The organism is Amycolatopsis sp. lyj-109 (assembly GCF_046548995.1).
Lineage (GTDB): Bacteria > Actinomycetota > Actinomycetes > Mycobacteriales > Pseudonocardiaceae > Amycolatopsis.
The window spans coordinates 57,672-100,587 of record NZ_JAJPWR010000033.1 but is presented as its reverse complement, the minus strand read 5'-3'; the positions used below and the strand labels follow the sequence as shown (position 1 = coordinate 100,587).

Below are 42,916 nucleotides of genomic sequence, written 5' to 3'. Positions count from 1 at the left end.
ATCCAGCAGATGCCCTCTCACTTAAGGTCTGTTTGTTCCCTAGACAAGAACAATCATCCCAGGTCAGAGGGCATCTGCCCGTTTACGACATACCCCCGGCCAGCACATTCACCGGTGGATCCGGGTCCGGCGTCCCGAATGAGTCATTCGCGACGCCGGACCGGGTCCGCCGGTCGCCGGCGGGCATACTCGACGCGTGTCCTCGAGCAGCACGGAACCCCGGCGGGTGACGATCCACGACGTCGCCCGCTCGGCCGGGGTCTCCCGGCAGACCGTCTCCCGCGCGCTGAACGACAAGGGCGAGATCGGCGGCTCGACCAAGCAGCGCGTCCTCGACGCCGCCCGCGAGCTCGGGTACCGGCCCAGCCGGTTCGCCCGCGGGCTGGTCCGGCCGGACACGACCACGATCGGCCTCGTCGTGCCGGACCTGCTCAACCCCTTCTTCACCGAGGTCGCCTCCGGCGCGCTGGAGGCGGCCCGGGCCCGCGGCTGGCACGTCGTCGTCCACGACACCGCCGACGACCCCGACCAGGAACTCGCCACGCTGCAGGTGATCGGCACCCAGGTCGACGCGGTCACCGGCTACTTCGGCCGGTCCGACGAGGACCTCGACCGCCTCACCGCGGGCATCCCGGTCGTCCTGATCGGCCGCGAGCCGTGTACCCCGCGGTTCAGCGGGATCGGGATCGACGGCGAAGACGGCGTCCACGAGGCCGTCGCCCACCTCGTCTCGTGCGGGCACCGGCGGATCGCCATGCTCGACGGGAACCCCGCCCCGAGCGTCCGCCGCCGGTGGTTCCTGCGGGCCGCCGCCGAGTGCGGCGTCTCCGTGGCCCCCGGCTGGATCGCCACCGGCGCGCAGACCGTCGACGGGGGCGGCGCCGCGCTGGCCGCCCTGCTCGCCGCCCACCCCGACGTCACCGCGCTGTTCGCCTTCAACGACGTGATGGCCATCGGCGCCCTGCGCGAGGCCCGTCGCTTCGGCCTGCGCGTGCCCGCCGACCTCGCGGTGATCGGGTTCGACGGGCTCGCCCTCGGCACCCTGGTCGAGCCCGAGCTCTCGAGCGTCGCGATCGACACCCGCGCGGTCGGTGCGCTGGCCGTCGAGCAGGCGGCCCGCCTGGTCACCGGCGCGGCGCCCCTCGAACCCGCCGAACTGGTCGTCCGCGCCCGTCTCCACCTGCGCGAATCCGCCTGATCCCTTGACACCCGGTCCCGCCGCGCAGCACACTGCGGAGCGGTCCGTGAACGTTCACGGGAACGTTCTCGGGCGCCTGCCGAACGCGGAAAGGACCCCATGTCGTACCTCGAAGACCCCGGCCCCGGCCGCGGTTCGCTTCCGCCGCGCGCGGCCTTCACCTCCGACGCGCCGTCGCTGTCGCTGAACGGCACCTGGCGGTTCCGGCTGTCGCCGGGTCTCGCGGCCGCGCCCGCGGGGGTCGAAGCCGAGGACTTCGACGACTCGGCGTGGGACGAGCTGCCGGTGCCGTCGCTGTGGCAGCTGCAGGGCCACGGGCGCCCGGCGTACACGAACGTGCCCTACCCGTTCCCGGTCGACCCGCCGCACGTGCCGTCGGACAACCCCACCGGCGACCACCGGCTGCGGTTCGACCTGCCCGCGGACTGGCCCGCCGGGTCCGCGGTGCTGCGCTTCGACGGCATCGACTCCTGCGGCCGGATCTGGCTCAACGGCACCGAACTCGGCGTCACGCAGGGCAGCAGGCTGCCCTCGGAGTTCGAGGTCGGGCCGCTGCTGCGGCCGGCCGGGAACGTCCTCGTGGTGCGCGTGCACCAGTGGTCGGCCGGCAGCTACCTCGAAGACCAGGACATGTGGTGGCTGTCGGGCATCTTCCGCGCCGTCACCCTGCTCGCCCGCCCGGACGGCGGCATCGGCGACTACTGGGTCCGCGCGGACTACGACCACCGCACCGGCCTGGGGACGGTCCGCGTCGAGACCGGCCCGGACGTCCTGCTGGACATCCCCGAGCTGGGCGTCACCGGACACCCGGCCGGGGAGGCGCTGGAGCTGCCGGTCGAACCGTGGAGCGCCGAGACCCCGCGGCTGTACGACGGCACGCTGGCGACCGCGGCCGAGCGGGTGCCGGTGCGGATCGGCTTCCGGACCGTGACGATCGAGGACGGGCAGCTCAAGGTCAACGGCCGTCCGCTGATGCTGCGCGGGGTCAACCGCCACGAGCACGACCCGCGCACCGGGCGCGTGGTCTCGCCGGAGACGGCGCTGGCCGACGTGCTGCTGATGAAACGGCACAACGTCAACGCCGTCCGGACCAGCCACTACCCGCCCGACCCCGCGTTCCTCGAGCTGTGCGACGCGTTCGGCCTGTGGGTGATCGACGAGTGCGACCTGGAGACCCACGGTTTCGAGCCGCTGGGCTGGGCCGGCAACCCGAGCGGTGAGCCGAGGTGGGCCGAGGCGTACCTCGACCGGATGCGGCGCACGGTCGAGCGGGACAAGAACCGGCCCAGCGTGATCCTCTGGTCGCTGGGCAACGAAAGCCACACCGGCGAGAACCTCGCGCGGATGGCGGACTGGGTGCGTCACCGCGACCCGACGCGGCCGGTGCACTACGAAGGCGATCACGACTGCGCCTACGTGGACGTGCACAGCCGGATGTACGCCACGCACGAGGACGTCGAGCGGATCGGCCGCCGGGACGACGACAACGCGCGTCGCCGGGACCTGCCGTTCCTGCAGTGCGAATACGGGCACGCGATGGGCAACGGCCCGGGTGGCCTGCTGGAGTACCGCGAGCTGTTCGAGCGGTACCCGAACTGCCAGGGCGGGTTCCTCTGGGAGTGGATCGACCACGGCCTCGCCGCCGGCGGGCACTTCGCCTACGGCGGCGACTTCGGCGAGCCGATCCACGACGGCAACTTCGTCATCGACGGCCTGGTCTTCCCCGACCGGACGCCGTCGCCGGGGCTGATCGAGTTCGCCAAGGTGATCGAGCCGGTCCGGATCGACGCGGACGCGTCCGGGATCCGGGTGAGCAACCACTACGACTTCGTCGGCACCGGGCACCTGACGTTCACCTGGACGCTGGAAGAGGAAGGAATCCCGGTCGCCGAAGGCGTTCTCGACGTGCCCACCATCCACTCCGGACAGAGCGCCGTGGTCCCGGTGCCCGGCCTGCCCGCGACGGGCGGGGAGTCGTGGCTGACCGTGTCCGCGTCGCTGACCTCGGCGACGGCGTGGGCGCCGGCCGGGCACGTCGTCGGCTGGGGTCAGCTGGCGGTGTCGGCGGCACCGGTCGCGACGCCGCTGCCGCCCCGCGGGCCGGTGTTCCGCACCGGCGGACGGCTGGTGCTGGGCGCCGGCGAGTTCGACCCGGCGACGGGCATCCTCTCGGCCTTCGGCGGGCACGCGGTGCACGGCCCGCGGCTCGACGTCTGGCGCGCGACGACCGACAACGACCGGGGCGAGTTCGCGGGGCGCCCGGCCGCCGACCAGTGGCGCGAGGCCGGGCTGCACCGGATGCAGCACCGGGTGATCACGATCGACGCCGACGGCGAAGAACTGGTGGTGCGCACGCGGGTCGCCCCGCCGGCGCTGCCGTTCGGGCTGTTCGCGGACTACACGTGGACGGCGTTCGGCGACCGCCTCCGGCTGCGGGTCGAGGTGACCCCGGACGGCGAGTTCCCCGGCACGCTCCCCCGCCTCGGGCTGGCGATGGCGATCCCGGGCGCGCTGGGTTCGGCCGAGTGGTTCGGCGGCGGCCCGGGCGAGGCGTACCCGGACAGCCGCCAGGCGGCGCGGATCGGCCGGTTTTCCAGCAGCGTCGACGGTCTCCAGACGCCGTACGTGTACCCGCAGGAGAACGGCAACCGCACGGCGGTCCGCTGGGCCCGGCTGACGGCCCCGGACGGGACGGGCATCCGCGTGGACGGCGACCCGGCCTTCGACTTCACGGCCCGCCGCTGGACCGCGGCGGCCCTGGAGGAGGCACAGCACACCGATGATCTGGTGCCGGACGACGTGGTGCACCTGACGCTGGACGTGGCCCAGCAAGGGCTGGGGACGGCGTCGTGCGGGCCGGGGGTGCTGCCGCGGTACCGGCTGGTGCCGCAGAAGACCGAGTTCACGCTGTGGTTCCGGGCGGTGCCGGGCCACTAGGGCCCGCGCGCGGGCCCTAGTGGCCCGGCACCGCCCGGCTCAAGCGCCCCAAGGCGGCCTTGGTTGCGTCTGACGCACCGAAGGCCGCCTTGGGTGCGTCAGACGCACCGAAGGCCACATTGGGGCGCATGGACCGCGGCAACCTCGCCGGGCTTGGTGAGCGAAGCCCGGGTCAGCTTCGCAGCATCGGCGGGTACAGCACTTCCGCCTCGCCCCGCCGGTACAGCCGGGCCGGACGGCCACCGTCGCGGGTGGTCGTCCCGCCGGTCGGCGCCAGCAGCCCCTCCGCTCCCGTCACCTTGCGGTGGAAGTTGCGTGGGTCCAACCGCGTGTCCCACACCAGCTCGTACACCCTCCGCAGCTCCGCGACCGTGAACTCCGGCGCGCAGAAGGCCGTCGCCAGCGGGGAATACTCCAGTTTCGCGCGCGCACGCTCCACGCCGTCGGCCAGAATGCGGTCGTGGTCGAACGCCAGGCGCTCCGCCCGCAGCGACCGCACCGGTGCCCAGCGCGCCTCCGCCGCGTCCGTGCCCGCGCGCGGCACCGGCAGGTCCGGGGCCAGCGCCAGGTACGCCACCGTCACCACCCGCATCCGCGGGTCCCGGCCCGGCGCGCCGTAGCCCGCGAGCTGTTCGATGTGGACGGTCCCGGGCGCCAGCCCCGTCTCCTCCGCCAGCTCGCGGCGCGCCGCGTCCGCCAGGTCCTCGTCCTGCCGGACGAAGCCGCCCGGCAGCGCCCACTCCCCCTCGTACGGCGGCACTCCCCGGCGCACCAGCAGCGCGCACAGCTCGTCTCCGGTCAGGGTGAGCACGACGAGGTCCACGGTGACGGCGAACGGCGGGTGACCCATGCCACCACCCTAATCGTCATCTTGACGATTAGCCAGTCGACCCCATATCGTCACCACGACGATAAGAGGAGGCTCCATGGCCGACATCGACCGCCGGTTCGGGTTCCGGCACCTGCGCGGTGCCCCCACCGTGCACATCCGCCACTACCGCCGCGGCAAGCTCGCGCACGACGGCGTCGGCTTGTCCTTCTGGTACCGGCCGCTGACGGCGGTCGTCTCGGAGGTCCCGGTCGACGACCGCGAGCTGCCGCTGCTGTTCCACGCCCGCACGGCCGACTTCCAGGACGTCACCGTCCAGCTCGCGCTCAGCTTCCGGATCGAGGACCCGGCGCTGGCCGCGCAGCGCATCGACTTCTCCATCGACCCGGACACCGGCCGTTGGAGAAGCGACCCCCTGGCGCAGATCAGCGGGCTGCTCACCGAGAACGTCCAGCAGTACGCCGTGGAGGTGCTGACCCGCATCGACCTGGCGACCGCGCTGGCCGACGGCGTGAGCGCGGTCCGGGACCGCATCCGCGCCGGCCTGGCCGAAGAGGACACCCGGCTCGCGCAGACCGGCTCGGCCGTGATCGACGTCCGCGTCGTCGCGATCCGGGCCGAGCCCGACGTCGAGAAGGCGCTCCAGACGACCGCGCGGGAGAAGGTGCAGCAGGAGGCCGACCGCGCGACCTTCGAGCGGCGCGCGCTCGCCGTCGAACGCGAACGCGCGATCAGCGAAAACGAGCTGCAGAACCAGATCGAGCTGGCCCGCCGCGAGGAGCAGCTGCTCGTCCAGCGCGGGGCGAACGCCCGCCGCCAGGCCGAAGAAGCCGCGGCGGCGAACCACATCGAGACGGAGGCGCAGGCTTCGCGCGAAGAGCGGCTCACGCTGGTCAAGGCCGAGGGCAAGCGCGCCCTCGGCGAAGCCGAAGCGGCGGGTGAGGCGGCCCGGCTGGCGGCGTACCGCGACCTGCCCGAGGGCGTGCTGACCGGGCTGGCGCTGAAGGAACTGGCGGGGAACCTGCCGCGGATCGACAGCCTGGTGCTGACCCCGGACCTGCTCACGCCGCTGCTGACGAAGCTCGGCGTCCGCTCGTGAGCCTCGCCCCGCGGGTCGTGCTCGTCCACCGCCGCACCGAGCTGGCCGAGCTCGTCGCCCGGCACGGCACCCGCGGCCAGGCCGAGTTCTTCCTGCGCACCCGCGGCCGGGACCTCGCCGAGGTGTCGGCCGCGGACGCGGCCCTGCGCGCCGCGCTCGCCGCGGCCGGTGCCGCCATCCCGCTGGACTGGCGCCGCGGCGAGGTCGAACGCGCGGATCTCGACCGGTTCCTCTTCACCCCGGAGGACGTCGTGGTCGTCGTCGGGCAGGACGGCCTGATCGCGAACGTGGCCAAGTACCTCGACGGCCAGCCGGTGATCGGGGTCGCGCCGGGCGAGCCCGGCGTCCTGGTCAAGCACCCGGTCGAGGCCGTCGCCGATCTCGTCCGGTCCACGACCGACGTCGAGCACCGGACGATGGCCGAGCTCATCGCGGACGACGGCCAGCGGCTGCTCGCCCTGAACGAGATCTACTTCGGGCACGCCGGGCACCAGACGGCCCGCTACCGGCTGGGGGTCGGTGGCGGGCGGGCGGAACGCCAGGCGTCGTCGGGAATCCTGGTCGGGACGGGCACCGGGGCGACCGGCTGGTGCGGATCGGTGTGGCGGGAACGAGGCAGCGGGCTGCCCCTGCCGGCCCCCGGCGAGGCGCGGCTGGTCTGGTTCGTGCGGGAGGCGTGGCCGTCGCCGTCGACCGGGACCGCCTGCACCGAGGGTGAACTGACGCGGGCGCCGCTGACGGTCGAGGTCGAATCCGACCGTCTGGTCGCGTTCGGTGACGGCCTCGAAGCCGACACGGTCGCCCTCACCCGCGGCCAGACGGCGACCTTCGCTCCTGCAGCGAAGACCGTCCGCCTGGTGCGGTGACGGAAGGGACGACACGCGTGTTTGAAAGGACGACACGCGTGATCGGAGGGACGACACGGCGTGGGGGCGTGTCGTCCGGCTCAGGTGCCGTAGCGGGACTTTACGATCGACGGCGTGTCGAGGTTGTGGCCCGCGTCCATGCTCTGCGCCAGCCGCAGGTACTGGCCCTCGGCCCACATCAGCGGGCCCGCGCTGCCGGTCGGGCGGCCGAGGCCGAAGCAGCCGACGTCCGCACGGTCCCAGACCTGCTCGGGTACGAAGTACCCGTCGTTGACCGAGTCCGCCATCGACTTCAGGTACACCGCCGCCGAGCGGCCGTTGGCGAGCTCGTACTGCCCGCGCTCCCCCGACAGCACCGGCCACAGCCGCCCGAACCGCTGCGCGCCACCGGCCGGCCAGCCGCTGCAGTTCGCCGTGCTCTCGCCGTAGTTGTCGTGCGGGTAGCGGTGGAAGTAGACGTCGCCGTTGGGGAGCGTCACCTGGACCGCCGAGTTGCCGTCCGAGGCGGCGGCCGTCGGCGCCACCGAGTTCGCGATCGTCGCGTCGCCGGCCGGGCGGATGCCGAGCCGCACCAGGTCGAGGAAGCCGAAGTCGGTGACGTCGTGCTCGTAGAAGCAGCCTTCGTCGAAGCAGATCGTCGCGGTGTCGTCGGGGTTGCCGCCCCGGTCGAGACGCTCGTAATAGGTGTGGCCGCCCCAGTAACCGGACGTCGTCACCGTCCAGCCGGCCAGGGAGTTGCGCCAGGAGTCCGCAGTGGACTCCCACGACGACGCGCTCGCGGTGTCGCCGTTCGCCCGCGCGATGGCCCCGGCCGCGATCAGCCCGGCGATCTCCGCCGCCACCGACGACGGCGACTTGCCGTACTGCTCCTCCCACCGCTCGGTGGTGTCCGGGCCGGTGGCGACGATGTGGTTCGCGGTCGTCTTGACCTTGGCGTAGGTCGACGCGTCGGTGAGACCGGTCAGCCAGGCCAGCAGGATCGCATCGGCGTCCTGATCGAGCTGTTCGCAGCAGCCGAGCTGCTGGGCGCTCGCGCCCGCGACGCCGGAAACCGGGCTGTAGCGCGGGAAGGACCCCGCCGGATAGGTCATGCCGTCACCGGCGGTGGGGCTGCCGATCCACTGCGAGTTCCAGAGGAACTGGGCCATCCGCTTGGCCTGCGCGCTGTCGCCCGCGGCCAGCAGACCGGTCGCCTGCTGGTAGAGGTCTCGGCCCCAGACGCGGTGGTAGCCGTCGTTGAGGTGGCCGCCGTCGGTGAAGTCACCCCACGGGGTGGCCAGGCCCGCGACGCTCGCGCCCGGGTGCTGCTTGTCTTCGGCCGTCTTCAGCGCCATCGCCGCGACGTAGTAGGTGCGCCGTCGTTGCGTGTCACCGGAAACGCTCGCCGGAGCGGGTTTCAGGCTCCCCACGTAGGAGTTCCAGCCGCTGCGGTAGGACGTCGAGACGGCCGCGAAGCCGCTGCTCAGCGACGCGCTCGCGGCCGAGGACGCGGCGGCCGCGGTGCCGCCGTAGCCGAGCGCGGCGGTGAACGTCGTGTCCGTGCCGACCGGGATCTGGCCGCACTGGACGACGTTGCCGGTGCCGGAGATGGCGTCGAACTGGTTGTTCAGGGCCTTGTCGGCGCGCAGGTCGACCAGGCAGTCGCTGGCCGCGCCGCTGTAGCCGTTGTCGTGCGCGGTGAAACCGGTCGAGACGCGCAGCGCGGAGACGACCGTCGTGGCCGTTCCGCCGAACAGCGTCTCGGTGCCGCTCGCCATCAGGGCGCCGGAAGAGTCCCACCAGGCGTTGTCGTCGGCTCCGCCGCCCGCCATCGACGGGTTGGCCAAGAGGTACAGGCGGTAGGTGCCGCCGTCGAGCGACTGGAACCTGGTGTTCGTGACCAGCGTCGCGCGGGCCGGGTCGGTGACGTAGTTCGTGGTGATCCGGTACTTCCCGCTCTTGGCCGTGTTGGTGACCGTGTACTGGAGCGCCTTCTCGTCCGGCATGGACACGACGTGGTTCGTGGCGTCGCGTTCCAGGTCGACGAAGCTGGAGCCGTCGGTGACGACGAACTGCATGTCCTGCATGTTGGCCACGTCGGCGCGCGGGTAGAAGACCTCGGACGTGACGCCGTTGGCGACGGTGAACCAGACCGGGCTTGCGGTCGTCGTGGACGTGCCGAGGGCGGACTTGTTGCCGGTGGCCCACGAGGCTCCGCCTCCGCAGCAGTCCGTTGCGGTTCCGCTGGCCAGTGCTGTACCGGGTAGTGCTCCGGCGAGCAGTATCGCTGTTCCGGCGCAGGCCAGGACTGCTCTCCACCTGATCATCGGGGTCCTCCGACGGCGTTGTCGTCAATATGTTGTGGGCCGCAACATATTGAGCCGTCGGCGGGTGACACGCAATGTCCGATCGGGCTTTATCGATCCAGGAGGGGTTGTCCCTACGCGTCGGCGATGCGGTCCAGCCACTCGGCCATCAGAACGCGTTCCGCGCCGGTGAGGGCGGTTGCGCCGTCGAGGGTGGCCCGTAGCGCGATCGCGCGTTCCGGCAGGTCCGATCCCGCCGGTTCCGTGGTGCCCGTCAGGATGCGGGCCAGCACGGTCTCCCGTGCGGTCGCCGACAGTTCCGGGTCGCGCTGGTCCTCCGGTGTGGCGATCTGCGTCAGGACGACGCCCATCCCGGCCGCGTGCGTCAGGCGAGCCGCGCGCTCGACGCTCACCCGGAGCCGGCCCGCCGCCGCGACGCGCTCGACGATCGCGTGCAGCATCCCTTCCGCCTCCCGTGCGGCCGGCGAGGTGCGGCCCGGGCGGGCGTCGCCGTACATGAGCACGTAGAACTCCGGGCGGGACAGGCCGAACTCGATGTGCAGGTCCCAGCCGCGGCGGAGGTCCTCGACCGGGTCGCCCGTCGAGCCCAGCTCGCGCTTGCTCTTGAGGTACTCGTCGAAGCCGTACGCGGCGACCGCGTCGAGGAGGCCGTCCTTGTCGCCGAAAAGCCGGTACAGCGCCGGCGGCTGGACACTCGCCGCCGCGCTGACCGCGCGGGTCGAGAGGCCGTCCCGCCCCTCCGCCACGAGCAGCGCGGCCGCCGCTTCGAGGATGCGGACCCGGGTGTCCACCGCCGTCTTCGTCGCCATGGTTCCAATGCTAACAAGACCGGGATAGCACCCGTTCAGCCGCCGAGGTGGGCCTCCGCGACGCGACGGGCGAGCCGGCGCAGGAGCGGCGCCGCCTCGGCCATGCACCGCGCCGGGTCCGGTTCCAGGTCGGTCAACGCGTACGCGGCCGCGATGCCCGCGTCCGCCAGCCGCGCCGACGACAGCCGGCAGCGTCCGGACACCGCGACGCACGGGATGCCCCGCGCCGCCGCGGCCCGGGCCACCCCGGCCGGGGCCTTGCCGGACAACGTCTGCTCGTCGAGCGAGCCCTCGCCGGTGACCACCAGCGAGGCCCCGGCCAGGGCCGCCTCGAACCCGAGCAGGTCGAGCAGCAGCTCGATGCCGGGTCGCGTGCGGGCACCCAGCACGGCCATCGCCGCGAAGCCCACGCCCCCGGCCGCCCCGGCGCCCGGCCGGGCCGCGAACTCCGGGCCGGCGATCGACGCCCAGTGCCGCAACGCGGCATCCAGCGTCTCGACGTCCTCGGGCGATGCGCCCTTCTGCGGACCGTAGACGGCCGCGGTCCCACGCGACCCGTACAGCGGATTGTCCACGTCGCTCGCCAGCTCGATGTCCACTTCGGCCAGGTTCGACAGGTCCAGTGCGGCGAGCCGGGACAGCGCCGCACCGCCGAGGGACAGTTCACGCCCGGCGTCGTCCAAGAGCCGGGCACCCAGCGCGGTCAGCATGCCGGCCCCGCCGTCGGTGCAGGCGCTGCCGCCGACGCCGAGCACGATCCGGCGGCACCCGGCCCGCACGGCCGCGGCGATGACGTCGCCGGTTCCCGCGCTGGTCGCGGTGAGCGGCTCCGGCGCGCCCGGTAGCCGGTGCAGCCCGGACGCCTCGGCCAGCTCGACGACCGCCGTGTCCCCGCGGACCGCGTAGGACGCCGTCACCGGCGCCCCCGTCGGCCCGCGGGCCGGGACCGCCACGCGCTCGTACCCGGCGGCGACGGCGGCGTCGACCGTACCCTCGCCGCCGTCGGCCACCGGCAGGGTCGTCACCACCGCCGCGGGATGGACGTCGGCGAGCCCCGAAGCCAGCGCCGACGCCACCTCGGCCGCGGTCAGCGACCCCTTGAACTTGTCCGGGGCGACCAGGACCTTCACGCGCCGGCCTTGAAGGCCCGCCAGTCGCCGATTTCGGTGATGTCCCGCAGGGCGACGTGCGAGGTGTAGGGCCGTCGCAGCAGCATGGCGAACGCCGAACTGCCGTCCGCGAGCTCGACCACACCCAGCTCCAGCTCGTGCGGCTCGGACGGCAGCACCTTGTCCCGCAGGTCGTCCAGCGAAACGTCGTAGACCTCGCCGGTCACCGGAGCGCCGCCGTGCGACACCGGGTACAGCGCCGGGCACTGGTCGCCGACGGCGTAGAACCGGTACTTCGCCGCCGTCCGCGCGGTGTCCACGAACGGCGAACCTGCCAGGAGGTGGTGCAGCGGCTCGCCGCGCATGGCGCCGCCGTTGAAGAACATCAGGGCCACCGGGATCTCCTTACCGGAAGAGGGCTTCGACACCGTCGATGGCGAAGTACACCGCGAACACCAGGGCCAGCAGGGACAACAGCCAGCCGGCCTCGCGCCACTTGCCGCGGCCGATCTTGATCAGCACGAACGCGATCAGGCCGGCACCGACGCCGTTGGTGATCGAGTAGGTGAACGGGATCAGCGCGGCCGTCAAGAACACCGGGATCGTGTAGTCCGGGTCGTGCCACGGGATGGTCCGGCACTGCGCGACCATCATCCCGCCGATGACGACCAGCGCGGGCGCCGCGGCCTGGGCCGGGACGACCCCGGCCAGCGGCGTGAACAGCAGCGTCCCGGCGAACAGCAGCCCGGTGACGACACTGGCCAGCCCCGTCCGCGCACCCTCGCCGACGCCGGCCGCCGATTCCAGGAACACCGTGTTCGGCGACGAGCCGGTGACGCCGCCCGCGATCGCGCCCGCGCCGTCGACCAGCAGAATCCGGCCCATCCGGGGGACCTTGCCGTTCTTCGACAGGCCGGCTTCGTCGGAGACGCTGGTGATCGTGCCCATGGCGTCGAAGAAGCCGGACAGCACCAGCGTGAACAGGAAAACCGTGGCGGCCAGCGCGCCCGCCGAGGCGAAGCCGCCGAAGAGGTCGATGTGGCCGAAGAGCCCGAAGTCGGGGGCGGCGACGACGTGGTCGGGCAGGGCCGGAGTCGTGAGGCCCCAGCCGCCGACGCCGAACCCCTGGTGCAGCACGACGGCGAACGCGGTGGCCGTCCCGATACTGATCAGCACCGCGCCCGGGACCTTGCGGGCCACCAGCACGATCATCAGCAGCAGACCGAAGCAGAACACGACGATCGGCCAGCCGTGCAGGTGCCCGCCCGCCCCGAGGCGTACCGGGACCGTGGTCTGCGCCGAGTCCGGCATCCGGGTCACGAACCCGGCGCTGACCAGGCCGACGAGCGCGATGTAGAGCCCGATCCCGACGGTGATGGCCGTCTTGAGCGGGCGCGGGATGGCGTTCATGATCCGTTCGCGCACGCCGCTGACGGCCATCAGCACGATGCAGACGCCTTCGAGCACGACCAGGCCGAACGCCTGGGCCCAGGTCATCGACGGCGCCATCTGGAAGGCGACGATGCCGTTGATGCCGAGGCCCGCGGCCAGCGCGAGGGGCGCGTTGCCGACGAGTCCCATCAGGACGGTCATCACGGCGGCGGCCAGCGCGGTCGCCGTGGTCACCTGCGCGGCGGACAGCCGGGCGCCGGTGATGTCGGCGGAGGCGCCGAGGATCAGCGGGTTGAGCAGCACGATGTAGGCCATCGCGACGAACGTGGTGAGGCCGCCGCGGACTTCGCGGCCGATCGTGGTCTGCCGGGCGCGCAATTCGAAGAGCTTGTCGAGCAGCGAACGGCATTGTACGGGTGTTTCTTCTGCTACAGGGACGTCGATCTCGGTCTGCGTCATGCGTCCTGCCCTTGCCGGAGGGATTCAGACCCGGGCACTTTCACGTGAAAGTGCCCCGGAGTGGCCACTCCAGGTCACTTTCACGTGAAAGTGCCCCGGGTCAGTAGTCGGTGCGGTCGCTTTTGTCGAGCCAGGCCGCGAAGGGCGCGAATCCGTCCGTTGCGGACAGTCGCGTGACGGGAACCGTCCACGTGTTGCGCGGACGGTCGAAGAGTTCGTAGAAGGCGCGGTCGTCGAAACCTGCCTTGGCCGCGTCGTTGCGGTCGGCGGTGTACAAGATCCGGTCGACGCGAGCCCACAACGCCGAGGACAGGCACATCGGGCACGGCTCGCAGCTCGACACGAGCACGCAGCCGTCCAGCTTGAAGGTGCCCAGCTCCTGGCAGGCCGTGCGGATCGCGACCACCTCCGCGTGCGCGGTCGGGTCCAGGTTCGCCGTGACGCGGTTGACGCCGGTCGAAACGACCCCGCCGTCCTTCACGATCAGCGCGCCGAACGGGCCGCCGCCGTTCTCGACGTTGCGCGTGGCGATCCGGACGGCTTCGTCGAGCCAACCCTGCTCGACGGAAAGGGACGTGGTCATCTCAGACTCCGGTGATGTGCTCGGGGCGGATCGGGACGCGCGGCAGCTCGAGGCCGGTGGCCGCGCGGATGGCGTTGGCGATCGCCGGCGTGGCGGAGATCGTGGGCGGCTCGCCGACGCCGCGGACGCCGTAGGGCGCGTGCGGGTCGGGGCGTTCGAGGACCTCGACGCGCATCGGCGGCATGTCGAGGATGGTCGGGATGAGGTAGTCGGTGAACGACGGGTTCCGCACCTTGCCGCCCTCGACCAGGATCTCCTCCATAACGGCAAGGCCGAGGCCCTGTGCCGAGCCGCCCTGGATCTGGGCGACGACGGCGTCGGGGTTCATCGCCTTGCCGACGTCCTGGGCGCAGTCGAGCTGCACCACCTTGACCAGGCCGAGGTCGAGGTCGACGTCGACCACCGCGCGGTGAGCGGAGAAGCCGTACTGGACGTGGGCGTCGCCCTGGCCGGTCTCCGGGTCCAGGGGGTGGGTCGGGCGGTGGTGGAACTCGCGGGTCTCCTCGATCGCCGTGTCGCCGAGCAGCTCGGCCAGGACGGCGACGACTTCGCCGTCGGCCGCGACCACCTTGCCCCCGGCGAAGGTGATGCCCTCGGCGGAGACGCCGAGCCGGGTGCAGACCGCCTCGGCGACCGCACGGCAGGCGTTGCGGACCGCCCCACCGGTGACGTAGGTCTGCCGCGACGCCGAACTGGAGCCGGCGTCGCCGACGCTCGTGTCGGCCGGGTGCACGCTCACCCGCGTCACGCCCAGCTCGGTGCGGGCGATCTGCTGCTGCAGCGTCACCAGGCCCTGCCCGACCTCCGCGGCGGCGGTGTGCACCATGGCCACCGGCTCCCCGCCGAGCACCTCCAGGCGGACGCGGGCGGTCGAGTAGTCGTCGAGGCCTTCGGCGTAGGAGATGTTCTTGATCGTCACGCCGTAGCCGACCCCGCGCACGACCCCCTCGCCGTGGGTGGTGTTGGACGCGCCGCCGGGCAGCTCGCGGATGTCGCGGTCGCCGGTGGGCTCGGGCGGGAGCGGCAGGTCGCGGACCCGCTGCACCAGTTCGGCCACCGGCGCCGGGAAGTCGACCACCTGGCCGGTGACCACAGTGGACCCTTCGCTCAGCGCGTTGCGGATCCGCAGTTCGGCGGGGTCCATGGCCAGCGCGGCGGCGAGTTTGTCCATCTGGGACTCGTAGGCGTACGTCGGCTGCACCGCGCCGAGGCCGCGCATCGCGCCGCAGGTCGGGTTGTTGGTGTAGACGCCCCAGCCTTCGATGTGCGCGTTCGGGACGTCGTAGGGGCCGACGCTCAACGTGGTGCCGTTGCCGACCACGACCGGCGTCTTGGACGCGTATGCGCCGCCGTCGAAGTACAGCTTCGCCCGGACGTAGACGAGCTTCCCGTCGCGAGTGGCGCCGTGCTCGTAGTACATCTTCGCCGGGTGCCGGTGGACGTGCCCGAAGAAAGATTCCAGGCGGTTGTAGCTCATCTTCACCGGGCGGCCGGTGCGCAGCGCGAGCATGCACGAGTGGATCTGCATGGACAGGTCCTCGCGGCCGCCGAACGCGCCGCCGACCCCGGACAGCGTCAGCCGCACCTTCTCCAAAGGCAGGCCGAGGGCCTTCGCCGTCTGCCGCTGGTCGACGTGCAGCCACTGCGTCGCCAGGTAGAGGTCGACGCCGCCGTCCTCGGCCGGGACCGCGAGGCCCGACTCGGGACCGAGGAACGCCTGGTCCTGCATGCCGATCTCGTAGACACCCGCTACGACGACGTCCGCGGTGGCGGCCGGATCGCCCTTGACGATCCGCTGGTGGCGGACCAGGTTCCCGCCCGGGTGCAGCTTCGGCAGGGTGTCGTCGTGCGCGGCCCGCTCGGGGTCGGTGATCGGCTCGAGGACGTCGTACTCGACGACGATCTCCTTGAGCGCCTGCCGCGCGATCTCCGGGTCGCCGGCGGCCAGGATGGCGACCGGTTCACCCTGGTAGCGGACCACACCTTCGGCCAGCGCCGGGGTGTCCTGGAACTTGAGACCGTAGACGTTCTCGCCGGGGACGTCCTCGTGCGTCAGCACCGCGTGCACGCCCGGCCGGGCCAGCGCGCGGGAGACGTCGAGGCGGACGATCCGGGCGTACGGGTGCGGGCTGCGGAGGGTGGCGCCCCACAACATGTCCTCGTGCCACAGGTCCGAGGAGTAGGCGAACTCGCCGCGCACCTTGAGCGTGCCGTCCGGGCGCAGCGGGCTCTCGCCGATGCCGCCGGCGATCGTGTCGTGCAGCTCCTGCGGGGAACGGGCCGGCGCGCTCATCGGACGGCCTTCCGCGCGGCGGCGTCCCGGACGGCGTCGAGGATCTTCTCGTAGCCCGTGCAGCGGCAGAGGTTGCCGGCGAGGGCCTCGCGGATCTCGACGTCGCTGGGATCGGGGGTGCGTTCGATCAGGTCGTGCGCGGCGACCAGCAGGCCGGGCGTGCAGAACCCGCACTGGACGGCGCCGCGCTCGACGAACGCTTCCTGCACCGGGTCGAGGACTTCCCCGTCGGCCAGGCCTTCGACCGTGACGACTTCGCGGCCTTCGGCCTGACCGGCCGCGACCAGGCACGCACACGCCGGGACGCCGTCGAGGTAGACCGTGCACGAACCGCATTCGCCCTGTTCGCAGGCGTTCTTCGAGCCGGGGAGGCCGAGCCGCTCACGCAGGACGTAAAGCAGGCTTTCGCCTTCCCGGACGTTGTCCGCCCGGCGGGGTTCGCCGTTGACGGTGACGTTCACGCGCACTTCGCGCTCCCTCCGCAGTATTCGGTCCAGGCCCAGGTCAGCGTCCTTCTCGCCATGACACCCAGCGCGTGCCGCCGGTACGCCGCGCTCCCCCGGACGTCGTCGATGGGCGACGCGGCCGCGGCAACCAGGTCACCGAACCGGCGCTTCACCGAGTCGGTGATCGGTTTCGGCGAGTCCCAGTCCAGCTCGGCGGCCAGGAACTCCTCGGCGTCGAACGCCCGCCGCGGGGTGGGCGCGGCCGAGCCGACGCCGGTGCCGACCCGCCTCTGCGAGGGGTGCAGGGCGAGCCCGAAGGCGGCCACGGCGATGACCATCGCGTTGCGGGTGCCGATCTTGCTGAACTGCTGCGGCCCGGAGGCCGGCGCGAGCAGGACGCCGGTGATCAGCTCGTCCGGCGCCAGGACGTTCTTCTTCACCCCGACGTAGAAATCCTTCGCCGCCACGATCCGCGTCCCGCGGACCGAAGCGATCTCGACCTCCGCGTCGGCCGCCAGAAGCGCGGGGTGCGAGTCGCCCGCGGGAGACGCCGCACCGAGGTTGCCACCCACCGAACCGCGGTTGCGGATCTGCGGGGACCCGACGGTCCGCGCGGCCATCGCCAGCCCGGGCAGCTGCGTCCCGAGCTCGGTGATGATCCGGCTGTACGGCACCGCCGCGCCGATCCGGATCCGGCCGCCGTCCGTGCCGTGCTCGTGGAGCTCGGGCACGCGCCCGAGGTCGAGGAGCGACTCGGGACGGCGGTGGTCACCGCTCGAGGCACTCGTTACCGCCGAGAGCGCATCAGCGCAGTTGAGCTCGACCATCACGTCCGTGCCGCCGGCGATCGGGACCGCGCCGGGGTTCGCGGCCTTCGCGGCGAGCGCGTCGGCCAGCGAGGCGGGTCGGAGGAATTCCACTGTGGACGTCCTTTCGGGGCTGCTTCGGCAAGAAGTACACACGCTCACACGTGACTCCGACCACGGCAAAACCCCTGAAAGACGGGTGAATTTCGGGCCCGCGTTTGTACTTTCCTCCAACGGCCGTCCCGCGGGCGCGCCGAAGCCGCCGTGCGAGGTCGGGGGCCTCGCACGGCGGCCGTGGCACCGCATATTCCGGAGGGGTCCTGCGGGGAAGACGGAACCTGGGACAGGACCGGCCGATGCCCGGTTACCGTCGGGTGTCAGGTCCCCTTTCCGCGTTCAGGAGCCACCCCATGATCAATCGGATCGAAACGGCCGCCTCGGCCACCGCCCTCACCCCGCTGGAGTTCCAGGAGCCGGGGCTGCCGGTCTCCTGCCTGTTCGCCGCCGCCATCCGCGCGATCGCCTGCCAGGCCGACCTGGCCCGGGCCGCCAAGTTCGCCGCCCAGCGCCAGAACTTCTACAAGGCCGTCGCGAACGACGTCGTGCGTGGCCCCGGCTTCGTGGCCGGCGCGCCCTCGATCGACGCGCCGGTCGACCTGGCCGATCGCTCCAGCGACCAGCTGCTCGCGATCCTGGCCTGAGCCGAGCTCAGCCGGCGGGCTCGAACTCGCGGACGGCGTCGAGGGCGGCGCCCATGGCGGCGTTGCCCTCGCGCTCGATCATGATCTCCACCAGGACCGGGCGGCTGGTGCGCTCGGCTTCCTTGCGCGCCCATTCGAGGGACGTCCGGATCTCCCCCGGCTCGCGCACGCGGGTGCCCGAACAGCCGTAGGCCTCCATGATCTTCACGTTGTCCGTGCCGATCGTGTCGTAGTGGATGTCGACCTCGAAGTTCATTTCGTAGCCGGTCTCGGCCTGCCGGATGAGCCCGAGGTACTCGTTGTTCAGCATGATCAGCACGAACCCGACGTCGTACTGGGCGGCGACCGCCAGCTCCTCGACGAGGAACTGGAACGAGTAGTCGCCGACCACGCCGACGACCTCCGCCTCCGGCCGCGCTTTCTTGACCCCGATCGCGGCCGGGATCTCCCAGCCGAGCGGGCCGGCCTGGCCGCACACCTGGTAGTGGCGCGGCTTGTGCGCCTGCTGGAACTGGCCCGACCAGATCTGGTACAGCCCGATCGCGGTGACGAAGTAGGTGTCCGCACCGAAGGTTTCGTTGATCTCCTTGAACACCCGCGGCGCCTTGATCGGCAGGCTGTCGAAGTCGTCACGCCGGGGCAGTGCCTCCTTCAGCTCGCCGATCCGGGAGACCCACTCGCGCCGCGGCTTCGTTTCCCGCTGGTTCAGCGCCGCCAGCAGCGCGTCGAGGAACTCCCCCGTGTCCGAGACGATCCCGAGATCGGGGCCGAACACCTTGCCCAGCTGGGTGGGTTCGATGTCGACGTGGATGAACTTCCGGTCGCCGCGGTAGACCGACAGCTCGCCGGTGTGCCGGTCGCCGAACCGGGCGCCCAGCGCGAGCACGAGGTCGGCCTCCAGGAAGGCCGCGTTCGCCCAGCGCTGGGACGTCTGGATGCCGGCCATCCCGGCGAACAGCTCGTGGTCCTCCGGGAAGCTGCCCTTGCCCATCAGCGTCACCTGCACCGGGACGTCGAGCCGCTCGGCGGCGGCCCGCAGCTGCTCGCTCGCCTCCCCGAGGACGACCCCGCCGCCGGCCAGGATCAGCGGGCGCTCGGCCGCCAGGAGCAGGTCGAGCGCCCGCTCCACCCGCGCGGGTGCCGGGGTCACCCGGGTCACCGGCAGCGGCGAGTCGATCGAGGAGTCCCACTCGATGTCCTGCCTCTGGACGTCGATCGGCAGGTCGATGAGCACCGGGCCCGGCCGGCCCGAACGGGCGATCCGGAACGCCTCGCGGAAGATCCACGGCAGCTGCGCGGCCTCCTTGACCTGCACCGCCCACTTCGTCACCGGCTTGGCGATCTCGACGATGTCGACGGCCTGGAACGCCTCCTGGTGCAGCTTGGTGGTCGCCGCCTGGCCGGTGATGCAGATCATCGGGATGGAGTCCGCGTGCGCGGTGTAGAGCCCGGTGATCATGTTCGTCCCGGCCGGCCCGGACGTGCCGATGGCGACGCCGACGTTGCCGTTCGTCCTCGCCCAGCCGTCGGCCATGTGCGTGGCGCCCTCTTCGTGACGGACGATCAGATGCTCGATCGCTCGGCCTTGTAGGGCGTTATACAGCGGGAGGATGGCAGCGCCGGGGCAGCCGAAGACGGTGTCGACGCCCTCGCTTTCCAGGACGTCGACGACTGCCTGCATCGCGGGGATTCTGGGCATGTCACACCTCCGCCGGGACGCGGCCCGACAACTGTTCGACGACCTTCAGCAAGGCCGAGTGGTCCAGGGAGCCGTAGCCCATGGCGCGGCCGGCGGCGACGAGCTGGGCGACCAGCCCGGTGAGCGGGAGCGCGACGCCGGCTTGACGGGCGGCGGCCAGCGCGATCCCCATGTCCTTGTGGTGCAGGTCGATCCGGAAGCCGGGGGCGAACTCGCGGTCCACCATGGACCGGCGCTTGAGTTCGAGGATGCGGCTGCCGGCGAGCCCACCGGCGAGCACGTCGAGGCCCGTGGCAGCGTCCACACCGGACGCTTCGAGCAGCACGATCGCCTCCGCGACGAGGCCGTAGATCCCGCCCACGACGAGCTGGTTGGCCGCCTTGACGACCTGGCCGGCGCCGTGCGGGCCGACGTGCACGATCGTCTTGCCGACGACGTCCAGGACCGGCTTGGCCGCAGCGAAGTCCTCTTCGTGACCACCGACCATGATGGACAGTTCCGCCTGCTCGGCCCCGGCCTGCCCGCCCGAGACGGGGGCGTCGAGGACCCGGATCTGCTTGTCCCGCGCGGCTTCGGCGATCGCGATCGACGTCTCGGGCCGGATGGTGCTCATGTCGATCAGGAGCGTGCCGGGCTCGGCGGTGTCCAGGACCCCGCCGTCGGCCAGCACCACCGCCTCGACGTGCGGGTGGTTCGGCAGCATCGTGATCACGACGTCCGCCCCGGCCACCGCGTCGGCGACGTCCGTGGCCGCGCGCCCGCCGGCCGCGGCGAGCTTCTCCCCCGCGGCGGGGGTGACGTCGTAGCCGTTGACGTCGTGACCGGCCGCGACCAGGTGCGCGGCCATCGGGGCGCCCATCACGCCCAGTCCGATGAATCCCAGTTTCATGCTTGTCCCCTTCGGGTTTTCGGCAGCCAGGCCAGCGACGTGACGGTGTCGGGTTCCGGGACGTACTCGATCCCGACGAACCCCGCGTAGCCGGCGTGCTGCAGCTTCGCGAGGTGCCCGTCGAGGTCGAGCTCACCGGTGCCGGGCTGGTGGCGGCCGGGCGCGTCGGCGATCTGCACATGCCCGATCCGGGCGATGTGCCGCGTCGCGAGCGCGTCCAGGTCGTCTCCGTTGACTGCCAGGTGGTACAGGTCGGCCAGCAGCCGCACGTTGCCGCGCCCGAGGTCGTCGAGCACGGCCACGGCGTCCGCGGCGGTCTTGAGCGGATAGCGGTCCGCGCCGGAGAGCGGTTCGAGGACCAGCTGCGCGCCGATCCGTGCGGCGGCGTCGGCGGCCTGGTCCAGGTGCACCCGGGCCAGGTCGTCCTGCTTGGCCGGATCTTCGCCGTCGAGCCGGTTGCCGTAGAGCGCGTTGAAGCTGCGGCAACCGGTGCGTTCGGCGATGCCGAGCGCGACGACGAGGCTGTCGGCGAACTCGGTCTCCCGGCCGAGCCAGCTCACCAGGCCCCGCTCCCCCGCCGCCATGTCGCCGGCGTAGAAGTTCAGCCCGCGCAGCCGGACCCCGTCGAGGCTCTTCACGAAGGCGTCCACCTCGCCGCGCGCCGGAACGGCGGTGTCGAACGGCCACCAGTACTCGACGTCGGTGAACCCGGCGTCCCGCGCGGCGGCGGCGCGCTCGAGGAGCGGGACCTCCTTGAACAGGATCGACAGGTTGGCGACGTACGGCAGGGAGTGCCCCTCTTCAGGCATCGCGACCTCGAATTTCGCTATACGGAATTTTTCTTTCGCATATCGAGAATAACTGCTGAGCTGCGTCGCGGTCAACGCTCACCCCGGCACCTGCTCGCTACGCCGGCACCGAACCGCCGGGGGGAAGACCATGACCGGAGAACGCGCCCGGATCGCCGAGAAGCTCGAGCGGGCGGCCGCCGACGCGCGGCTGCTCGGCGCGTTCGGTGCCGAACGCCACCGCTACCGGCTGAACCCGCCCTTGCCGGAGCACGAGGTGTCGGCGTTCGAGGCGGCGCACGACATCCGGCTGCCCGAGACCTACCGGACGTTCCTGCTCGAAGTCGGCGACGGTGGCGCGGGCCCGAGCTCACCGGGGACCCGGATCCGCGCCGGCGGGCCAAGGCCGCGTATTCGGTGTCCCACTTGCCGTCGACCGGCCGCGCGGCGGCCGCGGCGTTCGCCGCCGCGGCCGCCGACCCGGATGCCCGGGTGCGTGCCGCGGCGCTCGCGGCCGCCCGGATGGCGAAGGCCGCGGCGGCCCCGGCCGCCCGCACCGCCCTGACCGACCCCGAACCCACCGTGCGGGCCGAGGCGATCCGCACCCTCGCCGCGCTCGGCACTCCCGACCTCGACCCCGAGGTGGCCTGGCAGACGATGCGGGCCTTGACCGCGTCCGGGGAGCTCCTCGTCGCGGACCTGGCGCCCCTGCTCGCCCGGCCCGATCCGCACACCCGCCGGTCCGCCGTCTGGCACCTCATCGAAGCCGGCGGCGAGGCGACGGCCCTGCTGGAGCCGGCGCTGGACGACGAGGATCCTTACGTCCGGGTCCAGGCCGTGCAGACCGCCGACCGCCGGGACGAACGTTCCCTGCTCCCGGCGCTGCGCCGCCGCAAGGCAGTGGAGACGGACTCGACCGTGCTCGTCAACCTCGGCCGCGTGATTTCGGCTTGGTCCTAACGGTTCTGGACGTGCTGCCAGCCGAACCGGCCCTTGATGCACAGGTTCCCGTGCGTCACCGAGCTTTCGTGCGGTGAGGTCACCTTCACGATCTCGTTGTCCTGAACGTGCAGGGTGAGGTTGCAGCCGACGCCGCAGAACGTGCAGACGGTCGTGGTCTGTTTCTGCCGCGACTCGTCCCAGGTGCCGTCTTCGCGCTTGTCGTACTCACGCTTGAAACTCAGCGCGCCCGTCGGGCACACCTCGACGCAGTTGCCGCAGTACACGCACGCGCTCTCCGGCAGCGGGTTCGAGAACTCCGTCGAGATCCGGGCGTCGAAGCCGCGACCGGCGACGCTGATGGCGAACGAGTTCTGCCACTGCTCGCCGCACGCGTCGACGCACTTGTAGCAGAGGATGCACTTCCCGTAGTCCCGGACGTACAGCTCGTTGTCCACCAGGGCCGGTTGGGCCACCGTCGCCGCGTCCGGGCCGAAGCGGTCCGGGTCCGCGCCGGTCTCCGCGATCCACTCCGCGACGCCCGGCGTCGTCGACAGATCCGTCGCCGAGGCCAGGAGTTCGAGGACCACCTTGCGGCTCGTGCGCGTGCGCTCCGAATCGGTGTGTACCACCATGCCCGGATCGGCCTTGCGCGAGCACGACGGCACGAGCGTCCGCGAGCCTTCGACCTCCACCATGCAGACCCGGCAGGCGTTGGCCGGTTCGAGGGTGTCGCCGTAGCAGAGCGTCGGGATGTCCTTGCCCGCCGTGGTACACGCGTCCAGGATCGTCGAACCTTCCGGGACTCGGACTGTCTCACCGTCCACAGTGAACTCGACCAGCCGTTTGGGGATCCCGATGTCCACTGTGGTCATGGCTCCTCCACGGAGAAACGTGCGTCGTCGCTGGTCATTTCAGGGCTCCCAGCCGGTCGATGGCGGACTCGATGGCGTTCCACGCGGTCTGGCCGAGCCCGCAGATCGACGAGTCCCGCATGACCCCGCCCACCTCGCGCAGTAACGGCCGTTCCTCCGTACCGGACGCCAGGACGCGCCGGATCGCCTCCTCCTGCCGCACCGTCCCGATCCGGCACGGGACGCACTGGCCGCACGACTCGTCGCGGAAGAACTCCGCGATCCGGAGCAGGAACCCGCCGAGGTCGGCGCGGTCGTCGAGGACCAGGACGACGCCCGAGCCGAGCGTCGTCTTCGCCGCCCGCGCGTCCTCGAACGTGAGTGGCAGGTCCAGCTCGTCCGGCCGGACGAACCCGCCGGCCGCGCCGCCCAGCAGGATCGCGCGGAGCGAGCGGCCCTCGGGTACTCCCCCGGCCAGAGCCAGCAGATCGCGCAAGGAAGTTCCGAACGGCACCTCGTAGACACCTGGTCGTTCAACATTGCCCGACAGGCAGAACAACTTCGGCCCGGCCGATGCCTCGGTGCCGATCGCCCGGTACGCGGCCGCACCTTCGGTGAGGATCAGCGGCACGTTGACCAGCGTCTCGACGTTGTTCACCACGGTCGGCTTGCCGAACAGCCCCTGCTCGACCGGGAACGGCGGCTTTGTCCGGGGTTCGCCGCGGAAGCCCTCGATCGAGTTGAAGATCGCGGTCTCCTCGCCGCAGATGTACGCGCCCGCGCCGCGCCGGATCTCGATGTCGAAGGAGAACCCTTCGTGGCCCATGATGTCCGCGCCGAGGAACCCGCGCTCGCGGCACACCTCGAGGGCGTTCCGCAGCAGCCGCAACGCCCGCGGGTACTCGCCGCGCAGGTAGACGAACCCCCGGGTCGCGCCGATCGCGTACGCCACGATCGTCATGGACTCCACCAGCGCGAACGGGTCGCCTTCGAGGAGCACCCGGTCCTTGAACGTGCCGGGCTCGCTCTCGTCGGCGTTGCACACGAGGTAGTGCGGCCCGGCGGGCTGGGCGGCGGTGGCCGCCCACTTGCGTCCGGTCGGGAACGCCGCTCCGCCGCGGCCGAGAAGGCCGGCGTCGGTGACCTCGCGGATCACCGCGGCCTGGCCCATCCGCACGGCATTGCGCAGCGCCGCGTAGCCGCCGGACGCGCGGTAGTCGTCCAAACTGGCCGGATCGACGACGCCGACCCGGCGCACCAGCCGCAGCCCCTCCCGCTGGTGGATGACAGGCGGCGCCCCCTCGCCCGCGGGTTTTCGCCCGGCGGCGAGGACGGCCGACGCGCCGGTCGCCGGGGCGATCAGCTCGGTCGTCGCCGGGTCGCCGGCCTGGAACGTCAGCGCCGCGGGGGCCCGTTCGCAGACGCCGAGGCACGGGCTGCGCTGCCACGTGACCCCGCCGCGTGCCTTCCCCGCGGCGCCGACGTGCTCGGTGAGGACATCGCACACGGTGTCCGCGCCGGTGATCCGGCAGGCCAGGTCGGTGCACACGTGCACCACCCGTCCCGGACGTTCCTCCAGCGCGAACAGCGAGTAGAAGCTCGCCACGCCGTACGCGTCGGCCGGCGGCACGTGCAGCGTCTCGCAGATGAGGTTGAGCGCGCCCTGGCTGATCCAGCCGACCCGGTCGTTGACCGCGTGCAGCGCGGGCAGCAGCCGGTCACGGCCGCCGCCCGCGAACCCGGCGACCGCCTCCCGTTCTTCGGGCGACGCGATGGCGTCCAGCAGCTTGAGGTCCACTTCAGACCTCCACCGGGAGCTTGTCGACGCGGATCGCCGCCGCCTTGTACTCGGCCGTCCCGGCGATCGGGCAGGTGGCTTCGATGGTGATGACGTTGACGTCGACCTCGTCCGGGAAGTGGAAGGTCATGAACGCCAGCCCGGGCTTCAGTCCCTTGTCCAGCCGGACCGGTGCCACGATCGCCCCGCGCCGCGACGAGATCCGGACCAGCTCGTCGGGTTCGACGCCGAGCACGCGCGCGTCCTCCGGGCAGAGGTCGAGGGTCTCCCCCTGCCGCAGCGGGGACGGGAACCCGCCGGACTGGACGCCGGTGTTGTAGGAGTCCAGCCGTCGCCCGGTGGTGAGCCGGATCGGGAACTCCTCGGTGAGCAGATCGACCGGCGGGCTGTGTTCGAGCACCGTGAACGGCGCCGGCCGGCCACGCTCGGCCGGGTCCTCGGCCCACAGCCGGGCGTGCAGGAACGTCGGCTCCAGGGTGTCTTCGGAGTAGCACGGCCATTGGATGCCGCCGAGCTCTTCCAGGCGCGCGTAGGACATCCCGGCGTGCATCGGCGACAGCGACCGCAGCTCGTCCCAGACCTCTTCGCCGCCGGTGCACTGCCAGTCGTGCCCGAGCCGGCGAGCCAGTTCCGCCAGCAGTTCGATGTCGTCGCGTGCGCCTTCCGGCGGTTCGAGGGCCTTGCGGACGCGCTGGACCCGCCGTTCGGAGTTGGTGAAGGTGCCGTCGCTCTCGCACCAGGCCGCCGACGCGGGCAGGACGACGTCGGCCAGCTGCGCGGTCTTGGTCAGGAAGATGTCCTGAACGACCAGGTGGTCGATGTTGGCCAGCCGCTTGATCGTGTGCTCGCAGTCCGCTTCGGACTGCACCGGGTTCTCGCCGATGATGTACACGCAGGTCAGATCGCCGCGTTCCATCGCGTCGAGCATCTGGGTGAGGTTCAGGCCCTTGCGCGGCGGGATCGACGAGCCCCACGCGGTGTCGAACTTGGCCCGGACCTCGGCGTCGAGGACGTCCTGGAAGCCCGGGAGCCGGTCCGGGATGGCGCCCATGTCGCCGCCGCCCTGGACGTTGTTCTGCCCACGCAGGGGGTTCAGCCCGGCGCCGTAGCGGCCGACCTGCCCGGCCAGCAGCGCCAGGTTGATCAGGGACAGCACGTTGTCGGTGCCGTTGTGGTGCTCGGTGATGCCGAGGGTCCACGACAGCTGCCCGCGGTCGGCGCGGGCGAACGCGTGGGCCAGTTCGCGGATCTGCTCGGCCGGGACGCCGGTGGTCTTCTCCGCGACCTCCAAGGTCCACGGCTCGACCGATGCGGCGAACTCGGCGAACCCCTCGGTGGCACGCTCGATGAACGTCGTGTTCGCGAGTCCGGAGTGGATGATTTCCCGGGCGATGGCGTGGGCGAGCGGGATGTCGGTGCCGACCTCGAGCTGCAACTGCCGGTGCGCCCAGCTCGCCGTGCTGGTCTGCCGCGGGTCGACGACGAAGAGCTTCGCTCCCTTGTGGACGGCCTTGAGCACGTGGTGGAAGAAGATCGGGTGCGCCTCGCGCGGGTTGCCGCCCCAGATCACGATGACGTCGGCGTCCTCGATCTCCTGGTAGGACGACGTGCCGCCGCCACTGCCGAACACGCGGGCCAGTCCGGCGACGCTGGGCGCGTGGCAGGTGCGGTTGCACGAGTCGACGTTGTTCGTGCCGATCACCGCGCGGGTGAACTTCTGGGCGACGAAGTTCATCTCGTTGGTGGCGCGGGCGCACGAGAACATCCCGAACGCCTCGGGCCCCTTGCCGTCCAGGGTGCGGCGGATCCCGGCGGCGGCCCGGTCGAGGGCTTCCTCCCAGGTCGCCGGCCGCAGCACGCCGGAATCGCGCACCAGGGGCTGGGTGAGCCGGACGTACGGCTCGGTGTTCCTGCGCTTCACGGGGACCTCCGGTCAGTGCGACCCGACGGGGACTTTGCTGGTGTGGTCGAGCAGGGAAATGGCGGCGTGGACGTACCGCAGGGCGGGCGCGGGCACGCCGGTCAGGCCGGCCAGCTCGACGACCGCGCCGATGATCGCGTCGATTTCCAGAGGCTTGCCCGCTTCCAGGTCCTGCAGCATCGACGTCTTGTGGTGGCCGACGCGCCAGGCGCCGTCGATGCGCTTCTCGACGGAGATCTGCGGGTCGGCGCCGGTCGCGCGGGCGATGGCCAGTGCCTCGGTCATCATGGTGGCGACGAGCTCGCGGGTGTCGTCGTGCTCGCACATCTGGGCCATGGTCGCCCGGGTCAGCGCCGAGAGCGGGTTGAACGCGACGTTGCCCATCAGCTTGATCCAGATGTCGTTGCGCAGGTCGGCCTCGACCGGCGCCTTGAGCCCGCCGGCGATCATCGCCGCGCTGAGCACCTTGCAGCGCGCGGAGAGCTCGCCGCCGGGCTCGCCGAGGGAGAACCGGGTGCCCTCCAGGTGCCGGACGACGCCCGGCTCCTCGATGACGGTCGAGCAGTAGACGACGCAGCCGATGGCCCGCCGCAGCTCGAGCACCGCGGTCACCGAGCCACCGGGGTCGACGGTCTCGACCCGCCGTCCTTCCAGCGGATGCCCGTGCAGACCGTGGAGGTACCACCACGGGATGCCGTTCTGCGCGGCCACGATCGCGGTCTCCGGGCCGAGCAGCGGAGCGAGGAGCTCGCCGCACGAGGCGTAGGAGTTGGCCTTGAGGCCGAGGAACACGAAGTCGACCTCGCCCACCTCGGCGGGGTCGTCCGTGACGTGCGGGTGGGCGGTGAAGTCACCGCGCGGGCTGAGCACGCGGACGCCGTGCTCACGCATCGCCGCGAGGTGGGCCCGGCGGGCGATCAGGTGCACCTCGGTCCCGCCGCGGTGCAGCGCGGCGCCGACGTAGGCGCCGATCGCCCCGGCCCCGAGAACAGCCACCTTCATGAAGCGCCTCCAAGGTCCGACGGTATTGCATACAGTATCCTGGATCCCTCATGGAAACCAGTCCTCGCGCCGCGACCCCCAGGAGGCCCAGCGAAGAGCGACAAATCAGACACAGTGGGTCACCTCTCCTGGCTGCCACTGATCCACATCGGCTCAAAACGACCCCGGCGGGGTGAGTTCTGGGATTTTGCATACCAAAACCTGTATCCTGGTGGCAGATCAGCGCCTTCCTCCCCGACTCGAGGTGTCCCGTGAGCCAGCCCGCTTCCCCGCTGCCCGACCGCGGCCCGACCGGCCGCCGCACGGCCAAGGGCTCGCTCAGCTCGACCGCGGCCAAGCGCGTCGAACGGCCCGCGCCGCTGCGCCAGGTCGTCTACGACGCGCTCGCCGAACTGATCATCAACCGCACCCTCGAACCCGGGCAGCACCTGGTCGAGGCCGACCTCGCCGAATACCTCGGCGTGAGCCGGCAGCCGGTCCGGGAAGCGCTGCAGCGGCTGCAGAGCGAAGGCTGGGTCGACCTCCGCCCGGCACAGGGCGCGTTCGTGCACCTGCCGACCGACGAGGAGGCCGACCAGCTGCTGAGCGTCCGCAGCGTGCTGGAGACGCACTCGGCGAAGCTCGCCGCCGGCAACGCGACCCCGGCGGACGTCCGGCGCCTGTGGGAACTGCAGCAAGCCGGCGTCGACGCCCTCCACGCGGAGGACACCGAAGGCCTGGTGGCGGCCAACGCCGCGCTCCACGCGTTCGTCACCGAACTGTCCGGCAACAAGGTCCTGGCCGAGCTGATCGGCCTGGTCGACCGCCGGGTCCGCTGGTACTACACGCCGATCGCCCGGCCTCGCGGGCGGGACGCGTGGAACGAGCACGACGAGCTGATCCACGCGATCTCCGACGGGGACGTCGAGGCGGCGGAACAGATCATGGGCAAGCACACCGAACGGACCCGCCAGGCCTACCACGAACGTCCGGAGGCTCCCCGATCCTGATTTCGGCAGGACCGGGGAGCGAACCGGATCAGCCGCCGGCCGAGGCCGACGGCCGTCGCGCCACCAGCTCGGTTTCGGCGAGCTGGTGGCGCTTCCGGCCGGGCTGGCGCAGGAACAGCGTCAGCACCGCCGACAGGAGCGCGATGCACCCGGCGAGGAGGTACGCGCCCGTGTAACCCCACACGCTGATGACACCCGCGGCGAGGCCGCCGCCGCCGACGCCACCGACCAGTTTCGCGCTGTAGACCAGCCCGTAGTTCGACGCGTTGTTGTTCTCGCCGAAGTAGTCCGGCACCAGTGCCGCGAACAGCGGGTAGAACGCGCCGCCGCCGAACCCGGTCAGGAACGCGAACACCATGAACAGCACCAGGTTGTGCGTGTTCCCGGCGTACAGCACGCCGAACTGCGCGACGGCCGCGATCACCAGCACGACGGTGAGCGTCTGCCGCCGTCCGAGCTTGTCCGACGCCCAGCCGACGACCGCGCGGCCGGTGCCGTTCACGATGGCCAGCACGCCGGCCGAAGAGGCCGCGACGAACGCGCCGAAATGGCTCACCTTCGCGAACGGCACCTGGAAGTTGATGCCGAACAGCGACACCCCGCCGATGATGACCAGGCACACCCACATCAGCGGCAGCATCCCGGTCCGGACGGCTTCCAACGGCGAGAACTGCTTCACGGCGGGCGGGTTCTTGGCCGGTCCCCCGGTCTTGGACTGCCGGTCACGGACCCAGCCGAGCGGGTCGACGTCCGCCGGCCACCAGCTCTTCGGCGGGTCCTTGAACAGGAACCCGCAGATCCCGACGGCGATGAGCATGTACACGCCCATGACGTCGAGGATCACCGAGTAGTTGGCCGGGGTGAGGAAGGCGGCGAACACGTAGATGAACGGGACGGCGCCGTAGGCGAAGCCGCCGTTGACGAACCCGGTCCGTGCTCCCCGCTTCTCGGGGTACCACTTGCCGACCATGTTGACGCAGGTCGCGTAGACCAGCCCGGCGCCGATGCCGCCGAGCACCGAGTAGCCGGCGAACGCCAGCACGAGGTTGCCGCTGTGCGAAATGGTGAAGTAGCCGATCGCGCTGCACACCGCACCGGCGAGCATGGCCGTCCTCGCCGACACGATGTTCTTCTCCCGCAGGCGCCCGGCCGGGAACGCCACCGCGGCCTGGAACACCGCCCAGATACTGGCCAGCCAGAACGCGTCCGACAGCGTCCAGCCGTACTTCTCCTCCAGGGTGCCTTCGACGGCGCCCCAGCCGTACTCGAACACGCTGACCGCCATCATGGCGATCCAGGGCAGCCACACCATCCAGCCGCGCGAGCGCCCCATGATGTCGTGCGGGGTCTCGCCGACCCGGTACACCCGTCCGTTCTCGTCGGTTATCTCCTGGTACTGAGCTGTGGTCATGAGAATTCTCTTTCGTCGCCGGCTTGTTTCCGCTACTGCCGTGCCGGACGTCAGCCGGTGGCGGGTCGCGCGACGAGCTCGGTTTCGGCGAGCCCGTGACGCATTCCGCCGGGCGTGCGGCCCGGCTGGCGCAGGAACAGGGCGAGGCCGGCGGCGAGCAGGCTCGTCCCGGCGGCCAGGTAGAAGGCCGGGCCGTAGCCCCACCCGTCGATGACCAGCTTCCCGAGGCCGGCGCCCACGATCCCGGAGACGAGCTTCGAGCTGTAGACGAGGCCGTAGTTGCTGGCGTTGTTGTTCTCGCCGAAGTAGTCGGCGGTCAGCGCGGCGAACAGCGGGAAGATCGCCCCGCCGCCGAACCCGGAGACCATCGACGCGAGCAGGAACAGCGGCATGCTGCCGATCGAGCCGGACAGGTACACCGCGACCTGGGCCAGCCCCAGCACCACGCAGACCAGCAGCAGCGTCTGCCGCCGCCCGTAGCGGTCGGAGATCCAGCCGATCACCCCGCGCCCGGCGCCGTTGATGACCGCCTTGAGGCTCATCGCCAGCGCGACGATCCCGCCCGCGAAGCCCATTTCCTTGCCGAACGGGACCTGCGCGGAGATGCCGAAGATGTTGACGCCGGCCGTGCACAGCAGGCAGATCCACATCAGCGGCAGCATCCCGGTCCGGAGCGCCTCCCGCGGGGTGAACTGCTTGACCGCGGGCGGGTTCTTCGCCAGCGACCGGCGCACGCGCGGGTCGTCCGGCACCTTCAGCGGGTCGACGTGCGCCGGCCACCAGTTCTTCGGCGGGTCGCGGAAGAAGAACCCGCTGACCGCGACGGCCGCGGCCAGGAAGAGACCGACCGCGGGCAGGATGGTGCCGTAGTTGCCCAGGTCCAGGTAGTTCGTGAAGATGAAGATGAACGGGACCGAGCCGTAGGCGAACCCGCCGTTGACGAAGCCGGTCTTCCCGCCCTTGCGCTCCGGGTACCACTTGCCGACCATGTTGATGCAGGTCGCGTAGACGAACCCGGCGCCGCCACCACCGAAGAGGCCGAAGCCCAGGTAGGCCCAGAAGACGGTGGGCGCGTAGGCCAGCGCCAGGTAGCCGAGCACGGTGCCCACGGCGCCGAGGAACATCGCCGACCGGGCGGACAGCCGGCCGCTCTCGCGCATCTTGCCCGCGGGGAACGCGACCGCGGCCTGGAAGAACACCCAGACCGCCAGCAGCCAGAAGATGTGCGCGCCGTGCCAGCCGTGCGCCGAGGACAACGTGTCCTCGGCCGAAGTGAACGCGTATTCCGACGAGCTGATGGCCATCATCGCCACCCAGGGCAGGACGACCATCATCCACCGTGGCCTGCCCATGATGTCCCGGTCGGACTCGCCGACCCGGTAGATTCTTCCGTTCTTGTCAGTGATCTCCTGGTACGTGGCTGCGGTCATAAGAGTTCTCTTTCGTCACCGTTGACTCATGTCCCTCTGTTGCCGTCGTGCGGTGGGATCTTCGTCCTTTCCTGGTGAGTGGGCCAGCCCCTGTGGAGACGGTCAGAGCAGGCCCGCGGCCCGTGCCCAGCGGTACTTCGCGCCGAGCACGGCCACGGGCTTCTCGGTCGTGTAGGGGTATGCGACGATGCCGTGTTCGTAGAGGTAGTCGCTGGCGTCTTCGACTTCGACGTCCCCGGACAGCGACGCGACGACGGGCTTGTGGATACCCTTCGCGCGGTACTCCGCGACCACCTCGGACACCAGTTCCGCGAACACCATCGGCGGGGTGACGATGGTGTGCCAATAGCCCAGGATCAGGGCGTGGATGCGGTCGTCCTCGAGGCCCAGCGCGATCGTGTTGCGGTAGGTCGAGGGCGGTTCGCCGCCGGTGATGTCGACCGGGTTGCCGGCCGCGCCGAACGGCGGGATGAACTTCCGGAACGCCGTGTCGAGATCCGGCGGGATCTCCATCAGGTCCAGCCCGTTGTCGACGCAGGCGTCCGAGAGCAGCACGCCGGACCCGCCGGCCCCGGTGATGATGACGACGTTCTCGCCCTTCGGCGCCGGCAGCAGCGGGATGCCGCGGGCGTATTCGAGCATGTCGTTCAGCCCGGGCGCCCGGATCACGCCGCTCTGGCGGAGGATGTCGTCGTAGACCTTGTCGTTGCCGGCGAGCGCGCCGGTGTGCGAGCTCGCGGCCTTGGCACCCTGCGACGTCCGGCCGGCCTTGAGCACGACGACCGGCTTGTGCCGCGAGACCCGCTTCGCCGTCTCCGCGAACGCCCGCCCGTCCTTCAGGTCTTCGAGGTGCATGGCGATGAGCTCGGTGTTGTCGTCCTGTTCGAAGAAGGTGAGCAGGTCGTCCTCGTCGATGTCGGCCTTGTTGCCGACACCGACGATCGACGAGACGCCCATCTTCGCCGAACGGCTGAAGCCGAGGATCGCCATCCCGATGCCGCCGCTCTGCGACGACAGGGCCACGCCGCCCTTGACGTCATACGGTGTGCAGAATGTCGCCGACAGGTTTTCGGGCGTGTAGTAGTAGCCGTAGATGTTGGGGCCGAGGACGCGGACGCCGTGCTTGCGGGCGATCGCGACGACCTCGTCCTGCAGTGTGATGTTGCCGGTCTCGCCGAAGCCGGACGGGATGAGGATCGCGCCGGCCACGCCCTTCCGGCCGGCTTCCTCGAGCGCCGCGGGGACGAACTTCGCCGGGATGGCGAACACCGCGACGTCGACGTCGCCCGGGACGTCGGCGATGCTCGGGTAGGCCTTGCGGTCGAGGATCTCCGCGGCCTTGGGGTTGATCGGGTGGATCTCCCCCGCGTAACCACCGTCGACCAGGTTCTTCATCACCGAGTTGCCGATCTTCCCGGCTTCGGCCGACGCCCCGATCACCGCGACCGCGGCCGGTTTCATGATCCGGTTCATGGAGGCGAGGATCTCCTCCTGCGTGAACCGTTGCGGTTCCACTGCCGCTTCGGGATCGACCAGGATCCGGACGTCGACCGCGGTGGCCCCGGTCGCCGTCGCGAGCACCGGGTTGAGGTCCACTTCGGACAGCTGCGGGAAGTCGGTGACCAGCTCGCCGAGACCGGTGATCACGGCGGCCAGGGCGGCCCGGTCGACAGGATCCGATCCCCGGACGCCGCGCAGGATTTCCGCCGCCTGGATACCGTCGACCATCGACAACGCCTCTTCGGTGCTCGTCGGCGCCAGCCGGAAGGTGATGTCCTTGAGGACCTCCACGAGGACACCGCCGAGGCCGAAAGCGACGATCTTGCCGAACGTCGGGTCGGTGACCGAGCCGATGATCACCTCCTGGCCTTCGGTCAGCATCTGCTGCACCTGGACGCCGAGGATCCGTGCGTCGGCGTTGTAGGCCTGGACATTGCCTACAATCTGCGCGAATCCCGCGGATACTGCATCCACGTCTTGCAGGCCGACGAGGACGCCGCCGGCCTCGGTCTTGTGCAGGATGTCCGGCGAGACGATCTTGAGCACCACCGGCAGCCCGATGGCTTCGGCGTGGGCCACGGCTTCGCCCGCCGTCGTGGCCAGCCGCTCGGCCGGCGTCGGGATACCGTATGCCTCGCAGACCGCACGCCCCTCGGGCGCGGTCAGCGACGATCGGCCTTCGGCCGCCGCCTGCTCCAGGATCTTCTCGACCGCCGCGCGATCCGCCACGTCAGATCACCCCCGCCGCACGGAACTTGTCGAGCTCCGCTTCGCTGTACCCGAGTTCGGTCAGTACTTCGTCGTTGTGCTCGCCGAGCAGCGGAGACCGTTCGATCTCGACCGGCGAGTCGGACAGCTTGAGCGGGCACCCGACGGTCTTGAAGCTGCCGCGCTCGGGGTGCGGGACCTCGACGACCGAGCCGAGCTCGGCCAGGGTCTCGTCCTCGATCAGCTCCTTGGTGGACAGGATCGGGCCGCACGGGATGGTGCAGGCGTTCAGCCGTTCCATCACTTCCCACTTGGTGTGCTTCTCGGTCCACTCCTCGACCAGCGCGAACATCTTGTCCAGTTTGGACAGCCGGACCTCGGGGGTGGCCCACGCCGGGTCGTCGGCCAGTTCCGCCTTGCCGATCAGCCGTGCGAGCGGTGCCCAGCCGGGTGGCTGGACGATCACGTAGATGTAGTCGTTCGGCCCGCCGGGCGCACACTTCACCGCCCAGCCCGGCTGGCCGCCGCCGGAGGCGTTGCCCGAGCGCGGGACCTCGTCGCCGAACTGGTCGTTCGGGTACTCCCCCAGCGGACCGTGGGCCAGCCGCTGCTGGTCGCGCAGCTTGACGCGGCACAGGTTGAGCACGGCGTCCTGCATGGCGACCTGGACGCGCTGGCCGCGGCCGGTGGAGGTCCGCTGGTACAGCGCGGCGAGGATGGCGGCCACCAGGTGGATGCCGGTGCCGGAGTCGCCGATCTGCGCGCCGGTCGCGGTCGGCGGCCCGTCCTCGAAGCCGGTGGTGCTCATCGCGCCGCCCATGGCCTGCGCGACCACCTCGTAGGCCTTGAAGTCGGCGTAGCGGCCTGGTCCGAACCCCTTGATGGAGGCGTAGACCAGCCGCGGGTTGAGCGCGGCCAGCTTCTCCCAGGGATAGCCGAACCGGTCGACCACGCCCGGGCCGAAGTTCTCCACCAGGACGTCCACTCCGGACACGAGCTTCTCGAAGACTTCCTTGCCCTCGGTACTCTTCATGTTGAGCGTGATGCTGCGCTTGTTGGCGTTCAGCATCGTGAAGTAGAGGCTGTCGACGCCGGGCAGGTCGCGCAGCTGCCCGCGGGTGATGTCGCCGCGGCCGGGGGTTTCGAGCTTGATCACGTCCGCGCCGAGCCAGGCGAGCAGCTGCGTCGACGACGGACCGGATTGCACGTGGGTCATGTCGAGGACGCGGACGCCCTCCAGTGCCTTGCCCATGCCTTGGCCTCCGCTCACTTGTACATGGTCTGGTTCATGGTTCCGGGTGCGTACACGTCGGGATCGACCCAGACGTTGATCAGCGACGGCTTGCCGGACTCCCGCGCCCGCAGCAGCGCCGGCCCGATGTCGGCCGGGTCGCGGACCTCCTCGCCGTGGCCGCCGAGCATCCGCGCGAACTCGTCGTAGCGGACGTCGCCGAGGGTGTTGCCGACGCGCTCGCGCGGCAGGCCGTACTTCGCGGCCTGGCCGTAGCGGATCTGGTTCATCGAGGAGTTGTTGCCGACGATCCCGACGAACGGCAGGTCGAACCGCACGAGCGTCTCGAAGTCCCAGCCGGTCAGGCTGAAGGCGCCGTCGCCGAACAGCGCGACGACTTCCTTGTCCGGGCGCGCGTGCTTGGCGGCCAGGACGAACGGGATGCCGACGCCGAGTGTCCCGAGCGGACCGGGGTCCATCCAGTGGCCGGGCGACTTCGGCTGCACGACCTGGCCGGAGAAGGTGACGATGTCGCCGCCGTCGCCGATGTAGATGGAGTCCTCGGTGAGGAACTCGTTGATCTCGTGGACCAGCCGGTACGGGTGGATCGGGCGCGCGTCGGAGTGCTGCAGCGGCAGCCGCTTCCGCTTGGCCTTCTCCTCCACGGCCTGGAGTTCTTCGAGCCAGGTCTTGCGGCCGACGGCACCGTTGTCAGTGCGGCCGGAGGCGGCCTCGGCGACGGCGGCGAGGACCTGGCCGGCGTCGCCGACGATGCCGAGGTCGACGTCGCGGTTCTTGCCGACCGTGCGGTAGTCGAGGTCGATCTGGACGACGGTGGCGTCCTTCGACAGCCGCTTGCCGTAGCCCATCCGGAAGTCGAAGGGGGTGCCGACGATGACGATGACGTCGGCGTTGTCGAAGGCGTACCGGCGGGAGAGCTGGAAGTGGTGCGGGTCGCCCGGCGGCAGCGTGCCGCGGCCGGCGCCGTTCATGTACGCCGGGATATTGAGCGTCCGCACGAGCTCGGTCGCCGGGCCGGTCGCCCGGGTGGTCCAGACCTGGCTGCCGAGCAGGATGGCCGGTTTCTTGGCGTGCACCAGCAGGTCGGCGAGCTTCTCGATGTCGGCGGGATCGCCCGCGTTCCTCGTGGACGCCCGGTAGCGGCCGGCTTCGGGGATCCGGGCCTTGTCCAGCGGTACGCGCGCGTCGAGGACGTCACGCGGGATCTCCAGGAAGGACGGCCCGGGCGCGCCGGCGTAGGCCTCGCGGAAGGCCATGCTCACGAGGTCGGCGACGCGAGCGGTGTGCGGGACGGTGGCGGCGAACTTGGTGATCGGCGTCATCATGTCCACGTGCGGGAGGTCCTGCAGGGACCCCATCTTGTGCTGGGTCAGCGCACCCTGGCCGCCGATCAGCAGCATCGGGCTCTCGGCGCGCAACGCGTTCGCGACGCCGGTGACGGCGTCGGTGGTGCCCGGCCCGGCGGTGACCACCGCGCAGCCGGGCTTGCCGGTGATCCGCGCGTAGCCGTCGGCCGCGTGCGCCGCGACCTGTTCGTGCCGGACGTCGATGACCTCGATGCCTTCGTCGACGCAGCCGTCGTAGATGTCGATGATGTGGCCGCCGCACAGGGTGAAGATCGTGTCGACCCCTTCGGCCTTCAGCGCCTTCGCCACCAGGTGGCCGCCAGATATCTCCGTGGCAGGCGCGGGCTCGGCGCCGTTCGTCGCCGCGGAACTCTCCCCCGCGGTGGTGCCGGTCGTGGTCAGCGCCATGGCTCAACTCCTCTGGTCCGCCACCGGATCTCTCTTGTCCGGCGGTGTGGGTCGCCTCTTCTTTCATCAGCTGAGTTCCGAGGTCAGCGGCCTCTTCGCGGGAGACTGTAGATTGCATACCGTATGGGGTAGGCATATAGTCACTCTTCTAGCTGGCTGTGTCCAGGGCCATCCGCAGGGTTTTTCCGGACTCGAATCCGGCCCCCGCGGACCATCGCCCCGCGCCCGGACGCGGCGGATTTCCTCGCCCTGCCCCGTCGTGGAAAGGACGCTCCCGCATGGACCTCTTCGAACACGAAGCCCGCGATCTCTTCGAGAAGCACGGCGTACCCGTCCCCCGCGGCCGGGTCGCCGCCGATCCCGCCGAAGCCCGTTCGGCGGCTGCTGTTCTCGGTGGACCGGTGGTGGTCAAGGCGCAGGTGAAGACCGGCGGGCGTGGGAAGGCGGGTGGTGTCCGCGTGGTGCATACAGCCGACGACGCCGAGCAGGCCGCCGACGACATCCTCGGCATGGACATCAAGGGCCACACCGTGCACCGCGTGCTGGTGACCGAAGCGAGCGAGATCGCGGACGAGTACTACCTCTCCTTCCTGCTCGACCGCGCCGGGCGGACGTTCCTCGCGATGGCGTCGGCGGAAGGCGGGATGGAGATCGAGGAAGTCGCCGCTACCCGGCCGGACGCCCTGGTCCGCGTGCCGGTGGATCCGCTGGACGGAGTCGACGCGACGGCGGTCGCGGCCGCGTTCCCCGCCGACGTCCGCGCCGAAGTGGCCGGGGTCGTCGAAAAGCTGTGGGACGTGTTCGTCGCCGAGGACTGCACGCTCGTCGAGGTCAACCCACTGGCCCGGACGGCCACCGGGATCGTCGCGCTGGACGGCAAGATCACACTGGACGACAACGCGTCCTTCCGCCGCTCGGCTGCGGTCGACAGCACTTCGGACGGTGACCCGCTGGAGCGCGCGGCCCGTTCGCTGGATCTCAACTACGTCAAGCTGGACGGCGACATCGGCGTGATCGGCAACGGCGCCGGCCTCGTCATGTCCACTTTGGACGTCGTGGCGGCGGCCGCGGCCGAGGCGGGCGCGCGCGGGCCGGCGAACTTCCTCGACATCGGCGGCGGGGCGTCGGCGCAGGTGATGGTCGACGGGCTGACCGTCATCCTCGGCGACCCGCAGGTGCGCAGTGTGTTCGTCAACGTCTTCGGCGGCATCACCGCGTGCGACGCGGTAGCGACCGGGATCGTGCGGTCGTTGGAGATCCTCGGCTCGCGCGCGACCAAGCCCCTGGTCGTCCGGCTCGACGGCAACAACGTCGCCGAAGGCAGGCGGATCCTCGCCGAAGCCGCCCATCCCCTGGTCACCGTGGTGGCCACCATGGACGACGCCGCCCGCGAGGCGGCGAAGCGCGCGATCGCGGAGGTCTGAACCATGGCCATCTTCTTGGACGAGAACAGCCGGATCGTCGTCTCCGGCATCACCGGTTCCGAAGGCGCGAAGCACACACGGCGGATGCTGGCCGCCGGGACGAACGTCGTCGGCGGGGTCAACCCCCGCAAGGCCGGGCAGCACGTGGACATCGGGGACGCGTCGTTGCCGGTGTTCGGCAGCGTCGCGGACTCGATGGCGGCGACCGGGGCGGACGTCTGCGTGTTGTTCGTGCCGCCGCCGTTCGTCGCCGACGCCGTGATCGAGGCGGTGGACGCCGGCATCGGGCTCGCGGTGGTGATCACCGAAGGCGTCCCGGTGCACGACAGCGCGCGGCTCTGGGCGCACGCCGTCGCGGCGGGTGGGCGGACCCGGATCATCGGCCCGAACTGCCCGGGCATCATTTCGCCCGGCCGGTCGAACGCGGGCATCATCCCGGCGGACATCACCGGCCCGGGCCGGATCGGGCTGGTGTCGAAATCCGGCACGCTGACGTATCAGCTCATGCACGAGCTGCGGGACATCGGGTTCTCGACGTGCGTAGGCATCGGCGGCGACCCGATCATCGGGACGACGCACATCGACGCGGTCGAGGCGTTCGAAAAGGACCCGGAGACCGACCTGATCGTGCTGATCGGCGAGATCGGCGGCGACGCGGAGGAACGGGCGGCGGAGTTCGTGCGCGCCACCGTGTCGAAGCCGGTCGTCGGGTACGTGGCGGGCTTCACGGCCCCGGAGGGCAAGACGATGGGCCACGCGGGCGCGATCGTGTCGGGCTCGGCGGGAACGGCCGTGGCGAAGAAGGAAGCACTGGAGGCCGCGGGAATCCGGGTCGGCCGCACGCCGAGCGAGACGGCGGCGCTGGCCCGCGAGCTGCTGGGCTGATGGAGCTGCGCCAGCTGGCCGTGGTGGTGGCGGTCGCCGAGGAGGGTGGGTTCACGGCGGCCGCCCAGCGCCTGCGGACGGTCCAGTCGACGGTGTCCACGGTGGTGCGGGCGCTAGAGCGGGACCTGGGCACACCGCTGTTCCACCGCACGACGCACCGGGTGGTCCTGACGCCGGCGGGCGAAGCGTTCGTCCCGGCGGCACGGGCGGCCCTGGAGGCGGCCGAGCGCGCCCGGGCGGCGGTGTCCCCGCTGAGCGGCCGGGTCCGGCTCGGGGTGTGCCCGGGCTTGCTGGCGGACCTGCACCGGGTGCTGGCCCGGTTGCGGCACGCGCACCCGGGCTTGGTCCTGGAGATCCGCCAGCTGCGGCCGGAGGAGGTGCGGTGCGGGCTGACGGAGTCCACTGTGGACGTGGTGCTCGCGGCGGCGGCCGGTGTGCCTGCAGATTCCGGCGGCACACCGGCAAAGCCAGCGGACCTCGCCGGTATCCACGCCACCGCACCCGATGATCCGAGCGCGCCCAGCGCCACGCTCCTTCCCGCCGCCACACCCGGCGATCCGGCCACGCCTCACGCCATCCTCCTTCCCGCCGCCGCCTCGGGCGATCCGGCCACGCGCAACAGCGCCACCCTCCTCCCCGCCGCACCGCCCGGCGATCCGGCCGCTCCCAACGCGCCCCGTCTTCCCGCCACAGCCGGCGATCCGACCGCGCTCAGCACCACCCTCCTCCCCGCCGAAGAACTCGTTCTCGCCACCGCGCACGGCGGCTCGCGCTCCGCCCCCGCCGCCCCCGCCGCCCCTGCCGACCTCGCCGCCCTCGCTGACCTCCCGCTCGTCGACTTCCCGCCGGGCTGGGCGATCCGCGAGGCCGTCGACCGCGCCTTCCCCCACCGCCGGATCTCGCTGGAGGTCGATGATCTCGCCGTCGCCGCCGGGCTCGTGCGGGCCGGGTTCGCCGGCTGCGTCCTTCCCACCTCCGCCGCCGGGCGGTTTCCGGAGCTGACCGTGCGGCGGTTCGCGCGGCCCGTCCCTTGGCAGCTCGCCGCCGTGCACCGCGCCGGTGCCGGGGCCGCCGTGGCCGCCGTCCTCGCTCAGCTCGGCTGAAGCCCGAGGCGGTCCGGTCGCGTGTAGACGTTCATCGACGTCCCGCGCAGGAAGCCGACCAGCGTCAGGCCCAGCTCGGCAGCCAGGTCCACCGCCAGCGACGACGGCGCCGACACCGCGGCCAGCAACGGGATCCCGGCCATCGCCGCCTTCTGCACCAGCTCGAACGACGCCCGCCCGCTCACCATCAGCGCCGTCCCGGACAGCGGCAGCTCGCCGTCCCGGGTCGACCGGCCGATGACCTTGTCCACCGCGTTGTGCCGCCCGACGTCCTCGCGCAGGCACCGCAGCTTCCCGTCGGCGTCGAACAGCCCCGCTGCGTGCAGGCCGCCGGTGCGGTCGAAGACCCGCTGGGCCGCCCGGAGTTCGTCCGGCAGCGCGGTCAGGGTCGCCGGGTCGGTGACCAGGGGGTCGTCGCCGACCGGCCAGGTCACCGTCGTGCGCACGGCGTCCAGGCTCGCCTTGCCGCACAGTCCGCACGACGACGTCGTGTAGAAGTTGCGTTCCACCGAGGCGTCCGGCGGCGCGACGCCGTCGGCGAGCACGACGTCGAGGACGTTGTAGGTGTTGCCGCCGTCCGCCGTCGCGCCGGCGCAGTAGCGGATCGACCGGATGTCGGCCGCCGCGCGGACCACGCCCTCGCCGACCAGGAACCCGGCGGCGAGGTCGAAGTCGTCGCCGGGCGTCCGCATGGTGATCGTCAGCGGCTTGCCGGCGACCCGGATTTCCAGGGGTTCCTCGACGGTCAGCGTGTCCGGCCGGGTGGTGTGCCCGCCGTTGTGGACGCGCAGCACCCGCCGCCTGCTCGTCATCCGCCCCACGTCACGCCACCGGCAGCAGCGACTTGGGCCGGCCCGGCTGGGTCAGCCGCCCGGACAGCACCGCCCCGGCCAGGCTCAGCACGCCGGCCGCGGTGAACGCGCCGCCGAACCCGTGCGCCGTCACGACGAGCGTGGCCAGGCCGATTCCCACCACGGCCCCGGCGGCCTTGGCGCTGTAGAGGATCCCGAAGTTCTGCGCCGCCGACTCCTCGCCGAAGTACTCGCGCACCAGGCCGACGAGCAGCGTGTAGCAGCAGCCGTTGCCGAGACCGGCCAGCGCGACGCCCAGCAGGAGGCCGACGGCGTGCCGGTGTTCGCCGGAGTGGAACAGCACGAACTGGGCGACGCCGCCCGCGAGCAGGGCGAAGCGCAGGATCCGGCGACGGCCGAGCCGGTCGGCGAGCCGTCCGACGAGGACCCGTCCGCCGCCGGTGGCCGCGGCGAGCAGCGCCAGCGCGGCCGCGGCCAGGCCGGGCCCGCTGCGCGCGGCGGTGAACGTCGCCAGGTAGGCCAGGTCGAACAACAGCACAGCGGCCGCGAGCACCACCACGAGGTACAGCGAAAGCGTCGTCCCGCACCGGAACAGTTCCGCCGGCCGGTAGTGCCGGACCGCCGGACGCCGGTTGTGCGCCCGGTCCAGCGCCCAGGCCCGCGGTTCGGGCGTGGCGGGCCACCAGTTCCGCGGCGGGTACCGCAGCAGCGCCGCGCACCCGCCGATGACGGCGAGCACGATCGCGGCGGTGACGTCCAGCAGGACCGGACGCGCGGCCGGCAGGCCGGCGGCGAGCACGACGAAGGGAACGCTGCCGAAGGCGAAGGCCCCGCTCACGATGCCGGCGCGGGGGCCGGTGCCGTCCGGGAACCAGGCGAGCACCGCGCCGACGCAGGTGGCGTACACCAGGCCGGTGCCGAGCCCGCCGAGCACGGAGTAGCCGAGGAAGACGGCCGGCAGGCCGGTCGCGTGGCCGAGCGTCACGAGCCCTCCGGCGCACAGAACCGCGCCGGCGGCCATCGCCACGGGTGCGGGGAGCAGGCCGCGTTCGCGCAGCCACGCCACCGGGAACGCGACCCCGGCCTGGCAGATGGCCCACACGGCGAGGGAGAGGACGATCCCGCCGAACGTCCAGCCGGGCAGCCGGCTCAGCGACGGCACGATCGCGCCGAAGCCGTACTGCTGCACCCCGGCGGCGAGCATGGCCGCCGCGGTGAGCCAGGTGACCCACGTCCGCGGCCGGCCGAGCAGGTCCCGGTCGGACTCGCCGACGCGGTACCGCCGTCCGTAGACGTCCCGGAGCTCGCGCACCTCGGCCATCACGGCACCTCCCGGCTCCAGCGAACTGAAGATTGTATGCAGTATGGAGTAGTCCGAGTGTGCGCTCAACGGGCGCGGATGTCCACCGGGAGGTGCGGGCGCTGCCCGGATGGCCGAGCGAAGCGGCTCTCACACGCGAAGGGTTCAGCTACTGCCGGAGCCCGAGCGGCCGGGCCGGGCCGGGCGGCGCCAAGGAAGGAGGCAGCCAAGCGGGGCCAAGCGGGGCCAAGCGGGGCCAAGCGGGGCCAAGCGGGGCGGGGCGGGGCGGGGCGGGGCGGGGCGGCAGCCAAGCGAGGTGGCTCCGGCGCCGAGAAAGGAGGCGGCCCGGTGGCCATCGAGGGAGGAGGCGACCACCGGACCGGTGCTCCGCCGCGGTACCGGCCGCGAGGAGCACTGACAGTCTGGCCACCGGAGCCGCTCTCCGACAAGCTTTCGCCGCCCGACAGGCGGTGTGGTGCCCGTTTGGCCGCGCCTGAACCAGGGCCGCCGTCCACATCGAACCGGACGCGTGACGGTGAGGCACGATGGGAACACCGAACGCCACCTGGAAACGCTCAAGCGGCGACCGTCCAGCCGAGCGGCGCCACCCGGCGCCGCCCAGCCG

The 42,916-nt window shown here is 71.5% G+C and carries 34 protein-coding genes; 10 read left to right on the top strand and 24 right to left on the bottom strand.

What is annotated here, in order from left to right:
* Positions 1-196 precede the first annotated feature (196 nt).
* Positions 197-1,198 (top strand): LacI family DNA-binding transcriptional regulator, encoded by a 1,002-nt coding sequence (locus ACLJQF_RS43520; RefSeq protein WP_410616174.1) that lies wholly within the window; start codon positions 197-199, stop codon positions 1,196-1,198.
* Between the two features lie 99 nt (positions 1,199-1,297).
* Entirely contained in the window at positions 1,298-4,135 is a 2,838-nt protein-coding gene (locus ACLJQF_RS43515) for a glycoside hydrolase family 2 TIM barrel-domain containing protein (RefSeq protein WP_410616173.1), read from the top strand.
* A gap of 172 nt (positions 4,136-4,307) precedes the next feature.
* Here the strand turns inward: ACLJQF_RS43515 and ACLJQF_RS43510 are convergent, their stop codons facing one another.
* Positions 4,308-4,985 (bottom strand): NUDIX hydrolase, encoded by a 678-nt coding sequence (locus ACLJQF_RS43510; RefSeq protein ID WP_410616172.1) that lies wholly within the window; start codon positions 4,983-4,985, stop codon positions 4,308-4,310.
* Between the two features lie 76 nt (positions 4,986-5,061).
* Here ACLJQF_RS43510 and ACLJQF_RS43505 point away from each other — a divergent pair, with 76 nt between their 5' ends.
* Both ACLJQF_RS43505 and ACLJQF_RS43500 read left to right on the top strand, forming a co-directional pair.
* The gene (locus tag ACLJQF_RS43505; RefSeq protein WP_410616171.1) at positions 5,062-6,063 is read left to right on the top strand and encodes an SPFH domain-containing protein; all 1,002 of its coding nucleotides are present in this window, start codon (positions 5,062-5,064) and stop codon (positions 6,061-6,063) included.
* Positions 6,060-6,929 carry a hypothetical protein gene (locus ACLJQF_RS43500; RefSeq protein WP_410616170.1) on the top strand — a complete coding sequence of 290 codons (870 nt, stop codon included), beginning with the start codon at positions 6,060-6,062 and terminating at the stop codon, positions 6,927-6,929. The genes ACLJQF_RS43505 and ACLJQF_RS43500 overlap by 4 nt, the downstream gene beginning before the upstream one ends.
* Positions 6,930-7,009: 80 nt before the next feature.
* Here the strand turns inward: ACLJQF_RS43500 and ACLJQF_RS43495 are convergent, their stop codons facing one another.
* The 9 genes from ACLJQF_RS43495 to ACLJQF_RS43455 form a co-directional block, all read right to left on the bottom strand.
* A complete protein-coding gene (locus ACLJQF_RS43495; RefSeq protein WP_410616169.1) occupies positions 7,010-9,235 on the bottom strand; it encodes a glycoside hydrolase family 15 protein in 2,226 nt (741 codons plus the stop codon).
* A gap of 113 nt (positions 9,236-9,348) precedes the next feature.
* Positions 9,349-10,044 carry a TetR/AcrR family transcriptional regulator gene (locus ACLJQF_RS43490; RefSeq protein WP_410616168.1) on the bottom strand — a complete coding sequence of 232 codons (696 nt, stop codon included), beginning with the start codon at positions 10,042-10,044 and terminating at the stop codon, positions 9,349-9,351.
* 35 nt (positions 10,045-10,079) lie between these two features.
* A complete protein-coding gene (locus ACLJQF_RS43485; protein WP_410616167.1) occupies positions 10,080-11,174 on the bottom strand; it encodes a glycerate kinase in 1,095 nt (364 codons plus the stop codon).
* Positions 11,171-11,548, bottom strand: coding sequence for a gamma-glutamylcyclotransferase (locus ACLJQF_RS43480; RefSeq protein ID WP_410616166.1), 378 nt, complete (start codon positions 11,546-11,548; stop codon positions 11,171-11,173). The genes ACLJQF_RS43485 and ACLJQF_RS43480 overlap by 4 nt, the downstream gene beginning before the upstream one ends.
* Before the next feature lie 10 nt (positions 11,549-11,558).
* Positions 11,559-13,004 (bottom strand): NCS2 family permease, encoded by a 1,446-nt coding sequence (locus ACLJQF_RS43475; protein WP_410616165.1) that lies wholly within the window; start codon positions 13,002-13,004, stop codon positions 11,559-11,561.
* Between the two features lie 100 nt (positions 13,005-13,104).
* Positions 13,105-13,587: a nucleoside deaminase gene (locus tag ACLJQF_RS43470; RefSeq protein ID WP_410616164.1), complete on the bottom strand. Its 483-nt coding sequence runs from the start codon at positions 13,585-13,587 to the stop codon at positions 13,105-13,107.
* 1 nt (position 13,588) lies between these two features.
* Positions 13,589-15,880, bottom strand: coding sequence for a xanthine dehydrogenase subunit D (gene pucD, locus ACLJQF_RS43465; protein WP_410616163.1), 2,292 nt, complete (start codon positions 15,878-15,880; stop codon positions 13,589-13,591).
* The gene (locus tag ACLJQF_RS43460; RefSeq protein WP_410616162.1) at positions 15,877-16,347 is read right to left on the bottom strand and encodes a (2Fe-2S)-binding protein; all 471 of its coding nucleotides are present in this window, start codon (positions 16,345-16,347) and stop codon (positions 15,877-15,879) included. The genes pucD and ACLJQF_RS43460 overlap by 4 nt, the downstream gene beginning before the upstream one ends.
* Positions 16,338-17,246: an FAD binding domain-containing protein gene (locus ACLJQF_RS43455; protein ID WP_410616161.1), complete on the bottom strand. Its 909-nt coding sequence runs from the start codon at positions 17,244-17,246 to the stop codon at positions 16,338-16,340. The genes ACLJQF_RS43460 and ACLJQF_RS43455 overlap by 10 nt, the downstream gene beginning before the upstream one ends.
* Positions 17,247-17,542: 296 nt before the next feature.
* Between ACLJQF_RS43455 and ACLJQF_RS43450 the strand changes: the two genes are divergently transcribed.
* A complete protein-coding gene (locus ACLJQF_RS43450) occupies positions 17,543-17,833 on the top strand; it encodes a hypothetical protein (RefSeq protein ID WP_410616160.1) in 291 nt (96 codons plus the stop codon).
* 7 nt (positions 17,834-17,840) lie between these two features.
* Here ACLJQF_RS43450 and gcl read toward each other — a convergent pair whose 3' ends face one another.
* Genes gcl through ACLJQF_RS43435 form a run of 3 tightly spaced genes read right to left on the bottom strand, consistent with a single transcriptional unit; the run spans position 17,841 to position 21,230 of the window.
* Positions 17,841-19,532, bottom strand: a complete 1,692-nt coding sequence (gene gcl / locus ACLJQF_RS43445) for a glyoxylate carboligase (RefSeq protein ID WP_410616159.1) — start codon at positions 19,530-19,532, stop codon at positions 17,841-17,843.
* Position 19,533: 1 nt separating this feature from the next.
* Positions 19,534-20,421 (bottom strand): 2-hydroxy-3-oxopropionate reductase, encoded by an 888-nt coding sequence (locus tag ACLJQF_RS43440; RefSeq protein ID WP_410616158.1) that lies wholly within the window; start codon positions 20,419-20,421, stop codon positions 19,534-19,536.
* A complete protein-coding gene (locus tag ACLJQF_RS43435; protein ID WP_410616157.1) occupies positions 20,418-21,230 on the bottom strand; it encodes a hydroxypyruvate isomerase family protein in 813 nt (270 codons plus the stop codon). Before ACLJQF_RS43435 ends, ACLJQF_RS43440 begins: the two co-directional genes overlap by 4 nt.
* Positions 21,231-21,635: 405 nt before the next feature.
* Between ACLJQF_RS43435 and ACLJQF_RS43430 the strand changes: the two genes are divergently transcribed.
* Positions 21,636-22,169: a HEAT repeat domain-containing protein gene (locus ACLJQF_RS43430; protein ID WP_410616156.1), complete on the top strand. Its 534-nt coding sequence runs from the start codon at positions 21,636-21,638 to the stop codon at positions 22,167-22,169.
* Here ACLJQF_RS43430 and ACLJQF_RS43425 read toward each other — a convergent pair.
* The 4 genes from ACLJQF_RS43425 to ACLJQF_RS43410 are packed head-to-tail and all read right to left on the bottom strand — an operon-like array spanning position 22,166 to position 27,723.
* A complete protein-coding gene (locus tag ACLJQF_RS43425) occupies positions 22,166-23,023 on the bottom strand; it encodes a 2Fe-2S iron-sulfur cluster-binding protein (RefSeq protein WP_410616155.1) in 858 nt (285 codons plus the stop codon). The genes ACLJQF_RS43430 and ACLJQF_RS43425 overlap by 4 nt on opposite strands.
* Positions 23,024-23,057: 34 nt before the next feature.
* Entirely contained in the window at positions 23,058-24,800 is a 1,743-nt protein-coding gene (locus ACLJQF_RS43420; protein WP_410616154.1) for an NAD(P)H-dependent oxidoreductase subunit E, read from the bottom strand.
* 1 nt (position 24,801) lies between these two features.
* Positions 24,802-26,721 carry a molybdopterin oxidoreductase family protein gene (locus ACLJQF_RS43415; protein WP_410616153.1) on the bottom strand — a complete coding sequence of 640 codons (1,920 nt, stop codon included), beginning with the start codon at positions 26,719-26,721 and terminating at the stop codon, positions 24,802-24,804.
* 12 nt (positions 26,722-26,733) lie between these two features.
* The gene (locus tag ACLJQF_RS43410) at positions 26,734-27,723 is read right to left on the bottom strand and encodes a 2-dehydropantoate 2-reductase (RefSeq protein ID WP_410616152.1); all 990 of its coding nucleotides are present in this window, start codon (positions 27,721-27,723) and stop codon (positions 26,734-26,736) included.
* Between the two features lie 251 nt (positions 27,724-27,974).
* Between ACLJQF_RS43410 and ACLJQF_RS43405 the strand changes: the two genes are divergently transcribed.
* Complete coding sequence (locus ACLJQF_RS43405; RefSeq protein ID WP_410616151.1) at positions 27,975-28,712, top strand: GntR family transcriptional regulator; 738 nt, start codon at positions 27,975-27,977, stop codon at positions 28,710-28,712.
* Between the two features lie 28 nt (positions 28,713-28,740).
* Here ACLJQF_RS43405 and ACLJQF_RS43400 read toward each other — a convergent pair whose 3' ends face one another.
* From ACLJQF_RS43400 to ACLJQF_RS43380, 5 genes are all read right to left on the bottom strand, one after another.
* Positions 28,741-30,123, bottom strand: a complete 1,383-nt coding sequence (locus ACLJQF_RS43400) for an OFA family MFS transporter (protein WP_410616150.1) — start codon at positions 30,121-30,123, stop codon at positions 28,741-28,743.
* 50 nt (positions 30,124-30,173) lie between these two features.
* Positions 30,174-31,553 carry an OFA family MFS transporter gene (locus ACLJQF_RS43395; RefSeq protein ID WP_410616149.1) on the bottom strand — a complete coding sequence of 460 codons (1,380 nt, stop codon included), beginning with the start codon at positions 31,551-31,553 and terminating at the stop codon, positions 30,174-30,176.
* 102 nt (positions 31,554-31,655) lie between these two features.
* Positions 31,656-33,782: an acetate--CoA ligase family protein gene (locus ACLJQF_RS43390; RefSeq protein ID WP_410616148.1), complete on the bottom strand. Its 2,127-nt coding sequence runs from the start codon at positions 33,780-33,782 to the stop codon at positions 31,656-31,658.
* A gap of 1 nt (position 33,783) precedes the next feature.
* Entirely contained in the window at positions 33,784-35,013 is a 1,230-nt protein-coding gene (gene frc, locus ACLJQF_RS43385; RefSeq protein ID WP_410616178.1) for a formyl-CoA transferase, read from the bottom strand.
* Between the two features lie 14 nt (positions 35,014-35,027).
* On the bottom strand, positions 35,028-36,767 hold the full coding sequence (locus ACLJQF_RS43380) for a thiamine pyrophosphate-binding protein (protein WP_410616147.1): 1,740 nt from the start codon (positions 36,765-36,767) through the stop codon (positions 35,028-35,030).
* A gap of 278 nt (positions 36,768-37,045) precedes the next feature.
* Here ACLJQF_RS43380 and sucC point away from each other — a divergent pair, with 278 nt between their 5' ends.
* The 3 genes from sucC to ACLJQF_RS43365 are packed head-to-tail and all read left to right on the top strand — an operon-like array spanning position 37,046 to position 40,179.
* The gene (gene sucC / locus ACLJQF_RS43375; RefSeq protein ID WP_410616146.1) at positions 37,046-38,191 is read left to right on the top strand and encodes an ADP-forming succinate--CoA ligase subunit beta; all 1,146 of its coding nucleotides are present in this window, start codon (positions 37,046-37,048) and stop codon (positions 38,189-38,191) included.
* A gap of 3 nt (positions 38,192-38,194) precedes the next feature.
* Positions 38,195-39,076 (top strand): succinate--CoA ligase subunit alpha, encoded by an 882-nt coding sequence (sucD, locus tag ACLJQF_RS43370; RefSeq protein ID WP_410616145.1) that lies wholly within the window; start codon positions 38,195-38,197, stop codon positions 39,074-39,076.
* Entirely contained in the window at positions 39,076-40,179 is a 1,104-nt protein-coding gene (locus ACLJQF_RS43365; protein WP_410616144.1) for a LysR family transcriptional regulator, read from the top strand. Before sucD ends, ACLJQF_RS43365 begins: the two co-directional genes overlap by 1 nt.
* Here ACLJQF_RS43365 and fdhD read toward each other — a convergent pair.
* Together fdhD and ACLJQF_RS43355 are read right to left on the bottom strand one after the other, a co-directional pair.
* Positions 40,167-41,000: a formate dehydrogenase accessory sulfurtransferase FdhD gene (gene fdhD, locus ACLJQF_RS43360; RefSeq protein WP_410616143.1), complete on the bottom strand. Its 834-nt coding sequence runs from the start codon at positions 40,998-41,000 to the stop codon at positions 40,167-40,169. The two genes, ACLJQF_RS43365 and fdhD, sit on opposite strands and share 13 nt — an antisense overlap.
* 1 nt (position 41,001) lies before the next feature.
* Positions 41,002-42,312, bottom strand: coding sequence for an OFA family MFS transporter (locus tag ACLJQF_RS43355; protein WP_410616142.1), 1,311 nt, complete (start codon positions 42,310-42,312; stop codon positions 41,002-41,004).
* Positions 42,313-42,916: the final 604 nt, after the last annotated feature.

Bases quoted from the DNA above. Each gene is read 5' to 3' on its own strand.
- ACLJQF_RS43490 (WP_410616168.1), bottom strand. From the start codon at position 10,044: ATGGCGACGAAGACGGCGGTGGACACCCGGGTCCGCATCCTCGAAGCG.
- ACLJQF_RS43410 (WP_410616152.1), bottom strand. From the start codon at position 27,723: ATGAAGGTGGCTGTTCTCGGGGCCGGGGCGATCGGCGCCTACGTCGGC.
- ACLJQF_RS43400 (WP_410616150.1), bottom strand. From the start codon at position 30,123: ATGACCACAGCTCAGTACCAGGAGATAACCGACGAGAACGGACGGGTG.
- ACLJQF_RS43510 (WP_410616172.1), bottom strand. From the start codon at position 4,985: ATGGGTCACCCGCCGTTCGCCGTCACCGTGGACCTCGTCGTGCTCACC.
- gcl (WP_410616159.1), bottom strand. From the start codon at position 19,532: ATGCCCAGAATCCCCGCGATGCAGGCAGTCGTCGACGTCCTGGAAAGC.
- ACLJQF_RS43475 (WP_410616165.1), bottom strand. From the start codon at position 13,004: ATGACGCAGACCGAGATCGACGTCCCTGTAGCAGAAGAAACACCCGTA.
- ACLJQF_RS43515 (WP_410616173.1), top strand. From the start codon at position 1,298: ATGTCGTACCTCGAAGACCCCGGCCCCGGCCGCGGTTCGCTTCCGCCG.
- frc (WP_410616178.1), bottom strand. From the start codon at position 35,013: ATGGGCAAGGCACTGGAGGGCGTCCGCGTCCTCGACATGACCCACGTG.
- ACLJQF_RS43395 (WP_410616149.1), bottom strand. From the start codon at position 31,553: ATGACCGCAGCCACGTACCAGGAGATCACTGACAAGAACGGAAGAATC.
- ACLJQF_RS43425 (WP_410616155.1), bottom strand. From the start codon at position 23,023: ATGACCACAGTGGACATCGGGATCCCCAAACGGCTGGTCGAGTTCACT.
- ACLJQF_RS43435 (WP_410616157.1), bottom strand. From the start codon at position 21,230: ATGCCTGAAGAGGGGCACTCCCTGCCGTACGTCGCCAACCTGTCGATC.
- ACLJQF_RS43450 (WP_410616160.1), top strand. From the start codon at position 17,543: ATGATCAATCGGATCGAAACGGCCGCCTCGGCCACCGCCCTCACCCCG.
- ACLJQF_RS43355 (WP_410616142.1), bottom strand. From the start codon at position 42,312: ATGGCCGAGGTGCGCGAGCTCCGGGACGTCTACGGACGGCGGTACCGC.
- sucD (WP_410616145.1), top strand. From the start codon at position 38,195: ATGGCCATCTTCTTGGACGAGAACAGCCGGATCGTCGTCTCCGGCATC.
- ACLJQF_RS43380 (WP_410616147.1), bottom strand. From the start codon at position 36,767: ATGGCGCTGACCACGACCGGCACCACCGCGGGGGAGAGTTCCGCGGCG.
- ACLJQF_RS43470 (WP_410616164.1), bottom strand. From the start codon at position 13,587: ATGACCACGTCCCTTTCCGTCGAGCAGGGTTGGCTCGACGAAGCCGTC.
- ACLJQF_RS43365 (WP_410616144.1), top strand. From the start codon at position 39,076: ATGGAGCTGCGCCAGCTGGCCGTGGTGGTGGCGGTCGCCGAGGAGGGT.
- pucD (WP_410616163.1), bottom strand. From the start codon at position 15,880: ATGAGCGCGCCGGCCCGTTCCCCGCAGGAGCTGCACGACACGATCGCC.
- ACLJQF_RS43495 (WP_410616169.1), bottom strand. From the start codon at position 9,235: ATGATCAGGTGGAGAGCAGTCCTGGCCTGCGCCGGAACAGCGATACTG.
- sucC (WP_410616146.1), top strand. From the start codon at position 37,046: ATGGACCTCTTCGAACACGAAGCCCGCGATCTCTTCGAGAAGCACGGC.
- ACLJQF_RS43440 (WP_410616158.1), bottom strand. From the start codon at position 20,421: ATGAAACTGGGATTCATCGGACTGGGCGTGATGGGCGCCCCGATGGCC.
- ACLJQF_RS43505 (WP_410616171.1), top strand. From the start codon at position 5,062: ATGGCCGACATCGACCGCCGGTTCGGGTTCCGGCACCTGCGCGGTGCC.